Annotated in this window: 39 protein-coding genes and 1 pseudogene (1 of these 40 running past the window's edge); 34 read left to right on the forward strand and 6 right to left on the reverse strand. The window is 55.0% G+C overall.

Features of this window, described 5'->3' with window-relative positions; translation table 11 throughout:
• Positions 1-62: 62 nt before the first annotated feature.
• From H7B67_RS23550 to H7B67_RS23560, 3 genes and pseudogenes are all read right to left on the reverse strand, one after another.
• Positions 63-1,621 (reverse strand): annotated as a pseudogene (locus tag H7B67_RS23550) (IS1182 family transposase).
• Between the two features lie 322 nt (positions 1,622-1,943).
• Positions 1,944-3,527: a hypothetical protein gene (locus tag H7B67_RS23555; RefSeq protein ID WP_185122330.1), complete on the reverse strand. Its 1,584-nt coding sequence runs from the start codon at positions 3,525-3,527 to the stop codon at positions 1,944-1,946.
• Positions 3,528-3,648: 121 nt separating this feature from the next.
• Complete coding sequence (locus H7B67_RS23560; RefSeq protein ID WP_185122331.1) at positions 3,649-4,752, reverse strand: glycoside hydrolase family 88/105 protein; 1,104 nt, start codon at positions 4,750-4,752, stop codon at positions 3,649-3,651.
• 108 nt (positions 4,753-4,860) lie between these two features.
• On the opposite strand from H7B67_RS23560, the gene H7B67_RS23565 reads away from it, so the two are divergent.
• From H7B67_RS23565 to H7B67_RS23620, 12 genes are all read left to right on the forward strand, one after another.
• The gene (locus tag H7B67_RS23565; protein WP_185122332.1) at positions 4,861-5,700 is read left to right on the forward strand and encodes an AraC family transcriptional regulator; all 840 of its coding nucleotides are present in this window, start codon (positions 4,861-4,863) and stop codon (positions 5,698-5,700) included.
• A 576-nt stretch (positions 5,701-6,276) separates the two neighbouring features.
• Complete coding sequence (locus H7B67_RS23570; RefSeq protein ID WP_185122333.1) at positions 6,277-6,729, forward strand: GNAT family N-acetyltransferase; 453 nt, start codon at positions 6,277-6,279, stop codon at positions 6,727-6,729.
• Between the two features lie 26 nt (positions 6,730-6,755).
• Complete coding sequence (locus tag H7B67_RS23575; protein WP_185122334.1) at positions 6,756-8,570, forward strand: sensor histidine kinase; 1,815 nt, start codon at positions 6,756-6,758, stop codon at positions 8,568-8,570.
• Complete coding sequence (locus H7B67_RS23580) at positions 8,563-10,236, forward strand: response regulator (protein WP_185122335.1); 1,674 nt, start codon at positions 8,563-8,565, stop codon at positions 10,234-10,236. The genes H7B67_RS23575 and H7B67_RS23580 overlap by 8 nt, the downstream gene beginning before the upstream one ends.
• Before the next feature lie 154 nt (positions 10,237-10,390).
• A complete protein-coding gene (locus H7B67_RS23585) occupies positions 10,391-11,860 on the forward strand; it encodes a carbohydrate ABC transporter substrate-binding protein (RefSeq protein ID WP_221468890.1) in 1,470 nt (489 codons plus the stop codon).
• Between the two features lie 305 nt (positions 11,861-12,165).
• The gene (locus H7B67_RS23590) at positions 12,166-14,301 is read left to right on the forward strand and encodes a discoidin domain-containing protein (protein ID WP_185122336.1); all 2,136 of its coding nucleotides are present in this window, start codon (positions 12,166-12,168) and stop codon (positions 14,299-14,301) included.
• A gap of 246 nt (positions 14,302-14,547) precedes the next feature.
• Positions 14,548-15,426: a carbohydrate ABC transporter permease gene (locus tag H7B67_RS23595; RefSeq protein ID WP_185122337.1), complete on the forward strand. Its 879-nt coding sequence runs from the start codon at positions 14,548-14,550 to the stop codon at positions 15,424-15,426.
• A gap of 1 nt (position 15,427) precedes the next feature.
• The gene (locus H7B67_RS23600; protein WP_185122338.1) at positions 15,428-16,267 is read left to right on the forward strand and encodes a carbohydrate ABC transporter permease; all 840 of its coding nucleotides are present in this window, start codon (positions 15,428-15,430) and stop codon (positions 16,265-16,267) included.
• A gap of 46 nt (positions 16,268-16,313) precedes the next feature.
• Positions 16,314-18,098: a beta-galactosidase gene (locus H7B67_RS23605; protein WP_185122339.1), complete on the forward strand. Its 1,785-nt coding sequence runs from the start codon at positions 16,314-16,316 to the stop codon at positions 18,096-18,098.
• A gap of 30 nt (positions 18,099-18,128) precedes the next feature.
• Positions 18,129-19,586, forward strand: a complete 1,458-nt coding sequence (locus H7B67_RS23610; protein WP_185122340.1) for an alpha-L-fucosidase — start codon at positions 18,129-18,131, stop codon at positions 19,584-19,586.
• 7 nt (positions 19,587-19,593) lie between these two features.
• The gene (locus tag H7B67_RS23615) at positions 19,594-20,628 is read left to right on the forward strand and encodes a peptidylprolyl isomerase (RefSeq protein ID WP_185122341.1); all 1,035 of its coding nucleotides are present in this window, start codon (positions 19,594-19,596) and stop codon (positions 20,626-20,628) included.
• Positions 20,629-21,526: 898 nt separating this feature from the next.
• On the forward strand, positions 21,527-24,439 hold the full coding sequence (locus tag H7B67_RS23620) for an endo alpha-1,4 polygalactosaminidase (RefSeq protein ID WP_185122342.1): 2,913 nt from the start codon (positions 21,527-21,529) through the stop codon (positions 24,437-24,439).
• Positions 24,440-24,514: 75 nt separating this feature from the next.
• Here the strand turns inward: H7B67_RS23620 and H7B67_RS23625 are convergent, their stop codons facing one another.
• Positions 24,515-25,504 (reverse strand): glycoside hydrolase family 43 protein, encoded by a 990-nt coding sequence (locus H7B67_RS23625; protein WP_185122343.1) that lies wholly within the window; start codon positions 25,502-25,504, stop codon positions 24,515-24,517.
• Between the two features lie 220 nt (positions 25,505-25,724).
• On the opposite strand from H7B67_RS23625, the gene H7B67_RS23630 reads away from it, so the two are divergent.
• The 18 genes from H7B67_RS23630 (at position 25,725) to H7B67_RS23715 (ending at position 49,831) form a co-directional block, all read left to right on the forward strand.
• Positions 25,725-27,515: a cache domain-containing sensor histidine kinase gene (locus H7B67_RS23630; RefSeq protein ID WP_185122344.1), complete on the forward strand. Its 1,791-nt coding sequence runs from the start codon at positions 25,725-25,727 to the stop codon at positions 27,513-27,515.
• Complete coding sequence (locus tag H7B67_RS23635) at positions 27,512-28,300, forward strand: response regulator transcription factor (protein WP_185122345.1); 789 nt, start codon at positions 27,512-27,514, stop codon at positions 28,298-28,300. The genes H7B67_RS23630 and H7B67_RS23635 overlap by 4 nt, the downstream gene beginning before the upstream one ends.
• Positions 28,301-28,411: 111 nt before the next feature.
• A complete protein-coding gene (locus H7B67_RS23640; RefSeq protein ID WP_185122346.1) occupies positions 28,412-29,824 on the forward strand; it encodes an ABC transporter substrate-binding protein in 1,413 nt (470 codons plus the stop codon).
• A gap of 65 nt (positions 29,825-29,889) precedes the next feature.
• Entirely contained in the window at positions 29,890-30,864 is a 975-nt protein-coding gene (locus H7B67_RS23645) for a carbohydrate ABC transporter permease (RefSeq protein WP_185122347.1), read from the forward strand.
• Between the two features lie 3 nt (positions 30,865-30,867).
• Positions 30,868-31,722, forward strand: coding sequence for a carbohydrate ABC transporter permease (locus H7B67_RS23650; RefSeq protein WP_185122348.1), 855 nt, complete (start codon positions 30,868-30,870; stop codon positions 31,720-31,722).
• Positions 31,723-31,778: 56 nt separating this feature from the next.
• On the forward strand, positions 31,779-33,095 hold the full coding sequence (locus tag H7B67_RS23655; protein WP_342592629.1) for an extracellular solute-binding protein: 1,317 nt from the start codon (positions 31,779-31,781) through the stop codon (positions 33,093-33,095).
• Positions 33,096-33,325: 230 nt separating this feature from the next.
• Positions 33,326-34,900 carry a response regulator transcription factor gene (locus H7B67_RS23660; protein ID WP_185122349.1) on the forward strand — a complete coding sequence of 525 codons (1,575 nt, stop codon included), beginning with the start codon at positions 33,326-33,328 and terminating at the stop codon, positions 34,898-34,900.
• Between the two features lie 16 nt (positions 34,901-34,916).
• Positions 34,917-36,686 carry a sensor histidine kinase gene (locus tag H7B67_RS23665; RefSeq protein WP_185122350.1) on the forward strand — a complete coding sequence of 590 codons (1,770 nt, stop codon included), beginning with the start codon at positions 34,917-34,919 and terminating at the stop codon, positions 36,684-36,686.
• A 116-nt stretch (positions 36,687-36,802) separates the two neighbouring features.
• On the forward strand, positions 36,803-38,533 hold the full coding sequence (locus H7B67_RS23670; protein WP_425353920.1) for a type 2 periplasmic-binding domain-containing protein: 1,731 nt from the start codon (positions 36,803-36,805) through the stop codon (positions 38,531-38,533).
• A gap of 111 nt (positions 38,534-38,644) precedes the next feature.
• Positions 38,645-39,619: an ABC transporter permease gene (locus H7B67_RS23675; RefSeq protein ID WP_185122351.1), complete on the forward strand. Its 975-nt coding sequence runs from the start codon at positions 38,645-38,647 to the stop codon at positions 39,617-39,619.
• Between the two features lie 15 nt (positions 39,620-39,634).
• The gene (locus H7B67_RS23680; protein WP_185122352.1) at positions 39,635-40,570 is read left to right on the forward strand and encodes a carbohydrate ABC transporter permease; all 936 of its coding nucleotides are present in this window, start codon (positions 39,635-39,637) and stop codon (positions 40,568-40,570) included.
• Between the two features lie 22 nt (positions 40,571-40,592).
• Positions 40,593-41,597, forward strand: coding sequence for an endo-1,4-beta-xylanase (locus H7B67_RS23685; RefSeq protein ID WP_185122353.1), 1,005 nt, complete (start codon positions 40,593-40,595; stop codon positions 41,595-41,597).
• Positions 41,594-42,760: a family 8 glycosyl hydrolase gene (locus H7B67_RS23690; protein WP_185122354.1), complete on the forward strand. Its 1,167-nt coding sequence runs from the start codon at positions 41,594-41,596 to the stop codon at positions 42,758-42,760. The genes H7B67_RS23685 and H7B67_RS23690 overlap by 4 nt, the downstream gene beginning before the upstream one ends.
• A 216-nt stretch (positions 42,761-42,976) precedes the next feature.
• Positions 42,977-44,677 (forward strand): sensor histidine kinase, encoded by a 1,701-nt coding sequence (locus tag H7B67_RS23695; RefSeq protein WP_185122442.1) that lies wholly within the window; start codon positions 42,977-42,979, stop codon positions 44,675-44,677.
• Complete coding sequence (locus H7B67_RS31165; protein ID WP_185122355.1) at positions 44,674-46,092, forward strand: response regulator; 1,419 nt, start codon at positions 44,674-44,676, stop codon at positions 46,090-46,092. The genes H7B67_RS23695 and H7B67_RS31165 overlap by 4 nt, the downstream gene beginning before the upstream one ends.
• Positions 46,093-46,268: 176 nt before the next feature.
• Positions 46,269-47,969: an extracellular solute-binding protein gene (locus tag H7B67_RS23705; protein ID WP_185122356.1), complete on the forward strand. Its 1,701-nt coding sequence runs from the start codon at positions 46,269-46,271 to the stop codon at positions 47,967-47,969.
• 70 nt (positions 47,970-48,039) lie between these two features.
• Complete coding sequence (locus H7B67_RS23710; RefSeq protein WP_185122357.1) at positions 48,040-48,930, forward strand: ABC transporter permease; 891 nt, start codon at positions 48,040-48,042, stop codon at positions 48,928-48,930.
• Between the two features lie 16 nt (positions 48,931-48,946).
• Positions 48,947-49,831 (forward strand): carbohydrate ABC transporter permease, encoded by an 885-nt coding sequence (locus tag H7B67_RS23715; RefSeq protein WP_185122358.1) that lies wholly within the window; start codon positions 48,947-48,949, stop codon positions 49,829-49,831.
• 75 nt (positions 49,832-49,906) lie between these two features.
• Here the strand turns inward: H7B67_RS23715 and H7B67_RS23720 are convergent, their stop codons facing one another.
• Positions 49,907-50,446 carry a TetR/AcrR family transcriptional regulator gene (locus H7B67_RS23720; protein ID WP_185122359.1) on the reverse strand — a complete coding sequence of 180 codons (540 nt, stop codon included), beginning with the start codon at positions 50,444-50,446 and terminating at the stop codon, positions 49,907-49,909.
• Between the two features lie 90 nt (positions 50,447-50,536).
• On the reverse strand, positions 50,537-51,346 hold the full coding sequence (locus tag H7B67_RS23725) for an SDR family NAD(P)-dependent oxidoreductase (protein ID WP_185122360.1): 810 nt from the start codon (positions 51,344-51,346) through the stop codon (positions 50,537-50,539).
• A gap of 191 nt (positions 51,347-51,537) precedes the next feature.
• Here H7B67_RS23725 and H7B67_RS23730 point away from each other — a divergent pair, with 191 nt between their 5' ends.
• From H7B67_RS23730 to H7B67_RS23745, 4 genes are all read left to right on the forward strand, one after another.
• Positions 51,538-54,321, forward strand: a complete 2,784-nt coding sequence (locus H7B67_RS23730) for a glycoside hydrolase family 78 protein (RefSeq protein ID WP_185122361.1) — start codon at positions 51,538-51,540, stop codon at positions 54,319-54,321.
• A gap of 12 nt (positions 54,322-54,333) precedes the next feature.
• Entirely contained in the window at positions 54,334-55,911 is a 1,578-nt protein-coding gene (locus tag H7B67_RS23735; protein ID WP_185122362.1) for a glycoside hydrolase family 43 protein, read from the forward strand.
• Positions 55,912-56,047: 136 nt separating this feature from the next.
• Positions 56,048-57,601 (forward strand): ABC transporter substrate-binding protein, encoded by a 1,554-nt coding sequence (locus tag H7B67_RS23740; RefSeq protein WP_185122363.1) that lies wholly within the window; start codon positions 56,048-56,050, stop codon positions 57,599-57,601.
• A gap of 54 nt (positions 57,602-57,655) precedes the next feature.
• Positions 57,656-57,671 carry the beginning of a glycoside hydrolase family 1 protein gene (locus tag H7B67_RS23745; RefSeq protein WP_185122364.1) on the forward strand. Its footprint extends 1,259 nt past the window's final position, so 16 of the gene's 1,275 nt are visible here — the first part of the coding sequence; it begins with the start codon at positions 57,656-57,658; its stop codon lies off the right edge, out of view.

Raw genomic sequence — 57,671 nt, forward strand, 5'->3', positions numbered from 1 at the left:
CTTTGAGAACAGTTCGCTTAAGTTAAACGGGTTATATCTGAAAAATAGTGGCGTAAGGGAGGCTATCCCTGCGCCACTATTTTTCGTTTTCCGTCGATTGCCGCTTTCTTGAGCAGATTATGGGCAAGCGAAAGCCATCCGACCTCTAAGCTTACCTTCGGCAAGCCACGAAGCAGAAATCGCCGGAATCCCCGGTTGTTCTTCATTTGCCCAAACACACTCTCTGGTTCGATCATTCGCTTGACCGATAGCTTATAGCCTTCCTCGCTCCGGAGCTTCTCCCGAACCTGCTGCTTGTACGCTATATACTTCAGACTAACACTGATTTCCCGGTTTCCTTGGGCTTTCGTACATGCACTCTTAAGCGGACAGTCCTCACAGGTTGAACTACGGTAATGCCTCTTCCGTATCTCATATCCACTTTCGGTTGTTTCCTTGCCTTCATAACGGAAATAAAGCTTCCGTCCTGCTGCGCATGTCCACGTGTCCTCTTCATGGTTATATGTCCAGTTATCCAGCTTGCTGATATCGTTCTGCCACTTCTTCGATTTCTCTTTATGATAGGTACTGTACTTAACCAGTGCTTCGATTTTCTTCTCTTCTAAGTAAGCATAATTTTCTTCCCCGCCATAGCCAGCATCCGCGATGAGGGTTCCTGGCAGCTTACCAAGAGCTGTTTTGGCTTTCTCTAAATGAGGGATGAGGCAACGAGTGTCCGTCGGACGTTGATGCAAGCTGTAACCGATGATGAACTGCTCCTCCGTGCCGATTTGTACATTGTAACCGGGCTTTAATTGGCCGTTGCGCATATGGTCCTCCTTCATGCGCATGAAGGTCGCATCCGGATCGGTCTTGCTGAAGCTGTTTCGATCCCCGAGAATCTTCCGTTGCTTTTCGTATTTTTGTAGCCGAGGGAGAAGGTCTTGGCGAATCGCCCGAACCGCTTTCTTTAGCGGCTTGTCTTTCGGCTTCTCTGTTAGTTTCTTCTCCAGTTTCTCAACCGCTTCAACCAGCTGCTCGCTAGTGATCTGCGCAGCATTCCCCAGTTCCGGGAGATCTTCTCCGACGTGTTCCATTTCCTCTTGGCGCTCGCTCTCTGCGATAGCTTGGAACAACGTCTGCACCTTCTCTTGAAGCTTCGCCTGTTGCTTCACAACGGCCTTGCCCCAGACAAAGGTATAGCGGTTGGCGTTTGCCTCGATCTTGGTACGTCGACGAAATAATGGTCGAGCTTGACGTAGCCCGATTCCACGAGGAATTGGAGAACGGCAGTGAAGACGGTCTCGAGAACGGATTTCATGCGCTCGGAACGAAAGCGATTAATGGTGCGAAAATCCGGGCGTTGCCGGCCAGCAATCCACATGAACATGATGTTCTCTCGGACGGCTTTGGCAATTTGACGGGAGGAGTAAATACGCTGGGTGTAGGCGTAAATGATGACTTTCGTAAGCATTTTAGGGTGATAACTGTCTCGGCCGCCGCCAGGATAAGCGGAGGCGAAAATCTTGTCGTCCAGGCGATTGACGGCTTCGTTGACGACTCGGACGAGGTGGTGAGGAGGGATGTCATCCTCAAGATCCATTGGCAGGCAAAGTTGGTCCATGGTATAGTGAATGTACAAAGAAACCGTTCCTTTCTAATGGTTGGGTGGTACCTCCATTTTACCAAAGGACGGTTTCTTTGCGTTATAGGGAGAAAGAAAATGACAGTAAGCGATACCAAATAAGGGCATGTGTCTCCTGGAGGAGCGAAGCGTTTGCTTTTGCCGACGTGAAATCCCCTTGTTAAGGGGTTACCAAATCCCATTTCACGGCGGCACCAGCAACCGGAAGGAGACACATCCCTCCAAAATATAAATCGCTAACCTAAAAGACAGGGGCTGTCCATAAGTTTATGACTTATGGGACAGCCTCTTAATTTTCATATGACAGATCTTATTTTTTTTATTTTTTTCTTTTTCGAATGACAAACCCATTCTCATTAGTCGTGATAATACTTCCATCCATGAGGACTCCGGTTATTAATGCATCGCTTAATTTATTTGAAGGATTGTCCAATAAAAGCTCAATCTCTTTCGAATATTTTTGAATCGCTTCCTGATAGTCATCCAAATGAATCGTTTTGATGTCAATATTCAAAGAAGACAATTTTCGAGCATATCTGGCAAGTCGGTTTTCTTTAATGAAATAATGATATTTGATATTAGCCGTATTTTTGATCTTGCTGAGTTTTTCAATTGTTTTATCGTCCAATTCTTCAAGAAAAACGATGTTGCAGGAATACAAATGAAAGGTAAATTCTCCTGCTTCATTGAACTTAGTGTTCCTATGCTTTATATATTCAATCATTTTAGACATGCTTGTAGGATAAGGAGTTTTGCTATTAGAGAAGATCGTATTGGGAAAAATCAATTCAAACCCAATGGCCTGGGTATCTTCTTTCCTATAAAAAAACTCGAATGTTTCGTGATCATAACTTTGTTTTAGCGATATAATATGAGCGGCCAACCGAGTCCATAAATCTGATTGATCCTTATAAGCGACAATCGTATCGCGCATATCGAATTCAGATAGGACTCGATTATTTATTCCGTGTTCCATGTTTTGCAATAGGAATCGATTGATTTCATGGGCCTCTTGTTCTAAGCTCCAAATAATTTTCTGTAAGGATACTTGAAAAATGTATGATTTAAGATTGAATAAATATTCGTCGGAATAATGAAGATCCTGTTCGATTTGGTCGATATAAACCTTCTCCATAAAGATATATTGCCTGCACATATAAGCTAACGGATAATCGGCTTCTTCCAATTTATTAAGGACGGAATCGATTTGAGAGAACAAGAATTTGGCTTTTATCTCCGCCTGTTGAAACATTTCATGGAAGGATCGGATCTTCAATTGACCGAAATATTCTCGGATATCGTATGAATGATAAAACAACTCTTTAAATACTTCGATTCGCAGAGTTAAATAATTGGACATCTTTTCAACGATAAACGATACGTAATTGTTTTGCTTAGAGTCGCTTAAAACGGTGACTTTTCTGAAGATGTCTTCCAGCATTATTTTCTCGGTCAATTGAAAAATCTCATTATAGAGATTAAACTGTTTGAGTTCATCGATGATCCCGCTTTGATCGGCAAGAAGTATTTTTATTTGATATTTGGCTTCTCGTTCTTGCTTCCATTTTGTCCATTTTAAAGTTTCCTTAATGTCCAAATCCTTGGGCAACATTAAGGTCCAAGATTTCACTTTATAATTGGCATTGGCAATGGCCCTGTCGAAAGAATCGTTAATTTGTTGGTAACTGATATTATCGATAAAAAATTTACATTGGAACACATCGATCGGCTCTGAAAATTCCCCAACGTAGACATCTATTCCTTCATCGCCTGGATTTTCCCTTATTTTATGGACATTTTCATCGAATTTTCTTTTTAGCAATGCATAACAAGCATTTTGAAATTGGTGCCTGGCACCTGGTAAGCCATAGAGATCAATGAAACGCTTGAAATCGATTTGCAATTGTCTCCCTCCAGCAATATCCGTCATTCGACAAACCAATAATTGGATAATATCAAACGAATGACATTTCATCAAATAAAAAAAGTTGAAGCCGTATTGCATGCTTCAACTTTAAGAAAATTTATTTTGCTTGCTTAGCCAAGCTCATCTCCGCGCACATGAGGATAAAAGCGCCCGCCCCATGAAGGTCGTTCTCGCTCGTCGGCCGAGCGATATAATGGGCATAGTCGCCGATTCCGGTGCCGATGCAGATGTTGCCGATGACGACTCGGCCGTTCTCGTCGAAGGTCAGCGTATCGACGACGCCTTGGTATCCCTTCCAAGCGTACTCCATGTACTTGGGATCCAGGTAGCCGAAGCGTACGGCTTTGGCGATGGCATGAACGTATAACGCGGTGCACGAGTTCTCGAGCCAATTGTCCGGCCGGTCCCCCTTGTCGACGACCTGATACCAGAGTCCCGTCGCTTCATCCTGGAACTTCGGAAGGGCGATTAAAAGGTCTTGAAGAATCTCGACCAGCTTAGCCTTGTCCTTATGATTCTCCGGCATGTATTCGAACATCTCCAGCAGGGCAACCGGGTACCAGCCGATCGCGCGGCCCCAGAATTCCGGCGCGAGCCCGGTTGCCGGATCGGCCCAGGCGGCTTCCTTGGTCTCGTCCCACCCGTGATACAAGAGGCCTGTCTTCGGATCCTTCGTATGCTTCTCCATTAGAATGGCTTGATAAGCCATCAAGTCGAAATACTTGCTCTCCCCGAACTCCTTGCCGTACATGACGGCAATCGGCCCCGCCATGTAGAGCCCGTCGAGCCACATCTGATTCGGGTAATGCTCCTTGTGCCAGAAGCCTCCCGAAGGGTTGGTTTTCCACGACTTCAACAGCGGGACAAGCGTATGCAGAGCTTTCTTATACCGTTCGTCTCCCGTCTGCTCATACAGGTTAAACAGAAGAACGCCGGGCTGAATGTCGTCCAGCTCGTCGGGATTGAACTTCTTGATGCTTCCGTCCGGCTGTACCTGGCTATCCACCCAACCTTTGATGTAGTCGAGGTATTTCTTTTTCCCCGTCTCGCGCCAGGTCTTCTCCATCCCCGACAGGAAGACGCCCTGATGATAGTGGAACCGGTCCGGCGGAAGCCGCTCCGGCTCGAACTTGGCCATGAGCGCCTCGCAGGCTTTCTCCGCCCATTCGATCGGTGTATGCTTAACGGCCTGTGAATTCATCTTGTCATCTCCTCCTACTTGTTTTAAGCTCATCATAGCATCGAAAAATGTACATTATTTGCGAAAATGACGGAAAACTTCTTATATCTTGCGGAGGAGGGACGGCGGATGGAGGAGCTGTTTTACGAGAACGAGGAAGGCACCTTCACGGCATCTTACCGGAAGGCGCGCAGCCACCATATGCCGGCCAATCATTTTCACGGGACGTACGAAATCTTCTATCTCATGTCCGGCAAGCGGGAATTCTTCATCCAGGATCGTACGCTTGCGGCAAGCGAGGGGGATGTCATCATCATCGCTCCGAACATCCTTCATCGCACGACGAACACGGAGAAGCCGGCGTACGAGCGTCTCGTCGTTAATATTCATGAAAGCCTGATGACAGCTGCCCATGGGGCGAACCGGGACGTCCTCCTGCCGCTGCTCGGGAAGGAATATGCGATCGTGAGGGGCTCGCTGCAGGAACGGCTGGCGATCGACGCTCTCGCGCAAGGAATGCTTCAGGAGCTTCGGGAGAAGAAGCCCGGCTTCGAGATGTACGCGCTGACGCTCGTGCAGCAGCTTCTTCTGTTGTGCTGCAGGCAAGCCGCCGGTCAGAGCCGACAGGAGACGCCGGAATCTCCGAGTCCCATGCACGAGAGGATCTCGGAGGTGGTTCGCTACATCAACGACCATTACATGCATGAGCTGTCGCTCCAGCTGCTGTCCGAGAAATTTTACATCAGCCCGTATTATTTAAGCCGTTTCTTCAAGGAAGCGACCGGTTTTACGTTCGTGGAGTATCTGAACAGCGTCCGGGTGAAGGAAGCGAAGAAGCTTCTGGAGGAGTCCGCCATGAAGGCGAACCTCATCGCGAAGAAGGTGGGCTTCGGCAGCGTGGCGCATTTCGGCCGGGTGTTCAAGCAGGTGACGGGGCATGCTCCGCTGCATTTTCGCAAGGAGAAGTAGAGGGGCGCTGAAAATGTTATGGAAAATAGGAGGTGAACAACGATAAAATATTTCCATGTACAACATCCGATCTTATAGAGGAGACCGTCATTCAAATTGTCGAAAACCAGACTGCTGACCCTTTCAACATGGGCTTTAACCGTTATCTTTTTGTTTAGCCATTGGTTGCTCTTTTATATCATTGCCAACCAGATTCTTATCCACAACTTTATAGGCAATTCGCTAGATAATCTTTTTTATTCCGGTCCGCGATCCGTGTTAATCGGGCTGGCGGCAGCTTTATGTCTAACGGGGATATCCTTATTCTCCAGCCTTAAGTCAAGAGTGCTTAGGTATGTGTTCCTGGCTCTGAATAGCATCCTGTTTCTTCTTGTCATCTATATTCTCTATGAGGTCCTTTCGTCCAATGGCTGCTCTGATGTTTACATTCCCCTCATCTATGAAAACACGAAAATCGGGTGCGGCAGCGGAGGCCATAATAATTGGAGCGAGTGGCAGAGTAAAATAAGGATCGTTCAGTAGGAATCGCTGCGGCGAAACGTTAGATAGAAGATAGATAGAACGAGGTGAGTAAAATTGCAAATCCGAAAGTTGAACTCTAATGAAAAACCGCCGCTTGATCTGCTCTTGCTGGCGGATCCATCGCGGAAGCTTGTTGAAGAGTATCTCCGAAGAGGATATTGCTTCATCGGCTCCCTGAATGATCAAATCATAGGCGTCTATGTCTTGTTGCCGACTAGACCCGATACCGTTGAGTTAGTCAATGTAGCCGTCGATGAACGGCATCAAGGCAAAGGAAACGGCAAACGGTTAGTGAAGCATGCCATCCAGATTGCCGCAGAGATGGGGTTTAAGACGATCGAAGTCGGTACGGGGAATTCCGGCGTGGGGCAGCTGGCCCTTTATCAGAAGTGCGGCTTTCGCATAACCGGAGTAGACCGAGACTTTTTCGTTAGGCATTACGACGAAGAGATATTCGAAAATGGCATTCAAGTGTTGGATATGATTCGGCTTTCTCAAGATTTATAGCCACTAGACGTGGGGAGGGATCGAAGATGCTCGCCGGCCTGTCGCCCAAGCTCAAACCCCATTCGCCTCTCCTACGCAGGCTCTCCATCAAGAACAGGCTCCTGATCGCTTTTCTCATCACTTCGCTCTTGCCCGTACTCCTCGTAGCCGTCTACTCGAACCTCCGCTACGAGGCTTCCATCTCGAATAAATTAAGCGCTTCCTTTCTTCAGATTTTGTCGGAATCGGCCGTCAACGCTTCCCGGGAGCTCGCGCAATACGAGACGCTCAGCGAGTCGATCATTATCCATCCGCTCATTCAGAGCGGGCTTCGCCGTTACGACGAAATGACGGATTACGAGAGCAACGAGCTTCAGACGGAGATCAAGGACGACCTTGGCGAACAGGTTTTCCGCTTAAGCAACCTATCCAACGTCGTCATCCTCACGAACGAGGGAGAGACGTTCTTCGACCTCGGCTTCGAGTGGTACCCGAACAATCAACTGGCCGATTCGCTGTCGGGAGTAGAGGCATCCAGCGGCAACGCGAAGTGGACCTACCTGCGCTCCAACCGAGATTCCGACAAAATCGCGCTCGGCCGGATCATTTACTCGGAGGATAACCTGAATCGGCAGCTTGGTTACTTGATCATCGTCATCGACGAGAAGGTGTTCTCCCGCAACACCTACGAGCACGTCAGCTTGGGATCGGGCAGCCGGCTGTACATTGCCGACAAGAACGGAACCGTCGTCTCTTCGGGCACTTCGTCGATCTCGCGCGGCAGTACGTACATGCAGCAGGAGGTGTTCGACGTCATCGGCCAGCATCCTCCGAACACTTCCTTCTATACCCGAATCGACGGCCGCAAAACGCTCGTGACGAGCTTCTACATGCGGTCGGCGGACTGGTACATGATCGGACTGGTCCCGCATGCCTCCATCATCTCGGAGCTGTCGGAGATGAGGGGCAATCTCCTGTACATAAGCTTCTTGATCCTGCTCTTGTCCGCATTCGTCGCCCTATGGATCTATCGAAGCATCAGCCACCCGATGAGGGACCTTCTGCAGTATGCCGCCCAGATCAAGATCGGCCAGCTGGATGCCAGGCTCGGGAGCACGAATCCGGACGAGATGGGCAAGCTGGCCGAGACGATCGATCAGATGGTCGAGAGACTGAAGCAGCTGATCTATCAAGTCGAAGTCGAACAGAAGGAGAAGAGGGACGCGGAGCTGAACATGCTTCAAGCCCAGATCAATCCGCACTTCCTGTTCAATACGTTGAATTCCTTGAAGTGGAGCGCCATGATGAGCGGCAATCAAGCGGTAGAGCAAGGGATCGCTTCCCTGTCGGAGCTGCTGCGCAACACGATTCTCGATCAGGAGGAGATAATTCCGCTTCGGAAGGAGATCGAGAACGTCCTGCACTATTCCGTCATCCAACGCATTCGCTACGGGGATTCTTTCCATCTCTACTGCCGGCTAGGCGACGAGAGATTAAACGACTGCCTGGTGCCCCGTTTTATCCTTCAGCCGATCGTCGAGAATTCGATTCTTCACGCGGGAGGCGAGGAAGGGCGAGTCGTCAACATCCGCATCGAAGCGACTCGGGAAGAGGGGGAAACTCTTCGCCTCGCGATCATCGACGACGGCAAGGGCTTCGACATGAACGAACGTCCCCGCCGCTACTCGCATGACAAGCTGTCCGGCATCGGAATGGCGAACGTCGAAGAGAGAATTCGCCTGCACGTCGGGCCTGGATACGGGATGGAGACCCGCAGCCGGCTCTCCGTAGGAACGGAGACGGTAATCCGGCTGCCGATTCGGATAAAGGAAGATGAGGGAGGAGGATCGGAGCATGTATAAAGTCGTTATCGTGGATGACGAGATGATCGTCCGGCACGCGGTGCGGTCGTTGATCCGGTGGGAAGGCAGCCGGTTCGAGTATGCGGGATCGGCCGCGAACGGAGTCGCCGCCCTGGAGCTCGTGAACCGGCTTGGCGCCGATATCGTCATCACGGATATGAAGATGAACGAGATGGACGGCTTGGAGCTGATCAAGCAGCTGCAGTCGGGCGGCTTCGCGGGGGAAGTGCTTGTTCTGAGCAATTACAACGATTTCGATCTGGTGCGCGAGGCGCTCAAGCGCGGAGCCCACGACTATATGCTCAAGCTGACGCTGAAGTCGGAGCAGTTCATGCAGGTACTCGAGGAGATGGCGAGCAAGCTCGACGAAAAGCGGGCCTACGCGCCGAATGGCCGAGCCCGGACACAGGCTGAAGCGCCGGATGGCTCGGGAGGAAGGAGGGAAGCGCGCGAAGCGGCGGGAACTCGGGATTTAATGGCCGATCCCGATTGGACGGCCCGCATGAATCGGATACTGCAGCAGATGGAGTCGAGCGGTGAGCATCCGGATCCGAGCGAGGAGGAGGAGCTTGCGGCTTATTTCGCGGCGCGCGCGGGAGCGTGCTGCTATCCGTTCTATTATTATTTGCAAGAGAACGATAAGGCCGAGTGCTCAGCGGTCAATCATCGCGAGACATTGCTTAAGCTGGCGGACGGCTTGTTCCCGGGTCATCGCGACTTGTTCGTCGTAACCGCTTCCCCGCGCCGCTTCTTGCTGGTGGTTGCCTGCCCGAGCCGATCGATCGAGCCGGAGGAAGCCGCCCGGCGAATGATTCGGCTCTCGAAGATGTACTACAACCTGGATGCCAACGTTATCTACGGGGAGCCCGCAACCGGCGGCGAGAAGCTGCTGGAACAGCTGCGGCTCTGCAGGCAAGCGGATCAGCTGCGCTTCTATTCGTCCCGTCAGGAAGGCTTCTGTTCCAATGAGGTGACGGTCGCTGACGGGCACGAAGGCTTCCGGGAAGCCGAGACGAAGCTGCGAGATACTCTGCGCAGAACGAGCGGGTTCGCGATCGAGCTGTGGATGGAGAGCGCCCTCCTCCTCGTGGAAGCGGCGGCTAAGTTCTCGATTCGTCCTTACGTTCTCAAACGGGCCATCGCCGGCGGCATCTGGGGAGTGGCCAACGCTCCGATCCTCGGCGAGGGGCTGACGTGGAACGAGAAGCCTTGGATCGAGAGGGCGGAGGCGGCGGAATCCGACTCGCAACTGATGCTTCTGATCCGGGAGCTGTCCGAAGAGGTCATGGGTCTGCTGGAGAAGACGGCCGCTCTGCCGGCGACCCGGGAGGAGGTTCGCCAGGCTATCTCGTACCTGGAGAAGCACTTCGCGGAACGGATCTTCATCTCGGAGGTGGCCAGCCATGTCGGCTTGTCGGAGCCGTACCTGTGCCAAGTGTTCAAAGCCGAGACGGGCACCAGCATCCTGACCCGGCTGAACGAGATCCGAATGGCCCGGGCGTACGAGCTGCTCGCCTCCGGCAAATACCTTATCAAACAAGCGGCGATCGAGGTGGGCATTCCGGACCCGTTCTATTTCAACCGCCTGTTCAAGAAGCGCTTCGGCATCGCTCCCAAGAACGTGAAGAAGAGACAGGAGAAGATGGACGATTTTAAGATGCCGTAGATAAAAGAGATAGGTTCGCCGGAGGAAAAGGAAAGGCGGCGTTTTCCCGCGAACGCGAGCGTAAAATCGTCCATGAACATCCTTTTAATTGTTCATTTGGCCCGCGCCCCTTGGGTCCTATAATGAAATCAATCAACCGAAAGGGGTCATCCGATTGATCAAACCAAAGAAATGGTCCGCCGTCGCTTCCGTCTTGACCGTATCGGCACTGTTCATGGCCGGGTGCGGCAACGGCAACGACAACAACGCTTCTGGCCCAACTCCTTCCGCTTCCGAATCCGCTTCGACCTCTCCCTCTCCTTCGGAGGCATCGCCATCGGCCGCTTCTCCTTCGCCGAGCGAATCGGAGCCAGCGAAGACGTTCGACAACCCGGAGCTGAACATCGCGGTGTTCCAGGGCGGCTACGGCCGGGAATACTGGGATAGCGTCGCCGAGGAGTTCATGAAGGATTACCCCGGCACCAAGATCAACATCACGGCAAGCCCCAAGATCGCCGAGCTCGTTCGGCCGAAGATCGTCGCCGGCAACCCGCCGGACTTCATGTACATCGCGGGCAGCGACAATACGCCGATCCTGGACGGCCTTATCAAGGATAAAGCGCTTCTCGATTTGACGGACGTATTCGAAGGGGCGGGAGCGGACGGAACGCCGCTCAAGAACAAGATTCTGCCCGGCGTCCTGGAAGCCCGATCGAACTCTCCTTACGGAGACGGGAAAATCTATCTTGCTCCTTACAACTTCGGAGTGATGGGGCTGTGGTACAACAAGGCGCTGTTCGACGGCAAGGGAATCGCGACGCCGAAGACGTGGGAGGAGCTGTTCGCGAGCGCGGCGGTCGCCAAGGAGAACGGCCGGGCGCTGTTCACTTACCAAGGGCTGTATCCCGGCTACCTGGAGGAGATGATCGTTCCCGCCATCTACGGTGCGGGCGGCCAAGCCGCACTGGATCAATTCTTCAATTACGATCCGGAATTCTGGAAGAGCGACGTCTACAAGAAGGTATGGGGCTTGCTGGAGAGAATCGCGACGGACGACAACGCTCTGATGAAGGGGACCGTCGCCCTTAACCATACGCAATCGCAAACCGCCTTCCTGCAAGGCAAGGCGATGTTCATCCCGAACGGCACCTGGTTCGAGGACGAGATGAAGGACGCGCCTCGCGAAGAAGGGTTCCAGTTCGGCTTCTTGGGCGTGCCGGCTCTCGATGCGGGCGGCCAAGTGATGGCGCTCACGAGCGTGGAGCAGATGGTCATTCCGGCCAAGGCGAAGAACCCGGAGCTGGCCAAGGCGTTCCTGCAATACCTGTATAGCGAGAAGAGCATCAAGCTGAACGCCGAGAAAGCCAAGGGCGTCCTCGCGGTCACCGGAGCTCCGGACCTGGCCAAGGAGTTCCTCTCGGAGACGACCTACAATATCTACAAAGCAGTGGACAGCGGCATGATGGCCGTGAGCGGTTCGTTTAAGCCGGTGGCGAAGGGAAGCAAGTACAACCCGAGCGACGAGGTTTACAAGCCGATCTCCTCGATCATGAGCAAGCAACTGACGCTGGATGCGTACAGCGAGAAGCTGTACAAAGTGTATAGCGAGATCAAGCAAGAGCTGGAAGCCAGCGGGGCGCAGTAAGCCCGTAAACGAAAATTTACAAACCGTGGAAACCTGCCGCAGGAGTGGACATCGGCAGGTTTTCCTTTATTCGAGGGATGTGTAAACGCTACCATAATAAGAGGGCGGAGCAGTCGACTCGGTTGCTCCCATTCCAGAGGAGGTGGAGTCGAGAGCAGGAGGTCAACTTCCAGCAAGTAAAGCGAGGTGATAAGACAGCGGCTTCCTAACGGGTGAAGTCACAATCCCAACTTACCAAGTTTAACCAGGACAATTTCGTATCTCATCCGATCTCTTCCTTCATGATGAATATGGGAGGTTTAATGATGACAAGAAGAATAAGCGGACTATTATCGATGGCGCTGCTGTTCGGCTTGCTGATCGGAATCGGAACGGCGCCGACGGCGGATGCCGCCGGAACGACCTATTACGTCGACTCTGCGGCGGGATCGGACACGAATAACGGCACGTCGGAGAGCGCGCCTTGGAAGTCGCTCGCCAAGGTAAACGCGACGACGTTCCAGCCCGGCGACCAGATCCTGTTCAAGTCGGGAGGATCGTGGAACGGCCAGCTATGGCCCAAGGGGTCCGGCGCGGCTGGCTCGCCGATCAAGATCGATAAGTACGGCGGCACGGCGCTCCCGATCATCAACGGCGGCGGCGCGGCCCGGGATTATCAAGCGACAGGGGCCGTCATGCTGCGGAACCAGGAGTATTGGGAGATCAGCAACCTCGAGGTGACCAACGACGATAACTTCAACGTCGACCTGACGACGGTTACTTACTCGAACGGCAAGCCGTCCAACATTCGCGACGGCATCCTGGTCGTGCTCGACACGAACCAGGTTCCGGCCGGCGGCGATACGGTCATGGACCACATCTACATCCACGACAATTACATCCACGATGTCGACAGCCCGAACCAATGGCCGAACCAATACGGGAACGCTTCGTTTAACGGCGGCATCATGTTCTACGTCATCGGGGCGCTTAAGGCCAACATGACCTTCAACGACGTCCGGATCGAGAACAACACGATCGAGAAGGTCGACCTGCTCGCCATCGCCAACTTCAACTACACGACGACGACGGCGTTCCAGGACGAGATCGGCCCGTACAACCTGTGGCAGACCAACATCTATATCGGCCATAACTACATGCGCAACATCGGCCAAGGCGCGATCGACATCTGCGACGCGATGAACGCCGTCGTCGAATACAACGTCGTGGACGGCTGGTCGAAGCGCTACAACGCCGAGAGCGCCGGCATCTATCCGTGGAAGTCGACCAACGTCACCTTTCAGAACAACGAGGTATACGGCGGTCCGACGACGACGGGAGCCAACAACGGGGACGGAACGGCTTTCGACTTCGACTCCCCCAACACGAACATCGTCTATCAATTCAACTATACGCACAACAATCCGATGGGCTGGATGTCGTACCTCGGCCGCAGCAGCAACAACATCGCCCGGTACAACATCAGCGACGACAATGCCGCCTACCTGATCAAGTTCGGTTGGTTCGACGTCGATACGTCGGCCGCGTACTTCCTCAACAACGTGTTCATCTACAACGGGTCCGTCACGAAGTTCACCAATTCCAACGCGAATCTGGCCTCTACCTACTTCAAGAGCGTGCCCTATTACTTCTACAACAACGTGTTCTATGACAAAGGCACGCCGTCGTCGTCCTTCTGGGCGAGCGGCCCGACGGCTTACGGAACGGCGGTGTTCCGCAACAACGCGTTCTACGTGACGGCCGGCAGCCATGCCGCGGGCGAGCCGAGCGATCCGGCCAAAGTCATCTCGCCGCCGCAGATGGTCAACCCCGGGCAGGCCCCGACGGCGGGAGCGAACGGCTTCACGAGCGGCGCGACCGTGTGGGACGGCTACAAGCTGCAGTCGACATCGCCGCTGATCAACGCGGGACTCAACGTTCCGCAGCTGGGCACGAAGGATTTCTACGGCAACGCGTTGTTCAACGGCAGCGCGCCGGACATCGGGGCGTTCGAGTCTACGGTAACCGGAGGCCCGACGGGGCCGGTATCGGTTGCCGTCGGAGGCACCGTCACCGCCAGCTCGACGAGCAGCCCGTCCGGCGAAGAGAAGGAGAAGGCGTTCGACGGCAACACGTCGACCAAGTGGCTCATCACGACGAGCACGGGCTGGATTCAGTACAAGTTCGCGACCGGCGTCTCCCATGCCGTCACCTCCTACAAGGTGACCTCGGCGAACGACGTTCCGACGCGCGACCCGAAGAATTGGACGCTGCAAGGCTCGAACAACGGCACGACGTGGACGACGCTCGACACCCGGACGAACGAGACGTTCGCCAGCCGGTTCCTGACGAAGACGTACACCTTCGCCAACACGACCGCTTACTCCTACTATCGGTTCAACGTGACGGCGAACGGCGGCGCCGCGCAGCTTCAGCTAGCCGAGATCGGCCTCTATACGTAATGGCGCCAGCCGCCGCCGGACGAATTTCGTTAGGCGGCGGTCTCATCCCGCTCTCCCGGCACCGCGTCGACCTGTACGATTTTAAGATGCCGATGGCTTGGCGCCGATTGGCTTTAGGACCGACCGCTCCGCCGCTTAAAATCCTCCATGAACATCCGGTTTTTTGTTTATTTGGCCGGCAGCCCTTCGAACCTATAATGAGATCATCTTACCGAGAGGGGCATAGGCACCGCCATGAGGATGAAGATGAACACGAGACGCAAGCTTTTTATCGCAGCCTGCCTGCTGCCGGGGCTTCTCTTATTTTCTCTGTTCAAGGTGTATCCGACGATCCAGATTTTCCACAAATCGCTTTACCTATGGACCGGACTCGGCGACAAGCCCAAATTCGTCGGTCTGGGCAACTTCAAGGACATGTTCCGGGACGACACGTTCCTGCTCGCCCTCCGCAATACGGGATTCCTGATGCTGATCATCCCCGTTCTAACGCTGCTGATCGCGCTGATCAACGCCTCGATCCTGACCAAATCCAAGCTGAAGGAACGCTCCTTCTACCGGACCGTTTTCTTCTTCCCGAGCATTCTGTCGTTCGTCGTCATCGCGATCCTCTGGTCGTTCATTTACCATCCGACGATGGGCTTCCTCAATTCGGGTCTCGAAGCGGTCGGATTGGGCGATTGGGCGCTGCCTTGGCTCGGGGATCAACGGACGGTGCTGTGGGCGCTTGCGGTCACGCTGATCTGGCAGGCGGCCGGCTATTACATGGTCATGTACATGGCCGGGATCGACGCCATCTCTCCCGAGCTGTACGAAGCGGCGGAGCTCGACGGGGCGACCAAGCTTCAGCAATTCCGGCGAATCACGGTCCCGATGCTCTGGGAGATCATCCGGGTGACGATCATCTTCAGCATCAACGGCGTACTCAGCATCAGCTTCATTATCGTGTCGATCATGACCGCGGGAGGTCCCGACCGGCATTCGGAGGTCGTCATGACTTACTTGTACGGCCAAGCGTTCACGAACTCCAACTTCGGCTACGCGATGGCGATCGGCGTGTTTATCTTTATCGTGTCCATGCTGCTTGCCTTGCTGAGCAACAAGCTGACGGAGAGGGGGACGGAATAGCATGACGGCTATCAAAACGGGGATCGGACGGACGCTGCTGCGTCTCTTCCTTCTCGCTCAAGCTGCCGCGGTCGTGTACCCTCTGCTCTGGAACATTCTGGCTTCGATCAAAACGAATACCGAAATCATGGACAATCCCTGGAGGCTGCCAAGCGGCTTCGAATGGAGCAATTACGTTCATGCGTTCGCCACGGCCCGTATCGGCGATTACATGCTCAACTCGGTGGCGGTCGTTCTGCTGTCGATGGCGCTTCTGCTGGCGGCCGCCGTTCCATCCGCGTATGTGCTTGGACGCATGAGGTTCCGGGGACGCTCGTTTTTTACGAACTTTTACATGGCGGGGCTTTTTATCGGGGGCGTCTACATTATCGTTCCGCTTTTTATCCTGATGAACGACCTGCGCATGCTCGACAATCGGTTCTGGCTCAGCGCGGTTTACGCGACCGGCAGCCTTCCGTTCTCGATTTTCCTGTTGACGGGCTTCATGAAGTCGATTCCGCACGATTACGAGGAGGCGGCGATGATCGACGGCTGCGGCTACTTCGGCACGCTTGTACGGGTTATCATTCCGATGGCGAGACCGGGAATTATCACCTTGATCGTGTTCGGTTTCTTCGATTTCTGGAACGAGTACGTGCTGGCGATGACGTTCCTGACGAGCGACGCCAAGAAAACGATTCCCGTAGGCCTCTCGAACCTGATGCAGATCCAGCAGTACGCGACCGATTGGGGTTCGCTGTTCGCCGGGCTCGTTATCGTCCTTGCGCCGACTATCGCCGTGTACGCGCTGCTGCAGCGCAAGCTGACCGACGGAATGATGCTGGGAGGAGTTAAGGGGTAAGGAGTCGAAGGATTAGAATAGACGACGGGGGAAAAGGGGAGACATCGTGGCAACGTTCGACATTAGCGGAGATCAGTTTCGGTATGAGGGGAAGCCCCTGCGTATTCTGTCCGGCGCGATTCATTACTTCCGGGTCGTGCCGGATTATTGGAAGGATAGGCTGCTTAAGCTGAAGGCTTGCGGCTTCAATACGGTGGAGACTTACGTGCCTTGGAATGTCCATGAACCGCGCAAAGGCGAGTTTCGGTTCGAGGGAATGGCCGACCTGGAGAGCTTCGCGAGGCTGGCGGGAGAGCTGGGGTTGCACGTCATCGTGCGGCCTAGCCCTTATATCTGCGCGGAGTGGGAATTCGGAGGGCTGCCGGCCTGGCTGCTAGAAGACGCGAATGTCCGGCTGCGAAGCTGCGACCCGGCTTATCTGCGTCATGTCGACGATTATTACGACGAGCTGCTTCCGAGGCTGAAGCCGCTGCTCTGCACAAGCGGCGGCCCGATCGTCGCGATGCAGGTCGAGAACGAATACGGGAGCTACGGCAGCGACAAGGCCTACTTGGAATACTTGCGGGAGGCGATGGTTCGCCGAGGGATGGACGTCCTGCTGTTCACGTCGGACGGACCCGAGGATCACATGCTGCAAGGGGGGACGATCGACGGCGTGCTGGCCACCGTCAACTTCGGCTCGGACCCGGCGGGAGCGTTCCGCAAGCTGCGCGAATACCGGCCGGAAGGACCGCTCATGTGCATGGAGTTCTGGAACGGCTGGTTCGACCATTGGATGGAGGAGCATCAGACGCGCCCCGCCGGGGAAGTCGCGGACGCGCTCGACGAGCTGCTGAAGGAAGGCGCTTCGGTCAACTTCTATATGTTCCACGGAGGGACGAACTTCGGCTTCCTGAACGGGGCCAATCATATCAAGCGCTACGAGCCCACGGTGAACAGCTACGATTACGATACCTTGCTCGGCGAGTCCGGCGAGCCGACGGCCAAGTTCTTCGCGGTGCGCGAGGTGCTGGAGCGGCACTTCGAGCTTCCTCCGCTGGTGCTGCCGGAGCCGATCGCCCGGCGTTCCTACGGCCCGGTCAAGCTGAAGCGAAGAGCGCTGCTGCTGGAGCAGCTTGAAGCGCTGTCCGCGCCGATAAGCCGGGCGAACCCGGAGCCGATGGAGAGGCTGGGGCAAGCGTACGGCTACATTCTCTATTCCGCTCGGGTGACCGGTCCCACAAGCGGCATGAGCCTGACGATTCAAGAAGTAAGAGACCGGGCGCTCGTGTTCGCGGACGGCCGGTACGTCGGAGTCGTCGAGCGCTGGAACCCGGCTGCGCTGCCGCTTGAGGTTCCGGCGGAGGGCGTTCGTCTGGATATCCTCGTGGAGAACATGGGCCGGGTCAACTACGGTCCGCTCCTAAGGGATCCTAAGGGGATTACGGAGGGAGTTCGCCTGGATAACCAGTTCATTCATGGCTGGACGATCTATCCGCTTCCGATGGAGTCTTTGGAAGGGCTGGAATTTACGTCTGCGGCCGAAGGGGAAACGGGGGCGGATAGTGCAGGTCATTCGGAAATCTCGGCGGCTTCCGGACCCGCCTTTTATCAAGGAGTATTCGAGGCGGAGGAGGCCGCCGATACGTTCCTGAGGTTGGACGGATGGACGAAAGGCAACGTCTTCTTGAACGGCTTCCATCTCGGCCGTTACTGGAACGCGGGACCGACGCGGACCTTGTACGTTCCCGCCCCTTTGCTCAAGAAGGGCATCAACGAGCTGATCGTTTTCGAGCTTCATGGCACGCAAGATCCGGTCGTATTGTCGACGGATACGCCCGATCTCGGGTGATCGGCGCGGCGAATGCAGAGGAGGATTAGAATGGGCGTAACGATTGGGGAAGCGGCGCGGGTCGCTCCTTCGGATAGACAGCTGGCATGGCAGGAGCTCGAGTTCTACGCCTTTATTCATTTTACCGTCAATACGTTTACGGATCGGGAGTGGGGGACGGGGGAAGAGAAGCCGGAAGTGTTCAACCCCGCCGAGCTGGATGCGTCTCAATGGATCGAAGTATGCAAGTCGGGCGGCATGAAGGCGGTCATTCTGACCTGCAAGCACCATGACGGCTTCTGCTTGTGGCCGAGCCGGCAGACCCCGCACACCGTGCGGAACAGTCCGTGGAGGGACGGCCAAGGGGACTTGGTTCGCGAAGTCGCGGACGCGTGCCGCGCTGCGGGTCTTAAGTTCGGCATTTACTTGTCGCCGTGGGATCGCCATGAACCGTCGTACGGAGATTCGGACCGCTATAACTCCTTCTTCGTCGAGCAATTGAAGGAGCTGCTGACCGGGTACGGAGAGCTGTTCTGCGTCTGGTTCGACGGCGCTTGCGGAGAAGGGCCGAACGGCAAGCGGCAGGCGTACGACTGGGACGCTTATTATCTCGTCATTCGCGAGCTTCAGCCGAACGCGGTCATCTCGGTCTGCGGCCCGGACGTTCGCTGGTGCGGCAACGAAGCGGGACATACCAGGCGCAACGAATGGAGCGTCGTTCCCGCGAGCATGCGAGACAACGAGAAAATTCAGTCCGAGTCGCAGCAGGAGGACGATCCCGAATTCGCGCGCAGGGCCGGTTCGGGAGACGAAGACCTGGGAAGCCGGGCGGTGCTCGATCGGACGGACGAGGTTATCTGGTATCCGGCCGAAGTGAACACGTCGATCCGGCCGGGCTGGTTCTATCACGCAAGCGAGGATTCCCGCGTGAAGTCGACGGAGGAGCTGATCGATCTGTACGAGCGCACGGTAGGCGGCAACTCGACGTTCCTCCTGAACCTGCCGCCGGACCTTCGAGGCTTGATCCACGAGACGGACGCGGAACGGCTGAAGGAGCTTGGAAATCGGTTAAGGGCAAGGTATCGATATAATCTGGCGGCTGAAGCTCAAGTCAGCGCCGATGAATCCTTGGATGCGGACCATTCCCCCGACAAGCTCGTCGACGGCCGGAGCGACACGTATTGGAGCGCTCCTCATGGAAGCGAGCAAGCGGCGATCGAGCTGGATCTGGGAAGCGAGAAGCTTTTCGACCGGATCGTTCTGGGCGAGTATATCCGGGAAGGCCAGCGGATCGAGCGGTTCCGGTTGGAACGGGAAGCGGGGGGCGAGTGGCTGCCTTTCTACGAAGGCGAAGTCGTCGGATACAAAAAGATTTGCCGTTTCGATCCGATTCGCGCCAGGCGGATCCGAATTCGGATCCTGGAGTCGCGCTGGTGCCCGACGTTGAAGGAAGTAGGCGTATTCCGAACGGAGGTCGCTTATGAGGAGACGAGGGAGCAATCTGGGTAAGCGCTCGATGGCAATTATCGGCGCCGCGATTATCGCATTGGCGGGAGCTGCCGTCCTCGTGACGGCGGCTATTTCGCCTTCCGGCAGCAAGGCGGAGCCGGTCATAGTCCAGGTGAACGGGGAGCCTGTCGCCGAGCCGGAATTCCGCTTGTACATGGATAAGGAAAAGGGAGCGGTGACGAACTACTTCAGCGTCGCCTATCAAGCGGAGGATTCGGAGAAGTATTGGACGACCGAGTATGGAGGCGAGACCCCGCTGAACCGGCTGAAGAAGCAAGCGTTGGAAGAGGCCGTGCGAGGCAAGGTTCTGCTGTTATTTGCGCAGGAGAAAGGGCTGGCCGAGTCGGCTTCTTTCGAAGATATCGAAAAGGAATGGGAGGAGAATAACGCAAGCAGGGAGCAAAGCATCAAGAGGAACAAGGCGGTATTCGGCTTGGGGCGTTACGAGCTTAGCCAATACTACTTCTATTATCTGAGCAACTTAAAGCTGAAGCTGGAGGAGCTCTTGGGCAAAGAGGAGCTGACCGTCTCCGATGAGGAGCTGAGGCAGGTTTATTTCGGCCATGCCGCCGAATACGCGAACCGGACGCGGGTGATCTTCGAGGAGCTGTCCATTCCGTACCCCGACGGAGAGAAGGAGAAGGCGAAGGAGAAGAGCGCAACGATCCTTGGCTTGCTGGAGGCCGGAATGTCGTTCCCGGAAGCCGCGGCAAGGCATGCGGACGGGGAACCGAGGGAGCATTCGTTTATCGAAGGCGAGCCGGAGTCGCCGCTTCAAGCGGAAGCGCTATTGAAGCAAGCGGCGACGCGGCTGAAGGAAGGCGAGTATTCCCCGGCCCTGGACACGGGCAGCGGCTTCTCGATCATTCGGCTCTTGAAGAGAGAGGCCGGGTATTCGGTTCCGCTCGAGAGCGTCGAAGCGCAGCTCCGCGCGGAGGCGCTTCACCTGAAGTTCGAGCAATACCTGGAGAAGCTTGCTCAGGAGGCTCAGGCGGACATCGTGACAAAGAATTACGTTTCCCTTAGCGAAACGGCGCCCTAATGTTGAACCCCCGCGGCTTGGCTGCGGGGGTTTCGTGCGTTTGTCGGTGCTCGTACGGTTCTGTTCGGACGCAAGCCATGATTAGGAGACGCAGGCATAGGCGGTCTGGCAGCGAGGCTGCATCCCAACAAGGCGAGAATGTCGCGTATCGGAAGCCCTAACACCGAATAAACTCGTGCCGCGCTGTTTGCAGAATCCCAGAGGCTGGTTGGATTTACCGCGGTCGCAACCATACGAAGAAGACCGGCGGCATGCAGCTGTGTCTTCTTTTTTTTGCTTAATATACGTTGGATTGAAAGAACAAATGAAATTTGGCGCAATAAATAGAGAGAATATTATGAAATTATATTGCCATAAATGCAAATAGGCAGTAATATTTGGATAAAGATTGGCGCAAAAATGTGAGGTTAGTTGACATTTATCATTCAGGAAAATGACAATCCGTATCCCAAGTACAAATGAATCGACGGATTCGTATGCAGGTTTCCTAACGATCGTTTCTCAACTGCCGTTCACTGCATTTTTAGATGACAGGAGAAAGATTTGGTTTGATTTGCCGCAAACCATGTGTTTTTAGAAGACTGACAAACGCTCTTCTCGCTGCTCGGAGCCGGTTCCTTTATCGCTCTCGGCCAAATAGGGAGCCGAATCTGCTTCTTGGTTAAACGATATTTCGCCGAGGGGAGGTGGTTAAGACCGGTATCAAGTGACTGCAGCACGGGAACCGGGATTGCTCAATAACGTTTTGACTGACGGTCGTGCAACGAACCAGAACGGGTACCAAGGAATGGAGAAACCATTCCCAATTATCAAGGAAGGCCAATTCGAGACGGCACGCGGGTATACGGATCGATGGGAGCTCTCGGTTCGCCTTTCCTATTATCAGGGGGGAATATTAATGAAATCAATTCGATTGATGCTATTGATTGCGGTCCTCTTCATAAGCATTGCCCCGTTCGGCGCCAGCGCTTCAACCGTTTCGGTCGACGGAGACGCGGTGGATTGGAACGGGATTCCGGAGCTGTACGAAGCGACTTCCGCTCTGCCCAACTCGGTCTACCAACTGAAGGTGACGAACGACACGTCGAACCTTTACGCGCTCGTAACGGGCACGGGTTTAAACGTCAAATCCCAGTTCTTTATCGACGCCGACGACCATTACGAGACGGGCTACCACGCTTCCGGCTTCCTTAACGTCTCCACCGAATCGACGGGGGCGGAATACATGGTCGAGAACGACATTCTTTACGAATATACGGGTCCTTCGACGGGGACGGGCCGCAACGCATGGTCATGGTCCTCTCTGGGCGGCATCGACATCGTAAAGACCGATTCCGCGATCGAGATCGGCGTTCCGCTCGTTTCGCTGGGCATAACCGAAGGCCAGGACGTCGGAGTGGCGTTCATCCGCAACGACAGCGCGTATGACCGGCTGCCGAGCGCCGACGACTACTTCGCGGTCGAATACGTCGATCTGGATCCGCCGAGCGCTCCGACGGGGCTGACGGTCGGCACCGTTACGCCAGGCTCCGTTCCGCTCTCCTGGAACGCTTCCTTCGACGAGAGCGGAGTCGTCGGCTACGACGTTTATCGCGACGGAGCGATGATCGGAAGCTCCTCGGCGACCGCTTATACGGACACGGCCGTCCAGCAAGGCTCGACCTATTCTTATGCCGTTCAAGCCTTCGACGCAGCGGGGAACCGTTCGGCTTCCAGCGCGCCGGCAACGGCCGAGCTTCCGAGCGGCCCCAGCGTTCCGGAGTCGCAAGGGGATTGGAACGACATCCGCGATTATCTGGTGAACTATACCGAAGAAGCGAACATCGATATCCAGCAGTTCGCGGCCTACGATGCCGTCATTCTGGAACCGCAGCGCGTCTCCTCGCAGCTGCTGGCCGAACTGAAGACGGCGAACCCGGACCTGTTCGCCATCGGATACCTGTCGATCGGGGAGACTCTTCCTCTGCTCACGGATGAGAACGGGAATCGTCTCGATATTTACTTCCTGGACGCATCGGGCAACCCGATTCAGAATCCGGATTGGCACGGCTATTACGTTGACGCTCGCAAGCCGGTCTTTCAGAATCTGGTGCTGAGCGAGTGGCTGCCCGCTCTGTATGCCGAAGGCTTCGACGGCGTCTTCCTCGATACGGTCGATACGTCGGCCTATGTGAACGCGGCGCTTAATATCGACTTCCGACCGTCCGCTTCGGGGATGGCGTCTCTGATTGGCCAGATTAAATCAAGCTATCCCGATAAGAAGGTCATCATGAACCGGGGATACCATCTTCTCGGCGGAAGCAACGACGTCAGCGGTTCCATCGACGGCGTCATGCTTGAGAGTTATACAAGTACATGGGCAAGCTCGACGCTGAAGAATCCGGACGGCAGCAGCGTCGAGGATTACCACGCCTACCCTGCGGACAGCTCCGAGAGAATCTGGTCGAACGGCATTACGTCGAAGATCAACAAGCTCCGCTTCCAGTACAACGCGGATGGAACCGTGCAGCGGGATTCCGCCGGGAAGCCGGTACCAACGGCGAACTACTTCCATGCGATGGCTCTCGATTACGCCAAAGACACGACGGCGGCCCAGAAGGCGATCATGCAATCGGCCGTCGATCACGCCTGGGAGAATGCGTTCATTCCCTCCATCGGCGTCAAGAATTTGGATTTGGCTCCAGCCTACGATTGGCTCGATGAAGTGGCGATTCCGCCGGAGAGCGCCTTCGGCAGCGGTCTGGATATCCAGTCGATGCCGACGCCAAGCCCTTATGTCATCGACGATTTCGCGACGGCGGACAACTGGCAGACCATTCGCGGACAGACGGAAGCTCTGCCGTTGCCGGGAGCGGACTCCGCGGCGTTCGGCATCGATAGCGGCGCCGGCAAAATAGACTTGACGGTCCAAGGCACGAAGGCATGGGTGAACGGGGTGACGCTGCAGTCGCGGGAGTGGCTGCAGCCGGTCGACCTGACCCAAGGCTACGTCACCTTCCAAGCGAAAATCTCGAGCGGCTTGGCCGGCACGGATAAAGCCTTCGAGGTTCTCTTTACCGATTACAACAACGATGCGCTAGCCTTCAGCCTGACCTCCGGCTTGACGACTAGCTGGTCGACCTTCTCGCTGGATTTGGCGAACGGGGGCGTATACTACCCGGGGTGGGACGGAGCGCAAGACGGCTTCCAGCCGAATCAAGTGAAGTCCGTGCAGATTCGCATCATGAACACGACGGATAATAGTCCGAGCTATATGGGAACGCTGTGGCTCGACGATTTGCTTGCAAATCAGTCGCTGCCGGCTCCGGCTCCCCTGATTGACGATTTCTCCTCCGGAACGAGCCTATGGTTCTGTCAGGCGGGAGTGACGGGCGACAGCTGCTCCGTCGGTCCGGATACGGGGACGCTGCGCTTGGACATGAATCTGCTCGGAACGACGGCATGGGGGAACAGCGTAACGCTTCAATCCCGCGACTGGTTCGTGCCGATCAGTCTAACCGACCGGACGATCGGGTTCAATGCCCGAGTGTCTTCCTCGCCGGCCAACGCAAGCAAGTCTTTCCAATTCATCCTGGTCGACCGCAACGGCAGCACGAGGGGCTGGGATATCACCGGTTCGCTCGGAACGACGGCGGCGGCGGTCTCGATAGATCCGACCTCCGGCGGTTTCGACAATCTGGCGGCAGGGCAGACGGCCTTCGATCTGGGGCATGTCCGTTCGATCCGGTATCTGGCGATCAATACGGCATCCTCTAGCGCCGCTTATGCCGGCTCGCTATGGCTTGATAACGTGACGGCGCCTCTTAAATAGGAACTAACGCATGGCGAAAAGACCGTATATTCCTGCAAAGAGGAATATACGGTCTTTTGCCTGATCCGTGTATGATTACGAGCGTTCCGGATACGGATCGATCGTCCGGATCGATCCGTCTTCCTCGTAGAACAGCTCCGTGAACTTGACGCTCCGCTTGTTGTCGGCGCCGCCGGACAGGGAGCTGTCGTGATAGAACAGGTACCACTTGTCCTTGTATTGCACGATCGAATGGTGCGTCGTCCATCCGATAACCGGGGTGAGGATCGTGCCTTTGTATTCGTAAGGGCCATAAGGATCGCGGCTCGTGGCATAGACGATGCGGTGGGTCGAGCCCGTCGAGTAGGACAAATAATACAGGCCGTTATACTTGTGAACCCAAGGGCCTTCGAAGTATCTTCTGTCCTCGTCGCCTGCCGTGAGAGGCTTGCCGTTCTCGTCCACGATGGAGATCTCGCGAGGCGATTCCTTGAAGCCGAGCATGTCGTCCGCGAGCTCCGCGACGCGAGGTCCGAGAGCGGGCGCGGCCGCGTCGGGCCCTTCGGCGTCGGCGACGAATTCGCCGGTCTGCCACTTCTCGAGCTGTCCGCCCCACAGGCCGCCGAAGAATACGTAGCTCTTGCCGTCGTCGTCGGTCAGAACGGCGGGATCGATGCTGAAGCTGCCCGGAATGTAGTTCGGCTCCGCCTTGAACGGTCCGGCAGGGGAATCCGAGGTGGCGACTCCCAAGCGGAAGATGCCGTCGTGGTCGCGCGCGGGGAAGAACAAATAATACTTTCCGTTCCGGTACGCCGCGTCCGGCGCCCACATTTGCTTGGAGGCCCACGGCACGTCGCGTACGTGAAGAACCTCCCCGTGATCCTCGCATTCCGTCAGATCTTCGTTCAACGAGAGGATATGATAATCTTCCATGTCGTATTGGTCGCCGTTATCGTTAGAAACCATCTCGTGATCGAGATCGTGGGAAGGGTAAACGTAAAGTTTGCCTTCAAACACGTGGGCGGAAGGATCCGCGGTGTACAGGTGGGTGACGAGCGGCTCGTTTGGCTTTAATGGGTTCGACAAGCAGTAAACCTCCCCTATTGTGTAAGCGCTAACTTTGAATCATTCTTTAATCTTATCAAGGATAGCGAGGGAAGCAACCCTACAATGTAGTGTTTTTATACCCACAAATTTTAGTTTTTTGCCGCTCTTGGCTTGGAAGTTTCCGCTGTCTGTCGGTTTGTAAAGTTTTGTGATAAAGTAGACGAATCGGACTATAAAGGCGAACGGTGGAGAGAAGAAAATGTCCAGATGGGGCGGAATGAATACGCTGAGGAACCAGATCTTCGCCGGATTCACGGTCACGATGATCGCGGTTCTTGCTTTTGCAGGCGTTTACATTTACGGGCAAGTATCGGATCTCCTGAAGAGCAGCGCGGGGAAGCATATCCAGCAGACGGCGGTGCAGATGAACGGCCGGCTCGACGCCCTACTGGAGCAGATCGATTCGCTCTCGACGCAGATCGCGACGAACTCCTACGTTCAGAAGCTGTTGCAAAGCGAAGCGAACGGAGTTCCGGCTAACTTCAACGAGAGGCAATCCTTGCTGCAAATTGCGAACGGTTACATGGCCTACTCTTCGGGAATCCAATCGCTTGAACTGTACACGAACGATTACCGCCGTCTTTTCCCGCTCGACGATATCGACTTGCCCAGCCGGGTGGCGAAGGAATGGATCGAAGTCGCGGACCGGAAGAAGGGAAGGCTCGTCTGGGTCGGCATCGATCCGAGGCAGCCGGACACCGTGCTCGCGATCCGAAGGGTAAGCCTGATCGACCAAGGATATTCGGCGGGAGGCTACGTGGCCGTACATATCCACCGCGGCTACTTCGAGATGAACGAGACGGCGGAGGACGACGGTTCCGCGAACGGCGAATTCATGCTTCTCGCGGATAGCAACGGCCAGACGATAACGTCGGATCTGCCTATTGAAGATGCCAGCGCGGTGCTTAGGCAGAGCGGCGGTACCGTCAATATCAACGGGGATCCGTATCTGGCCGTCCGGCAGAGTTCGGCATCGACCGGCTGGTCGCTTGTGCTGCTGACCCGGATCCAAGCGACGACGGAAGGAATCTCGGTCCTTCGAACGGCGATTCTCGTTTCGATCGGAATAGGAGCCGTCGCTTTTCTCGTGCTTAGTTTGTTCTTGTCCACCGTCGTGACCCGGCCGATCCTGAAGCTGATGCGAACGATGCGGGGGGCAAGGCTCGGCGGGCTTAAGCCGAATCCGTCTCCGTCGCCGCTGATCGCTTCGCTGGAGATCCGCGAGCTCAACAACACGTACAATCAGATGGTTACGCATATGAACGAGCTGATCCAGGTCGTCTACGAGAAGGAGATCACGCAGAGCCGCACGGAATTGAAGGCGCTTCAAGCCCAGATCAACCCGCATTTCCTGTTCAACACGTTGGAAGCGATCTATTGGTCGCTTGAAGACAAGGGAGAGGAGGAGCTGGCGAACATCGTCGTGGCGATGTCCGGCTTGTTCCGGTACGTCATCGGCAGGAACGGCAACGACGACGAGTGGGTCACGGTGAAGGACGAGCTCGAGCATGCCGAGCGCTACCTGCAGATCATGACGATGCGCTTAGGCGATCGGCTGAGCTGGAGTATCGAAGCCGAACCCGGACTGGAGAATGCGCCGATTCCGAAGCTGCTCATCCAGCCTCTCGTCGAGAATGCGATCCTGCACGGGGTAGAGAGCAAGCTGGGTCCCGGCTCGGTCGTCGTCGAAGTGTTCGCCTCCGCCGAGCGCCCCGGCTACGCCGTCGTGAAGGTCAAGGATGACGGGCCGGGCATGGACGAGGAGACGGTGGCGAAACTGCTTCGATCCGCCGAGAATCGTTCCCCCGACCCGGCCTCCAGAGGAACGGGAGTCGCCATCGCGAACGTGCAGCGAAGGCTGAAGCTGTACTTCCCGGAGACATCCGAAGCGGCTTCGGCCAGTCGATTAAAGATAGACAGCATACCCGGCGAGGGAACGTCGGTCAGCTTCGAGATCACGATACCATGGGGAGAGGACAGAACGAGATGAAGACGCTATTGATCGTGGACGATGAACCGCGCACGCGGCAAGGAATCAAGAAGACGCTGGAAGCCTGGTCGGCCGGCCGCATGCGGATCGAGACCGCTGCCAGCGGAGTCGAGGCTCTCGAATGGATGAAGGAGAATCCGGCGCATCTCATCATTACCGACGTGCGCATGCCGGAGCTCGGAGGCCTGCAGATGCTCGAAAGAATGGCTCAAGCGGCTCCGAAGCCGACCGTGATCGTGATCTCCGGACATGCGGAGTTCGAATATGCCCATAAGGCGCTTCAGCTTGGCGTCGTCGAATATCTGCTGAAGCCTCTGGACAAGATGAAGTTGATTCAAGCCGTGGAGAAAGCGCTGGAGCTCGAAGAGAACCGCCTTCGCATCGGGCGTATGGAGAAGCTCCTGGACCCGAAGCTGATGGAAGCGGGGCAGGAGGAGGCCAAGTACGGCCAGCATGTTCGCGACGCGATCTCTTATATCGACGGGCATCTTGGGGATCCGATCGGCATGAAGCAGGTCGCGGAGCATTTGCACATGAATTCAAGCTACTTCAGCGTCCTGTTCAAGGAACAGACGGGAATTACCTTCAGCGATTACCTGACGAGAAGGCGTCTTCAGCGCGCCAAGGAGCTCCTTGCCCAAACCAGGCTGCCGATCTGGGAGATTGCGGAGAAGGTGGGCTACCAGACGGCCAAATACTTCATCAAAGTGTTCAAGGACAGCGAGTCCGTCAGTCCTTCCCAATACCGCCAGCAGGTGATGGACCCGGAAGAAACGATCAAATAAAAGTGGAATTTCTCCCAATCAGCGATTCCTTATGCGGCGGGTCGCGCGGTGCTAGAATGTTGACAGCGGTTACAAAGTAACTGTTCTAGCACATAAGGGGAGGAAAAAGAAATGAAACGTATTCTAGCCGTTACCACTACCGCGCTCGTTATGGCTTCCGCTCTCAGCGCCTGCGGCGGCAATTCGAACTCGTCCAACGATGCAAGTTCGAGCCCGTCTGAAAGCGCTAGCGCGAGCGCATCCGCAAGCACCTCCGAAGTATCGTCCAATGGCTCCGGAGAGAAAGTCACGATCAATCTCTGGGCCTTCACGGACGAAATTCCTAACATGGAAGCCAAGTTCATTCAAACCCACCCCGATTTGAACGTCGAATTCAAAAACACGGTAATCGCGACCACGGACGGAGCTTATCAGCCGGCTCTGGACCAAGCGCTTGCTGCCGGCGGCAAGGACGCGCCGGACATTTACGCGGCCGAATCGGCGTTCGTCCTCAAGTATACGCAAGGCGACGCCTCCGGCTACGCGGCGAACTACGCCGATCTGGGACTTACCGACGACATGGTGAAGGAAGCGGGCATCGCCCAATATTCGGTCGACATCGGCACTTTGGACGGCAACCTGAAAGGCCTCGGCTACCAAGCGACCGGCGGCTCGTTCATCTATCGCCGCTCGATCGCCAAGGAAGTATTCGGAACGGACGATCCCGCTACGATCAAGGACGCGGTCGGTCCGGGCTGGGATAAGTTCTTCGATGCGGCCGCGAAGCTGAAGGACAAGGGATACGCGATCGTTTCCGGCGACGGGGACATCTGGCACCCGATCGAGAACAGCTCCGACAAGGGCTGGATCGTGGACGGCAAGCTTCACATCGATCCGAAGCGCGAGCAGTTCCTCGACTATTCCAAGAAGCTGACGGACGAAGGGTATTCCAACGGCACGCAAGACTGGCAGGAAGCTTGGTACGCGGACATGTCCGGCTCCGGCGCGAAACCGGTCTTCGGATTCTTCGGTCCTGCTTGGTTGATCAACTACGTCATGAACGGTCAGGTCAAAGACACGAACGGCGACTGGGCCGTGACCGAGCCGACGACCGGATTCTTCTGGGGCGGCACGTGGGTTCTCGCCAACAAGGACGTTACCAAGGACGATGCCAAAGCGAAAGTCGTGGCCGAATTCATCAAGTGGATTACGCTCGATACCTCCGACACGGGCCTCCAGAATTATTGGGCTAACGGCACGCTTAAGGACGGAGAACAAGGCACGAAGGACAGCGTAGCTTCCTCCGTCGTCATGGCGAAGTCTAACGGCACGGTCGAACTGCTCGGCGGACAGAACATGTTCGAAGTGTTCGTACCGGCGAACGCCAACGCGACCGGCAAGAACCTGACCCAATACGACGAATCGATCAACCAAATCTGGCGCGATCAAGTGCGGTCGTATGCCGCGGGCAAAAAGAGCCGCGAAGACGCGCTCAAGGACTTCAAGCAGAACGTCAAGGACCAGCTCGGAATCGAAAGCGAGTAATGAGGCGCCGAAGGGGCGGGGCGAGTTTTCCCGCCTCTTTATCTAATTGAACGGGGTGAGAGAACATGCGCCGCAAGGGAGTAAGCTACGCGAAGTACGGTTATATTTTCAGTCTTCCTTTTATTTTAGTATTCTTGGTTTTCTCGCTCTATCCGATCTTGTATACCGCGGTCATCGGGTTTACCGACATGAAGGGATTAATTCCGAAGCCGATCCATATCATGGACAATCCGTTCCAGAACTTCAAGGATCTTCTGTTCGACAACGCTTCCTTCCAACAGTCCCTCCTCAACACCGGGCTGCTCTGGATCATCAACTTTATTCCTCAGATCATTCTCGCGCTTTTGCTCACCGCTTGGTTCACCAACAAGAGACTTAACCTCAAGGGAACGGGCGCGTTTAAAGTTCTTCTCTATATGCCGAATATCATTACGGCGAGCACGATTGCCGTTCTGTTCAGCACGTTGTTCGCCTATCCGATGGGGCCCGTGAACAGCTTGTTTCATGCGCTGGGCTGGTCCGACTCGCCGATCAATTTCCTGCAGGACAAAATGACGGCTAGAGGCATCGTGGGCTTCATCCAATTCTGGATGTGGTACGGCAATACGATGATCGTTCTTGTCGCGGGCGTTCTGGGCATTAACCCCGCCCTATTCGAAGCGGCTTCCATCGACGGCGCGAACGGCATCCAAACGTTCTTCCGCGTCACGCTGCCAAGCCTTCGGACGATCATGCTTTACACCCTGATTACGTCCATGATCGGCGGTTTGCAGATGTTCGATATTCCGCAGCTGTTCATCACCCCGGCGGGAGGACCGGATAATGCGACGCTCACCACGTCCGTGTTCATCTACGGGCAAGCGTTCAAGGGCAGCTACATGTATAACAAGGCAGCAGCGGCCAGCATGATCATGTTCGTCATCGCGGCGGTGCTGTCCGCCCTGCTCTTCTATCTGATGCGCGATCGCGACGCGTCGAAGTTGAAGAAGCAGATGAAGAAGCAGAAGAAAGCCGCTAAAGCGGCGGCAAGGGGGGCGTAAGACATGGCCAAGCTTCAGAGTAACGCATCCGTCTCCCACGGAATCAATAAGACGATTATTTATATCGTATGTATCTTTCTGGCGCTGCTAAGCATCCTTCCGTTCTGGATCATGTTCGTCAACGCGACTCGCTCTACGCCCGAAATTCAGAGCGGCCTGTCGCTGCTCCCGTCGACGCACCTCAAGACGAACTGGGACGTGCTGACGAGCAAAAGCTTCGATCCGCTTAAAGGGTTCTTCAACTCGCTGATCATCTCCGGCTTCTCGACGGCGTGCGCGGTCTACTTCTCGTCCTTGACCGCTTACGGGCTGGTCGTGTACAACTGGAAATGGCGCCAGCCATTCTTCACGTTCATCATGTGCGTCATGATGGTTCCGGCTCAGGCAAGCGCGATCGGCTTCTACCAGTTCATGTATCAGTTGCACTGGACGAACAGCTTCCTGCCGCTTATCCTGCCCGCGATCGCATCGCCGGCGATGGTGTTCTTCATGCGTCAATACCTGCTGGGGGCGCTGTCGCTGGAGATCGTGGAGGCGGCGCGGATCGACGGCTCCGGAGAATTCTCTACCTTCAATCGAATCATCATGCCGATCATGGTGCCGGCCATCGCGACGCAAGCCATCTTCGCCTTCGTCGCGAGCTGGAACAACCTGTTCATGCCTCTGATTCTGCTGACGCAGAAGGAGAAGTATACGCTGCCGATTATGGTCAGCTTGCTTCGCGGAGATATTTACAAGACGGAATTCGGCTCGATCTATTTGGGACTGGCGCTGACTGCGCTTCCGCTGTTTGTGATATACTTCTTGCTGTCTAGATACATTATCGCCGGCGTGGCGCTGGGCGGCGTGAAAGAGTAGTTCCGTCTTTCTTCCCGGACGCGCCCTAAGCATAGGTTGGGATGGGAGATGCGGACGTGTACAAAAAAATGCGGGTATCGCTGGCGCTTGCAGCCAGCCTTGCCCTTGCTGCGACCGGTTGCGGAAACCCTTCGGATAACGACAATCCCGATCTGGGCGAGGCTTCGGACGGGACGATAACGATCAACATGATGCACCTGTACCCGCAGGCGGGGGCGGCAGGCCAATATCGGATCGTCAATAAAATCATCGACGAGTACCAAACGGAGAATCCGAACGTGGTCATTAAGCAAGAAGTGCTCGACAACGAACAATACAAAGCCAAGATCAAAGTGCTGTCCGCTATCAACGAGCTCCCGGACGTGGGCATGACTTGGGCGGCCGGCTACTTGCAGCCCTTCGTCGGAGGCGAGCTGTTCGCGCCGCTCGACGATTTGCTGCAAGGCGAGCTTAAGGACTCGTTCGTTGCCGGCACGACGGAAGCCTATTCCATCCAGGGGAAGACGTACGCGCTGCCGCTCGAGTTTAATCTCGCTCCGATCTACTATAATAAGAAGATCTTCGAGCAATACGGCTTGCGGGTTCCGACGACCTACGGCGAGTTCCTGAACGTCGTCAAGACGCTTGAGGACAATGGCGTCGTTCCGGTCGCGCTCGGCAACAAAGACCGATGGACGGGTTCTTTATGGTACATGTACATGGCCGACCGCATCGCCGGCGCGGAGAAACTCGCGAACGCGCTCAAGGGCGAAGCCAGCTTCGCGGATCCGGGTCTTACCGAGTCGGCGAAGCTCATCCAAGACCTGGTCGGGATGAACGCCTTTAACGAAGGGTTTAACGGGCTCTCCAACGATGAAGTGAAGGAGCAATTCATTCAGGGCAAGGCCGCCATGTATTTGATGGGTACCTGGGAGCTTCCGAACTACACGACCAACCAGAAGGTGGAGCAGCAGCTCCGCGACAGCATCGGCTTCTTCAAATTCCCGACCGTTGCCGGCGGCAAAGGGAATATCGACAGCTGGGTAGGCGGACCCGGCGTCGGCCTATTCGTCGCCGAGAATTCGCCGGTCAAAGAGGAGGCGAAGAAATTCGTCGAGTTCTTCGTGAAGCGCTGGGGGGAAGTGTCCGTAACGGGCGCAGGCGTTATCCCGGCTACGAAGGTGGACACGACGAAGGTTCAGCTTCCGCAGCTGTACACCGATCTGCTCAACGAAGTGAACAAGGCCACGAGCATTACCTTGTTTGCGGACGTCCAGATGGCCTCGGGCGCTGCCGAGGTTCACTTGAATCAAATCCAAGCGCTGTTCGGCGGGGCCGTCACGCCGAACCAGTTCGCAGCGGAGCATGATAAAGCGGTCAAGGCCGGACAATAAACGCAACGGGCTAGAGGCCGTTCCGCCGACGCGGACGGTCTCTCCGTTTATTCGGTCCTATAGATCTCAAAGGAAGTGCCTTAATTTCCAAAGTGCAAAAGGGGGAGAGATAGACTAGAATATGGCTAAATGAACGAAATGCCAGCGACCTATTCTTTGCTCTATAAATGTAAGCGATTACATTAAACTTCCGACGGTCATGCACCAATCGGAATACGGGAGGCGCCGCCATGAGAAAAGTCATTCTGGTCGACGACGAGATGTTCGCCCGAAGGGGACTGATGGGCTTGATTCCATGGGAGAAATACGGTTTCGAGGTAGCGGGGGAAGCGGAGGACGGGGAAGAGGCCCTGGAGCTGATCGAGCGGGTGCAGCCGGACGTCGTCATTACCGACATTCGAATGCCCGTCCTGGACGGCCTCGAGTTGATTCAAGCCGTTCAGTCGCGCGGCGGCAAGGCGATCCGGTTCATCATCATCAGCGGCTACGGCGATTTCAAATATGCCCAGCAAGCCGTCCGATTCGGCGTTCAGGATTATTTGCTCAAGCCGATCGACGAGAACGAGCTGACGGGCGCCCTAAGGCTGATCCGCGACCAGCTTGAGAAAGACCAGCCTCGTTCGGAAGCGGGGGACGCGTTGCTGCAAGCCTCTTTGTTCGAGAAGCTGCTCTCCGGAAGAGCGGAGGCGGAGTCCTTGCGGGCGGCGATGGATACGTTCCGGTTGAGGGAGGGTTCCCCGTTCCGTTATTTCGCCGTGGAGTTGAACGATTTGCCGGCCGGAATGGGCGATGCGGAACGAATCGAGCGGGCGGAGCAGGCGAAGAAAGCGATCGCGCGGACGCTGGCAAGGACGACATCCTCATGCGTGCCTTACGTTCATCTTCGCGGAGAGTTCGAATTGGGATTCGTATGGCAGATTGACGGCAATGCCCGGGAACAGGCACGAATCGGGGAAGAGCTGGCGCGCGTCTGCGGAGCCGACGCCCGCACCGTTCCTAAGATCTATATCGGGGACGCCGTCATGGAGGTCGGACAAATACGCAAATCTTACCTAACCGCGTCGGAAGCCATGAAGCACAAATATGCTCAGGACGAGAGAAACGTCATCGTATCCGAAGAGGTCCGGGATAACGTCCTTGTCTATAAAGAGATCGACGGCGCTTTGTACGCCGAATTGATGGAGCGCCTTGAAGAGAACGATCTGGACGGGGTGAAGGCCGTTGCGGACAAGGCGTTCAGGGAGTTTCGCGAGCAGGGAATGGCGCCCGAGTCTATCCGGGACGCGATGTCCCGAATCGCGCACGGAGCGAGCCGGATCGTTCAGACGATGAACGGCGATCCGAAGAAGCTGGCGACGCTCCCTTCCATGCTGGATTGGACGGAACAGCCGCGTACGCTTAAGGGCTTGCGGGAATTGCTGCGCGATTTCCTGAGCGAATGCGCGGGCTGCATCTCCGAGCTGCGAAGCACGGTCTGCAAAGGCGACATCGGCAAGATCAAAGCCTACATCGAGAACCATTATAACGAGAATATCAGCCTTAAAAGCATCGCCAAGCGTTTCTATATGAATCCGGTCTACTTAGGTCAGCTATTCAAGAAGTCGTACGGCACGTACTTCAACGATTATCTGCTGCAGCTTCGAATCCGCGAAGCGAAGCGCCAACTGCGGCAAACGGACAAGAAGGTTTACGAGATCGCGGCCAGCGTGGGCTTCAGCAATGCCGACTACTTCGTGACCCAATTCGAGAAGGTCGAACGGAAGACGCCTACTGAATACAAGAATGCCCTGCTAGAGAAGATCTAAGCGTCGGAGGATCGCAATGCGCGCGAATTGGAGAGCAGCCTTCAGCTTAAACAACGTCAGAATGCGGAACAAGATGCTGATCGTTTACTTTTTGTCCGTCTTTATTCCGGTCGTTCTGACCAACGTCATTTTCTACAACATCACGAGCAATAACGTCAAGAAGCAGAAAATGAGGGACATCTCCCTCGCCATCGAGCAGATCCGCAACGACTTTATGGCTCAGGTCAACGCGGCCGTGGGGATTTCCGCGGTTATTTATAACGATACGATTCTCAACCAGTACCTGGAGGAAAGCTACGAGGTTCCTTCCGATTACGTGAACAATTATCAGTCCTACATTATCGGCATGCTGAGCAAGTACAGTCCCGTCTATGAAGCGATTCAGCGCATTACGCTGTATTCGAACAACAGCACGATCATTTACGGAGGGCAGGTCGAACCGATCACGAAGCAGACCAGGGAGCAGATTTGGTACCGACGAATCAGCGCTTCGGAGCTTTCGACTCCGATTCTGCTGAAGACGTCGACCGACTACCCCGGCGCTTCGGGCGAAGCTCTTAGCATCGTTCGCAAGATCAGCAATTCCGGGGGTTCGGAGCAATGGGAGAAAATCCTCAAGATCGATCTTCACCCGGAAGCGATCAAGGAACTGTTCCATAACGTTACCCTGGAAGGGAATTTATACCTCCTTCGGGGGAATGAAGTGCAATATACGACGAACCCCGCCATCTCCCCGGCCCGCTTGGCCGATTTTTCTTCGTTTCCGGCATCCAAAGGCACGCTCGTTTTCGATGAAGATTTTCCGGACGTCTCTTATTTGAGCAAGTGGCGGATCGTCGGGGAGTTTCGCGAATCGGCGGTGCTGGAGGAAGTGCACAAATCCAGAATATCCGTCCTGTATTTGGCCGTTCCCAATCTGCTCCTCTCGACGCTGGTCATCATCTGGTTTACCCGATCTCTAAACGCGAGGCTCGTCCGGATCCTGAAGCATATGAAACGAGTCAAAAACCATTCGTTCGATACGATATCGTATCAGGATAACAAAGACGAGATCGGACAGCTGACCGCCGAATTCAACCGGATGACGCTGCAAATCAAAAGCCTGATCCACGACGTCTACATCGCGGACATCCAGAAGAAGGAGCTTCAGCTCAAACGAAATCAATCTCAGCTCCACGCGCTGCAGAGCCAGATCAATCCGCATTTCCTGTTCAACTCGCTCGAAACGATCCGGATGCGCAGCTTGATGAAGAAGGAAGAGGAGACGGCCAAGATCATTCATAATATGGCGAAGATATTCCGCAAGTCCCTCGCCTGGGGCAAGGACTGGGTCACGATCCGGGACGAGCTGGACCTTGTCGCCTGCTTCCTCGAAATCCAGAAATACCGATTCGGGGACAAGCTCGATTTCCGCATCGAAGCGGACGACTCGGTGATGGATATGATGATTCCGAAAATGACGCTGCAGCCGCTCGTCGAGAACGCCAGCATCCACGGCATCGAGAAGTCCAAGGAAGGAGGCTTGATCCGGGTTGCGGTCGGCACAACGGAAGAGGGGCTTGTCTGCACCGTGAAGGACAACGGAGCTGGGATTCCGGCCGCTAAGCTGGAGGCGATCTTAAGCGAGTTGGAGCTCAGCGAGGATATCGGGGAGAGCGTCGGCATCAAGAATGTCTATTACCGGTTAAAGATGTATTACCAAGAGCGGGTCCGGTTCGAGGCGACGAGCGAAGAGGGCAAGGGGACCGAGTTCCGAATCGTTGTCAAGGACGAGCCGAACGGATAGCAGCTAAAATATCCAAAGCACAATGTTTAGTTTATTCGGTAAACAAACCCTGGAAATGCTCTTATACTGAAAGTGCTTACAAAAAACACAATCGCATCGAAAGGGGTTCGAACTTAGTGGCAAAGAAGTTACTGGTTGCCGGCATGGCCGCCGTCATGGCGATGTCCGCGGTCGCGTGCTCGAACGGCAACAACAACGGCAGCAATGCGTCGCCTAGCGATGCCGGAGCAAGCCCTTCGGCATCGGAAAGCGCTCCCGCTTCTGAAAGCGCTCCCGCCTCCGAGGCACCGAAAGACAAGGTCACGTTTACGTTCTTCAACGGGGTAGCCGGCGAGAAGGACCTCAACACCAACGAGACGACGATCGGCAAGCTCCTCGAGGACCAGACCGGCGTCAACTTCAAGATCGAACACCTGGTCGGCGACCTCAATACGAAGGTCGGAACGATGATCGCCTCCAACACTTACCCCGACGTCATGATTCCGGACGCCGCGATCGAAGAGGTTCTCAAGGCGGGCGCCTTCATTCCTCTCGACGACCTGATCGAGCAATACGGACCGAATATCAAACGCGTGTACGGACCGTATTTCGAACGGATGAGAGCGGATTACGGCGGCAAGATTTACTTTCTCCCCTTCGGCCCTCAAGTCGGCGACTATATGCCGGATCCGAACATCAACCAAGGCGCTTTCTGGGTTCAACGCCGAGTGCTGAAGGAAGCGGGTTATCCGCAGATCAAGACGCTGGACGAATACGTCAAGCTGGTCGAGGATTTCGTCGCCAAGCACCCGGACGAAGACCTGACGGGCATGGTCTCGCTGACGCACGACTGGAGATTCTTCGCGACCTCCAACCCGCCGATGCACCTGGCCGGATTCCCGAACGACGGCAACGTCATGGTCGACGTGAATACGCTTGACGCCAAGACTTATGCCGGCTCCGACGAAACGAAGCGCTGGCTGAAGACGCTGAACGATCTGAACGCCAAGGGCCTGTTCGACAAGTCTTCCTTCGTCGACAACTACGACCAATATATCGCGAAGCTCACCTCGCACAAGGTCGTAGGATTCTTCGACTACGGCTGGCAGATCGGCAACGCGCAGAACGTTCTGAAGGACGCGGCGCGCAAGGATCAGACGCAGGACGATTTCGTTTACTTCCCACTGCCGGTTACGTTCGACGGAACCAAGGACCAATACCTGGATCCGCCGGGCTGGACGAGCAACCGCGGCGCCGGCATCACGAAGAGCGCGAAGGATCCGGCTCGAATCATTCAGTATTGGGATAACCTGCTCAAGGAAGAGAATCAGGTTCTCAAGAGCTGGGGCATCAAGGGCGAGACGTACGAGGTCGACGACAAGGGCCGCTTCTACCGTACGGCCGAGCAGATCGCGAAGCTCGACGACGCGTTCAACGAGAAATTCGGCTTCAAGACCTATGACTGGGATTGGCCGCAATACGGTACTTCTTCCACCTTGTCGGACGGGAACGCGTTGGCTCCGGGCTACCAGCCGGAGGTGTTCCAAATGAGCTTGACGGAAGGCGACAAAACGATTCTGGAGAAGTACGGCGTCAAGACGTACGCGGAAATGTTCGACACTCCGGAAGACCGTCCATGGTTCCCTGCATGGAGCATTCCGAAGGAGCAAGGCTCGCCGCAGCAGATCTGGGAGACGAAGAAGGACGATCTCACGAAGAAGTACTTCCCTAAGCTAGTGCTCGCGAAGCCGGCCGAATTCGAAGGCATCTGGGCGGAGTACCAGAAAGAATTCGGCAAGCTGGATACGGCCGGCTACGAGACGTGGTATAAGGAGCAAATCCAGAAAGTCGTGGAAGTCGCGAAGTAATCCGGGATAACGCATAGGCACAAAGGCGAAAGGCCGGCTTAACGTGCGGTACCGCGCTTAAGACCGGCCTTTCCATATGCGGCGCTTAGCCCTACGGAAGGAGAGAGAACCATGGAGAAGAACACCGCGCTGGCAGCGTCGACCATGACGCCGAAGCCGCAACCGACGGGGCTGAGACTGTTTTTGAAGAGACTCGTTCAACAACGGATGCTGGTCCTCATGTCCGTTCCTTTTGTCGTCTGGTTGTTTATTTTCAAGTACGTTCCGGTTTGGGGCTGGACGATCGCTTTCCAGGATTATCAACCGGCGCTCCCCTTCAAGGACCAGAAGTGGGTCGGATTTCACCATTTCGACGCCTTGTTCTCGGAAGACCGGTTCCTGATCGCCCTCCGCAATACGCTCGCGATGAGCGGAATCAATCTGGTGCTAGGCTTCGTTACCGCCATTACGTTGGCGCTGCTTCTGAATGAAGTACGCAAGGTCGCGTTCAAGCGAGTCGTGCAAACCGTCAGTTACTTGCCTCACTTCATCTCGTGGGTAGTCGCCGCGGGCATCATTCAAACGACTCTCGCTCCGGACGGCATCATCAATGAATTGCTTAAATGGTTCGGAGCCATCGATAAAGGACAGGAATACTTGTTCCTCGGGAAAGCCGAGTGGTTCTGGGGAATCTTCGGCGCAAGCTCGGTATGGAAAGACGTGGGATGGAATACGATCGTTTATCTGGCCGCCATCACCTCCATCGATCCGGCCCAGTACGAAGCGGCGGAGATGGACGGAGCGGGCCGGCTCAGGCGGATGTGGTACATCACGCTGCCGGGCATCCGGCCGGTCATTATCGTGTTGTTAATCATGAATATCGGATATTTGCTGGAATCGGGATTCGAGCCTCAGTACCTGCTCGGCAACGGCATGAACGTCGATTATTCCGAGAACATTGACATATTCGTTCTGAAATACGGCCTTCAACAGTTCAACTTCCCGCTTGCCACCGCGGCAGGCATGTTTAAGACGGTCGTCAGCTTCGTCCTTCTGTTCTCGGCGAATCATCTCGCCAAGCGGATGGGCCAAGACAGATTGTTCTAGAAGGAGGAGTTCCTCATGGCGAATTCGGCTTCCGCGCCCAAACCAAGAAGGCTCTCGCGTCGAGACTCTTCCCTTGGCGATAAAATATTCGATATCTGCAACTACGTTCTGCTTACCTGTCTCATGATCGTTACGCTGTACCCTTTTCTCAACACCTTAGCGGTCTCCTTGAATGCGGCCAGCGATTCGATCAAAGGCGGGATTCATCTGTTGCCGCGGGACTTCTCCCTGGAGAATTACAAATACGTATTTAGGGAAAACACGATCTTCACCGCGACGACGATCTCCGTGCTTCGCACCGTCATCGGCACGATCGTGACGGTATTCGCTTCGGCCATGGTCGCCTACACGATCAGCCGGCCGGAGTACGTGCTGCGGAAGTTCATCACGATCGCGTTCATTATCACGATGTACATTAACGGCGGGCTGATTCCGAACTACCTGCTCATTCGGGATCTGGGACTGATCAATAACTTCTGGGTTTATATTTTGCCCGGCATTATCGGCGTCTTTAACTTGATCATCATCCGTTCCTTCATCGAGCAGCTGCCGGAGAGCGTGATCGAGTCGGCCCGCATCGACGGGGCCGGGGACTTCCGGACCTTCTTCAACATCGTGTTCCCGCTATGCCTTCCGGTGCTTGCGACCGTGGCGCTGTTCACGGCCGTCTACCAATGGAACTCCTGGTTCGACGTGTTCTTGTACAACTCGTCCAACGTGGAGCTCAGCACGCTGCAGTACGAGCTGCAGAAGATTCTGCAGAACTCGAACACGACGAGCAGCGCGGAGTCGGCGTTCGCGAATTCGGCGAACGGGTCCGCGATCAAGGTGTCGCCGCTCTCCATCCGCGCGACGATGACGATCGTTGCGGCCGTCCCGATGATTATCATTTATCCGTTCCTTCAGAAGTATTTCGTTAAAGGCATGACCGTCGGAGGCGTCAAAGGATAACGAAAGTTAGGGGGAAAAGCGAATGGAACCATCTCGCGGCATTCCGAAATTGCACGAAGTTCTCCAAGGTTGTTTCGACATCGGGGCCGCGGTCAACCCGCGCACGATCGCCAGGTCCGGCGAGCTGATCGCCTATCACTACAACAGCCTTACCGCCGAGAACGAAATGAAGTTCGCGAGCCTTCATCCATCGGAGGAGGAGTATACGTTCGAGGAGGCCGATCGGATCGCCGACTTCGCCCGGAGCAAGGGAATGAGGATGAGAGGGCATACGCTCGTCTGGCATAATCAGACGCCCGATTGGCTGTTCCAGGATCGGAATGGCGGACTGGTCGGACGCGGAGAGCTGTTCGCCCGCATGAAATCCCATATCGACACGGTCGTGAAGCGGTACAAGAACAGCGTCTATTGCTGGGATGTTGTGAACGAAGTCATCGCCGACGAGGGCGACGAGCTGCTTCGCCAGTCGAAATGGACGGCGATCGCGGGAGAAGACTTTATCTCGAAGGCGTTCGAATATGCCCATGAAGCGGACCCGAACGCTCTGCTTTTCTACAATGATTATAATGAGAGCCACCCTATCAAACGGGAGAAGATCTACGCACTGGTCAAGTCGCTGAGGGAGAGGGACGTGCCGATCCACGGCGTCGGCTTGCAGGCGCATTGGAACCTGTACGACCCCGGGCTCGACGACATCCGAAGCGCGATCGAGCGCTATGCTTCGTTGGGGCTGAAGCTTCACGTCACGGAGCTGGACGTCTCGATGTTCGAATTCGGCGACCGCCGGACGGATTTGACCGAGCCGACGGAACGAATGATCGAGCTTCAGATCGAAAGGTATGCGCAGATATTTAAGCTTTTCCGGGAATACAAGGATGTCATCGATGCCGTAACGTTCTGGGGAGCGGCGGACGATTATACGTGGCTGGACGATTTCCCGGTACGAGGGAGAAAAAACTGGCCGCTCCTGTTCGATGAGAAGCACCGGCCGAAACCATCCTTCTGGAAGGTGGTGGAGGGCGCATGACGGAGGCGAGAACGAGGGGAACCGGAGAAGGAGCGTTCGCGACCGGAAGGTACCGGAACCTGTTGCAGCAGTACGGCTATTCCGCAAGCGACATCCAGTCCAGGCTGGCGGATACGTGGAATCAATTGTTCGACGGAGACGAAGAGACGAGAATCTACTATCCGGTCGGCGAAGACAAGGGCTACATGCTGGACACCGGCAATCTCGACGTCCGTACCGAAGGCATGTCCTACGGCATGATGATGGCCGTCCAGATGGGGGACAAGGACTTGTTCGACCGGCTCTGGAGATGGACGTACGAATACATGTACATGACGACCGGCGTTCATGCGGGCTACTTCGCCTGGTCCTGCAACCCGGACGGCACGAAGCGCTCTCACGGGCCGGCGCCGGACGGCGAAGAGTACTTCGCGCTGGCTCTGTTCTTCGCTTCGCATCGCTGGGGGGACGGGCGCCATCCGCTGGATTACGGAGTCATGGCCCGGGACATCCTGCGGGCTTGCCTTCACAATGGCGAGGACGGCAGGGGGCATCCGATGTGGAACCGGGACAACCGGCTGATCAAGTTCATTCCGGAATGCGAGTATTCCGATCCTTCCTATCATTTGCCCCACTTCTACGAGCTGTTCGCGCTCTGGGCGGACGAGGAGGATCGGCCGTTCTGGAAGGAAGCGGCCGCGGCCAGCCGGGAGTATCTGAAGCTGGCCTGCCATCCGGTGACGGGTCTAGCTCCGGAATATGCTTATTACGATGGGACTCCTAACGACGAGAAAGGCTACGGTCACTTCTTCAGCGATTCCTATCGGGTCGCGGCGAACATCGGGCTCGACGCGGAATGGTTCGGCGCGACGGACTGGATGAGACAGCAGACGAACCGGCTTCAGCGCTTCTTCGCGGACAAGGATCCCGAGGACCTCAGGCGGTACCGGATCGACGGCGAGCCCTTCGAGGAGAAGGCGCTTCATCCCGTGGGGCTGCTCGCGACGAACGCGTGCGCGGCGCTTGCTTCCCCGGACGGACCTCACGCTCGGGAAGCCGTAGCCGCGTTCTGGAATACTCCCGTTCGCAAGGGAGTTCGACGCTATTACGACAATTGCTTGTACCTGTTCGCCATGATGGCGCTAAGCGGACGGTATCGGATTTGGATGCCGGAGATGAAATAACGAAAAACGATACGAGGAATTACCTTTAGCGCAAAAGGCCGCCGAGCATGCTCGGCGGCCTTTTCTTGTGCGTTAATTAGGGCAAGAGAAGAGGAGCAGGTTCAGCGCTTGTTTGTGTCATTTTGTATAAGAAAAGGTTCAATCCGTTTCTATTTTATCGGGCAGAGAAAGAATATACTCGTACGTGCGACAAAAGGAGGGAGAGAGTTGGAACGAATGACATTAAAGAATCGAATCCTTTGGTTATTTGCTGCTGCCACATTACTACCTTTCCTTTTTACTTGTTTCCTATCTTATAACACAATCACTTCGATTCTGGACAAGAAGCTGACGTCCGGAATTCAGAACAACTTAAAGCAGGTCGCCTTGTCGCTCGAGAATACGTTAAGCAACCTGAACCATGTCTCCCAGCAGCTTGCATTCGAAGGGAATGTCGGCAGGCAGCTTGAAGAGTTCATGACGGCGAACGAGCCCTACGACCGCAGCTATTTGACCGACCAGATCAAGTATCAGCTTAATCTCATAACGTTCACCAACCCGAATATCGGACTGACGATGTACTATTTTCAGGAGGACGGTTCCTTCCTCTTCGAGAATACCGGAGTGAAGGACTCCTTCGCTGTGGGCAAGCTTCCCGTGCTCTCCTCTTATTACGGGATCACATACTTCGGGCCGCATATCAGCAACGACCGTTTTAACGATCAGTACGTGCTTTCCGCCCTGCGCAAGGTCGAACTGCCCGAGAGAGAGGATGCCTACATTTATATCGAATCCGGCTTCAAGTTTACTCAGAGCATCCTCGATTTGGATGGCATAAGCAAACATACCTATCATCTCATTCTAGACAATAGTGGACGTATCGCTTACAGCGAATTGGGACACGTATTTCCGGAAAATTCGCTATTCCCACAATTGAGAGCGCCTTCATCGACTTCCGGATCGACTTCGGGCTTCTATTGGTACCGCCAAGTCAGCAATCAGGGATGGAGCGTCGTCTCGCTCCTGTCCAAGGCCGACTACAACCGCGAGAAAAACGAATGGTTGATGCAGATGCTCTTCTTATCCTTGGCGGTTGTCGCGGTAAGCTTGTCGATCGGTTGGCTTCTGTGGAGAATGGTGTATCGGCCGCTCTCCAGGTTCAGCAAAGAAATAAGGTGGATGGCAAACAACAACTTCAACTCGGTGGCCATGCGGACAAGCATTCCGGAGTTCGGGGTTCTTCTCAACCAGTTCCAATCGATGAAGACTCAGATCGCGGACTTGTTCGCGGAAGTGGAACTCAAAGAGAAGCGAAGGGCGGATTTAGAGATCGAGAAGCTCCTCTACCAGATCAATCCTCACTTCCTGATGAACACGTTAGACACCGCTCACTGGCTTGCGGTCATGAACGGACAGCAAGAGATCGATCGTCTCGTCACCTCCCTGAACAAGCTGTTATATTATAACCTTCGCAAAGGAGACAGCCTTTCTACCATACGAGAGGAGATCGATTCTCTTAAACAGTATCTGATTCTACAACAGATTCGCTATAACTTTAAATTCGACGTTCGCCTTAACGTAAAGGACGAGCTGCTCGACATTGCGGTGCCTAGATTCATCTTGCAGCCGTTAGTGGAGAACGCTCTCTACCATGGACTCGACGACGAAGGCAGAATCGAAGTGGAGGTCGGCATGAGCGAAGGACTGGAGATAACGATTACCGATAACGGAGGCGGCATCCCCGAAGAGACGATCGCGGCGCTGCTGGCGAACGAACAAACGCAGCGGCACCGAGTCGGCATGGGAATCGGAATGAACTATGTCAAGCGAATGCTGGATTCCCACTACGAAGGAGCAGCTAGCTTAACGGTTACGAGCGAAATCGGAATAGGCACTCGAATCGTCATCCGTTTGCCCTTTAAGGAGGCTGACAAATGATACCCGTATTGATCGTGGACGACGACAACCTGGTTCGCAGAGGACTGATCTCCTCGATGCCGTGGGATTCCTTCGGAATGAAGGTCGTCGGGGAAGCGGCGAACGGAGAGAAGGCTTTGGAATTCATGGCTTCCCATCGGGTCGATCTTCTCCTGACCGATCTGGCTATGCCGGTCATGTCGGGTATCGAGCTGATCCGGATCGTGCGCGAACGTTATCCAGACGTCGCCGTGGCCGTGCTAACCTTGCATCAGGATTTCGAATATATTCAGGAAGCGCTGCGGTTAGGAGCGATCGATTATATCGCTAAGGTTCAACTGGAGCAGGAGCGCTTCGGGGAGGTTCTTGAACGTATCCGCTCCCGCATTATGACCGAGAAGAGCAAACGCTCGGAGAAGACGATTTCCGCGACGCGTTACCTATATTCCGGCAACTACGCCTATGCGTTGGTCGCGCTTCACGAGCAGCCGGAGCCCGTCGATTTTCAACCGGAATCCGGGCTTGGAGGCTGCTGGGTGATGGAGAACGATCCCTGCGTTCGGGTATGGATGCCAGGGAGGAATGAGGATCATCCGGACTCGGGGGAATTGCCGCCTTACCCGGTCGGTATTCAAGTCTCCCATTGGCGAATGGTAAGAGTTTGCCTTGCGGCTGGCGAGTTGTTGGCTGAGCTGCAACAGCTGTTGGGCCAATACCGGCAACGAGCCTTCTTCTACGTCTGCGACGGTCGGGAGCCGCATCCGATCGACATCTCCCTTGAGGAGCTGCGTTCGGAGCCTTCTCGCTCCGGGCAGCGGGAAATCGAGGACGCGAAGGAGCTTCTTCATTCATTCCGCTGGCTTCACGATAAGGAAAGCTTTGAAGAATTGAAAGACTGTCTGTTTGCTCTCAGGCTTCCGATCGCGAAGCTCATGCAGATTCTCTACGGATGCACCGTAGAATGGAATCGGATTTTTCGCTCCGTCACGCAATTTCGGGCGACGCTTCCGGATAAGTTCGTTTGTTGGCGGGAAGCTGCCGAATGGATGAATGCCTTCCAGGAGACCGCTCAGTCGGTGTCCGGACGTTTGCAGCTCAGCAGGGAAGTGAGCGGAAGCATCATGGCAGCGATCAAAATCGTCCATGACGAACTGGAACAGCCGTTGTTTGCCATCGACGTCGCCAAGCGAGTCCATTTAAGCCGTAGTTATTTTAATCAAGTCTTTAAGGAGATCGTCGGGCACTCCTTCAACGAGTATCTTCGCCAAACGCGGATCGATAAGGCGCGGGAATACCTCGTGCAGACGATTAAGCCGATTCAGTGGGTGGCCGAGCAATCGGGCTACTCGGATGAGAAATATTTCAGCAGGACGTTCCGGGAGCAGACGGGTATGCTTCCTAGCGAATACAGACAGCGTCATCGGCAAGGGGAGTGAAGGCGGCAGGGTAGAGAAATGACCGCCGAGAAGGCGGAGAGATGACCGGGAGGCACGAAGGTCGATCATTTCTCCCCCTTGCGGTCGTTGTCCGGCCCATCCTTAAAGCGCTTTCAATGATGCTATATTGATTGTGCTGGAACAAAGACTATCTTACCGAAGGGGGAAGCAAAGCCATGATCAAGAAATCCGTTTCGCTCTCCATGGCTCTAATGCTTGTCGTGCTAAGCGCATGCAGCCAGTCTAAAGGGGATACTAACGCCTCCGCTTCACAATCTACCGAATCCGGCTCGCAGACTGGAGTAAAAGAGGCCAAGGATCCATTCGGCAAATATCCGGAAACGATCACCTTGACGTACGGCAAATCGGTAGATCCTACGGATAACAGTTTGCCAGGGGGAGACACGCCGGAGCACAACCAGTATTCGCGTTACATCTTAGACAATTTGAACATCGACACGAAGGTCACCTGGCAAGCGGCATCCGGGACGAATTACGACCAGAAGGTCAATCTCGCGATCTCCAGCAGCGACTTGCCCGATGCGCTGGTCGTTAAGGATACGCAACTGCGGGAGATGGTGAAGGCCGGGCAGCTAGCGGATTTGACGGAGGTATTCGAGCAATACGCGTCTCCGGCGATGAAGAACTTCATGGAGAAGACCGGCGGCAAGTCGGCCGAATCGGTGACGTTCGACGGCAAGATGTACGCCATTCCGAGCATACAGGTTCAGTCCGACGGCGTTCACGAGATGTGGATTCGCAAAGATTGGCTCGACAAGCTCGGCTTGGAGCCGCCGAAGACGATGGAAGACCTCGAGAAAGTCGCCAAAGCATTCGTCGAGCAGGATCCGGATGGCAACGGCAAGAACGATACGATCGGCATCTCCGGTCAGCAGAACGGCAGCAAGCTATACGCCAACTTCCTGGAATCGACCAATAACACGTTCGGGTTGGATCCGATCTTCGGTGCTTACAAGTCCTATCCGGGGTACTGGCTGAAGGACGAATCCGGCAATCCGGTGTACGGATCGATTCTGCCGGAGACGAAGGAAGCGCTCGGCAAGCTTCGCGATTTCTATGCGCAGGGCTTGATCGACAAGGAAATCGGCATCCGGAAGAGCGCCTACGAACCGGTCGTCAGCGGTAAGGCGGGAATTTTCTTTGCCCCCTGGTGGATGGGCTACGGCCCATTGCCGGATGCCATCAAGAATGACCCTAAAGCGAATTGGCAAGCATACCTGCTTCCGTTAGATGCGAATGGACAATTCAATGCCCACATGGGAGCGCCTTCCACGTTGTTCGTCGTGGTCCGCAAAGGCTACGAGCACCCGGAGGCGGTTGTCAAGATGCTGAACCTTCTCGTTCGCGACGAATCCAAGTTCGATATCAGCGTTCCGGTTGGATACTATCCGCTGCGCGTCCCCATGTCTTATACCGATGAGAGCGAATATTCTTCTAAAGCGATCAAGGATGTGCTTTCGGGCGCGAAGAAGCCGGAGGACTTCACGGATCCGGGCTACAAGCTGCTCGCCGCGGATATTCAGAATGTCACGAAAGTAAAGAAAGAGCCTTACGACAACATGGACATTTCGAACTGGGATCCGCAGGCGGACATGGGAACCTGGAGCCGGATTTATTCTCTTCTCGTTGGCTCCTCTCCTCTGGAGCAGGACTATAACAAGGTATATAGCTTGCTCTACTCGCAGACGAAGACCATGGAGAGCCGTTGGTCGAACCTTAAGAAGCTTGAGGACGAGACTTTCTTGAAAATTATCATGGGAGCGGCCCCGCTGGACGATTTCGATAAGTTCGTCAGCGATTGGAAGAAGCAGGGCGGGGACAAGATTACCGAGGAAGTGAAGGAAGCGATCCAATAAAGCAGCCCTGGGGCGTCGGAGTTGCCGGCGCCTTAGTCATGCAAAACGGATAGAGGGAGGAGAAAGAGGGATGAGAAACCGTAGTTTTACCAAGCATTATTACTTCATGCTCCTGCCCGGTTTCGTATGGCTGGTGTTAATCAGTATAGTACCCATGTTCGGAATCGTGATTGCCTTCGAGGATTATAATCCCGGTCAAGGCTTCTTCCGGTCCGAATGGATCGGCCTGGAGAATTTCGAGTACATGTTCGATTTGAACGATACGGTTCAAATTTTTCGGAATACCGTATTCATTGCCGTCATGAAAATCGTGGCCAATCTCATTGTCCCATTGGCATTCGCCATTATGCTGAACGAGCTTCGCTTCACATCGATGAAGCGATGGATACAGACGCTCGTCTATTTGCCTCATTTTCTATCCTGGGTAATTCTGTCCGGCATTCTGCTCGATATCTTTTCCTATACCGGTCCCGTGAATAATCTGTTATCGGTTTTCGGAGTCGATCCGATTCTCTTTTTTGCCCGGGCGGATCTATTCCCGTACATCGTCGTAGGAAGCGATGTATGGAAGGAGTTCGGGTTCAATACGATTATTTATTTGGCTGCTCTTACCGGAATCAATCCTTCGCTCTACGAAGCGGCTTCGATCGACGGCGCCTCGCGACTGCGCCGAATCTGGCATGTGACCCTCCCGGGACTTCGCACGACCATCGTTCTTCTCGCTGTGTTAAGCCTTGGCAATGTTCTTAACGCTGGATTCGATCAGATCTTTAACCTCTATAACCCGATGCTCTATTCGACTGGCGATATTATCGACACATGGGTTTACAGGGAAGGTTTGCTGAATATGCAATATGGCCTTGCGACGGCCGTCGGCTTGTTGAAATCGGTCGTCAGCTTCATTTTGATCGTCGTTTCTTACGTTTTAGCTTCCAAGTTCGCGAACTATCGCATTTTCTGAGGAAAGGAGATTTGCCATGATAAGAGATGCGAGTCTGCGCACTCGGCTATTCGACTGGACCCTCGTCATTGTGCTGCTCCTCATTGCTTTCCTCTGCTTGCTGCCGATCTGGTATACGCTGGCCGTGTCCTTGAGCGAGAAATCGGCGGCATCGGCGGGACAAGTTTGGCTGTGGCCGGTCGGCTTTAATTTCAATTCCTATGAGCAGATCATGAATGACGGTCGCTTTTTCCACTCGTTCTGGATATCGATTCAACGGGTTGCGATCGGCGCTGCCATCACGATCCTGGTTACGACCTTGATGGCCTATCCGCTCTCGCGCAACGCCAGGGACTTCCGTCTTCGGAATGTGTTCATGTGGATTCTCGTGTTTACTCTCCTATTCAACGGGGGCTTGATTCCTTGGTATATGACGGTGAAAGCACTTGGCTTATACAACACCATCTGGGGTCTCGTGCTCGGTGGCGGCGTTCCCGTATTCAATGTCATCCTCATCGTTAACTACTTTCGAAATCTCCCAAAGGAACTGGATGAAGCGGCTCTCGTGGATGGGGCGGGACCATGGAAAATGCTGTTCTCGATCTATGTCCCGCTTGCCGTCCCGGTGCTAGCCACGGTCACCTTGTTCACCATCGTGTATCACTGGAATGAATTCTTTCATGGTCTTGTACTGACCTCCGGACAGGATAACTATCCGCTGCAGACCTTTATTCAGCAATTGGTTGTCGTTGTCGATGCATCGAACATGACGGAGGATCAATACAAGCGCTTAAATGAATTGTCTAATCAGACGCTGAACGCGGCCAAGATTTTTATCGCGATGATTCCGGTGCTGCTCGTTTATCCCTTTTTACAAAGGTTCTTTATTCATGGGATTACGTTAGGGTCTGTAAAGGAGTAGGGGCAAGAGAAGCTGAAGTCAATAAAGCGGTCGCGCTGAACTCGCGATCGCTTATTTTGCGCTTGGCAGCGCACCTCATCGATAAGTAACCTCGAATATCGATTCGATCTTCTTCACGATATCGAAGCTCCCCTTCTCGAACTTCCATAACACGATGGCGCCGATGACGGCGGACGAGAACGTATCGAGCAGCTCCTTCGCGGGTTTCCCGGAATGAATTTCCCGGCGGTCCAACGCCCGGTCGATCAACTCGATGGACTGGCCTTCTCCGTCCAAGTACGTATGAAAGTGCTTGCCCTCCAGCTCGAATTCCGCCATGAGAATGTGGTACATAAAGTCATGGCCGACGTTGCGGATGATGTTCGCGTAATCGACGGCATGTTTCTTGAGAATCTGCTTAGGAGAAGGCAAACTCAAATCCAAGGCGATATTCCGTCTTACTTGGGAGGCGAACCAATACAACAATAAATCGTTCTTGCTATTGAAATGATGGTAGAAGGAACCGCGGGTAACGTTCAGCCGACTGCATATCGTATTGATGCTGACGTTCTCGTAACCATGTTCTTGAAACAATCGAATGGCGAATTCGCACATGTTGTCTTTAGAAGTAATCATATCGCTCAGCTCCTCACACGGATTATAGCATAGGAAGAAAAATAACTTCCCGTCGTTTAGAGGGAAGTTATTTTCTATGGCCATATAGAGCTACTCGAGAATTTCCGGATGCGCCCACTGGACGGGGGTCACCTTGCCCGCGTGGGAGCCGGCGTCGATCACAATGGCGGAGCCGCTTATGTAACGCGCCAGATCGGAAGCCAGGAACAAGGCCAGGTGGCCGATTTCCTTAGGATCGCCGAGCCTTCCGTTCGGGGACAATAGCTTCGCGTATTGAGAAACGACTTCCTCGGGAGCCTGTCCCCAGATGGAGGTTCGGAACGTTCCCGGACAAATCGCGTTGATGGAGATGTTATAGGGCGCATAATCGAGGGCGGCGCTCTTCGTGAGACCGACGACGCCGTGCTTGGCGGAAGCGTAGGTAGCCATCGAGCTGTTGCCCAATATTCCCGCTTGGGAAGCGACATTGATAATAAAACCGCCGGTCGACTTGGTCTTCAGGATAGCCTCGACGGCGAACTTCATCCCCAGAAAGACGCCTCGAAGGTCGATCGCCATCAAACGATCGAATTCGGCTACCGAGAATTCATGCGTGGGCCTGCTCTCGGCCGCAATTCCGGCATTGTTCACGAGGCCGTCTAACCGGCCGTACGCGGCGACGGCGAAATCGACGAGCGCTTGGACCTCCTCTTCTTTGCTGACATCCGTTTGATAGAAGGATGCTTCCCCGCCTCGGGACTTTATCTCTTCCACGACTTGCTTACCTTTATCCGCATTGATATCGGATACGACGACCTTCATGCCGTTCTCTGCGTAACATGCGGCGATCGCTTTGCCGAGGCCGTCGGCAGCGCCCGTCACGATGGCTACCTTGCCTTTAACGCTGGAAAAATCCGTCATGGTATAATATCCTCCTCATAAAACATACATGTGTATGTTTTTAATTCTAGATTCGATAGGCTATAGGTGTCAAGCGCTATGGACTCATTAGTCGTAAAAGTTCCATCGAGAAAGTCGTCAAAACGTTAGTGGAGCGATAGACGCTGCTTTAGGATAAAGAATGTCTAGATTAGTCCTGGGAGGGTCAGCGCATGTTAGAAGCCTATTGTTTGCGTACGGAATATCGGGAGAATCCCCTGGGATTGGATACGAAGAAGCCGCGGCTGGGCTGGAAGCTCCGAAGCGATAAAGCGAACGTCATGCAAATCGCCTATCGACTGCAATTTTCTTCGAATCCCCATTTTACTGACGTGGCCTGGGACAGCGGCCGAACCGAAACGAGCCAGTCGCAGCACGTTCGGCATGACGGTCTCGAATTGAAATCGGCGGAGCGCGTTTATTGGCGCGTCAAGGTATGGTGCAGCCATGGAGAGGAATCGTCCTACAGTTCGCCGAGTTATTTCGAAACCGGCTTGCTGGAGGCATCCGATTGGAAGGCCAGATGGATCGAACCGGAGAAGGAAGTCGATCCCGACGCTTATAAACCAGCCCCCTATATCCGTAAAGAGTTTAGCGTTAAGAAGGGTCTCGTCTCGGCAAGAGCCTATTTGACGGCGAAGGGCTTGTATAGCTTTTACCTAAACGGGGTCGAAGGGACGGATGATCTGTTCACGCCAGGGTTCACCTCCTATCTTCACAGGCTGCAGTACCAAGCGTACGACGTAACATCTCTCCTGAAGGAAGGCGCCAACGCTCTGGGGATCGTTCTTGGAGACGGCTGGTGGAGAGGGGCGACCGGGGGAGCCAACCTCAAGAACAATTTCGGCTATAAAGTAGCGTTTCTGGGCCAGCTCTTGCTGGAGTACGAAGATGGCAGCCGCGAAATCATTGGCAGCGACGAGACGTTTAAAGCTTCCCGGGGACCCTTGCTCAAAAGCGACATGAAAGCCGGAGAGATCTATGATGCCAGAATTGGCATGGAAGGCTGGAACGAGCCAGGCTACGACGACTCCGCTTGGGAACCCGTTCATGTAACGGAGGACGGATTGGACAGCTTGATCGCTACCCGCAGCGTGCCGGTCCGGGAGAAAGAAAGATTTACGCCAAGCGTTCTTCGAACGCCAAACGGGGAAACGGTTCTGGATTTCGGGCAGAATATCGCGGGCTATGTCGACATGAAGGTTCGAGGGGAAGCGGGGACCGAGATCGTATTGATTCACGGAGAGGCTCTGGATAAGCATGGGAACTTTACTTTGAGCAATCTCTCGGAACACGGTACGCTGGAGGATTTCCAAGAGGTTCATTACATTTTGGCGGGCAAAGGCGAGGAGCGCTATCGGCCGAGGTTCTCCATCTTCGGATTCCGTTATGTGCTGGTCAAGAACTATCCGGGCGACGTGACACCCGAGAACTTTACGGCCGTAGCCGTCTATTCCGATTTGGAAGAGACGGGCGACTTTACTTGCTCGAATCCTCTCCTGAATAAGCTGGTATCCAACTCGAGATGGAGCCAGAAGAGCAACTTCATGGAGGTTCCTACCGACTGCCCCACCCGGGAGAGAGCCGGTTGGACCGGGGACGCGCAGGTGTTCAGCCGGACGGCGGCCGATTTCATGAACGTGTACCCCTTCTTCGAGAAGTGGATGTCCGACCTGGCCGTCGAGCAATTTCAAGACGGGTCCGTCGGAAGCACGGTGCCTACCGTACTGGGATACCATAACCTCGAGGAATGGGAACGGCTCTCCAAGACGAGCGCGAACCCGATGATGGCGTTTCGCAAGCCGGGAACGGCCAGCATGCTGGACGGTTCTTCGGGCTGGGGCGACGCGGCCGTGATCGTCCCGTGGACGATGTACTTGTGCTACGGCGATAAGACGATTATCGAGAATCAGTTCGATTCCGCGAAGGCGTGGGTCGATTACATGGCCGATAACGCGAGAAACCCGAATCCGCGATTCCAGGATACTCCGGCTTATCGGAATCGCGCCGATGGGGAACGGGATGCCGATTACATCTGGGATACGAGGTTCCATTTCGGAGAATGGCTGGAGACCGACACGGAGATGAAGGATCTGGCCGCGCTCTTGACCAAGACAGGCGGATGCTTCCCGGACGTCTCGACGGCGTATTTTGCTTATTCCGCAAGGCTGCTGTCGGAAATGGCCCGAGTCATCGGGAAGGCCGAAGAGGCGGAGAAGTATCAAACCCTCCACAAGAAAATCAAACGGGTTTATAATACCTATTTCATTCAAGAAGACGGCACTATTCTGGACGGAAGGCAAGCGCCGAACGTCCGGACGCTAGCCTTCGATTTGGCGGAAGAAGAGAAGAAACAAGCCGTTGCCGATAGGCTTGCGCAGATGGTCATCGAGCAAGAGTATCGCTTGAATACGGGCTTTCTGTCGACGCCGTTCATTCTTCATGCGTTGGCGGATTCCGGTTATGAGGAGATCGCCTATCGGCTGCTGGAGCAAGAGAGCTGCCCCTCCTGGCTGTATGCCGTCCGAATGGGAGCGACGACGATCTGGGAGAGCTGGAGAGGGATCAAGCCCGACGGAGAACTGGCGGGATCGCTTAATCATTACTCGTACGGGGCGGCATGCGATTTTCTGTTCGCCGGAGCGGCCGGCATTCGTCCGGAATGGGATCGCCCGGGCTTCAAGCACTTCGTCTTAAAGCCAATAGTCGGAGGGACGTTAACGCACGCATCCGCAACCTATGAATCCCTCTATGGAACCATTAAATCGAGTTGGGAGAAGACGGGACAGGGTGTCGCCTATCGTTTCGAAGTGCCGGCGAATACGACGGCGACGATCATGCTCCCTGGCGAACCAGAGGATCTGAAGAAGGGTCTCGAGGAGTTCCCGGATGTCCGTTATGAGGATGGTCGAATCGCGTTTACGGCGGGAAGCGGAAGCTATCAATTTACTATTTAAGGAGAAATAGCCATGCCAACCTACAAGAATCCGGTGATCCCGGGCTTCCATCCCGATCCGAGCGTGTGCAGGGTCGGCGAAGACTTTTACCTGGTCGCGAGCTCCTTCGATTACTTTCCGGGCATTCCGATCTTCCATAGCAAGGACTTGGTCCATTGGCGGCAGTTGGGTCACGTGTTGACGCGGGAGAGCCAGCTTCCTCTTGAGGGGAAAATGCCGATAGGATACTCGCAAGGGATTTACGCGCCGACGATACGCTATCATGATGGGCGCTTTTACGTCGCGACGACGAATATCTCCATCCAGAAGAGCTTCTATGTCTGGGCGGAATGTCCGGAAGGTCCATGGTCGGAGCCGATCTATCTGGAAGGATGGGGCGGAGTCGATCCTTCCCTATTCTTCGACGAGGATGGCAGAACTTACTTGACGGGAACGTCGAACTTCCATGGGGAACGCGTCGGAATCTACCAGGCCGAGCTGGATATCGGGACAGGCAAGCTGTTGAGCGATAGGAGGTTGATTTGGGAAGGAACCGGTGGAAGCCATCCGGAAGGTCCGCATCTGTACCGAATTGGCGATTGGTATTATCTAATGGCGGCGGAAGGCGGAACCGAGTACGGGCATATGGAGACGATCGCCCGAAGCCGAAGCCCTTACGGACCGTTCGAGAGCAACCCGGCCAATCCGATCCTCTCCAATCGAAGCACGCCGAAGCCGATTCAAGCGACAGGCCATGCGGATCTCGTACAAGCCGCGGACGGCAGCTGGTGGTGCGTGTTCTTAGGGATCCGTCCGATCGCGAACGCGAAGCGCCATCTATTGGGACGCGAGACGAATCTGGCGCCCGTCCGGTGGAACGAAGAAGGCTGGCCGGTCGTCGGCAACGATGGAACCGCCGAGTTAGAGCACGATTCCGGAAGCCTGCCGCTCGGTCTCCCTGTCGATTGGGAACGGCGTGACGACTTCGACTCCGCTCAGCTGCGACCGGTATGGAATTTTTATCGCAATCCCGTTCCCGAAAGCTGGTCCTTGGAAGAAAGGCCGGGCTGGTTGACGCTAAGAGGACAAGCCTGCTCCTTGAACGATAAAGGGTCCCCGGCCTTCGTCGGGAGAAGACAGCAGCATATGAACTGCGAATTCGAGACCTTGTTGGAATTTCAACCCGCCGAAGAAGGGGAAGAAGCGGGACTTGCCGTCTTCATGAACGAGAAATTCCATTACGAAATCGCGAGAGCGACGAAGGATGGCGTGTCTAAGCTTATTCTAAGGCGCCGGGTAGGGAGCATGATTCTTATCGCTGCGGAAGTAGAGTACCAGGAGCCGACGGTCATTCTTGGTGTACAAGCGAATGAACTTCTGTATACTTTTACGTACGCGGCTCCCGGCAACCCTCCTCAAGTTCTGGGCCAAGGAGAAACGGCGTTCCTAACCAAGGAAGTCGCGGGAGGGTTTACCGGCGTCTTCTTCGCGCTCTACGCGACCGGGAACGGGAGAAAGGCGAGCACGCCGGCTTATTACGATTATGCGGATTATCGGATTCTGGAAGACAAACGCATGGATTTCATGACGATCCTATCTTTGTCCCAATAATGGGCTCTAATGCGAAGAGGCGCGCCAGGAAAGTCGTGAAAGCGTTATCCAACAAGTCTTCAAAGTGTTAGTTGGCGTTTATCCTAATCGTTATACTGAGTCCAGCAAGTCATTCAAACCTACAGGGGGATAAACGATGAAAGGGAAAATGAAGCCGATCATTGCGGTGCTGATTGCCATTCTGACTTTGAGCATGCTGGCCGCATGTTCCTCGAACAACGAGAACAACTCCGGCAGCAGCCCGAGCGGCAGCCCGTCTTCGGGAGGGGCTTCCGAACAGCCGTCCGGCAATGCCAACGATGCGATCAAAGACCCGTACGAATTGACGATGGCGCTTCCGGTCTTCGGGGCCGTTCCGCCGGATCTCGCCGAAGTTCAAGCCGAGATCAACAAGATCACGCAAGCTCAAATCAACACGACCGTAACCATCCTGCCGATCAGCATCGGGACTTGGACCCAGCAGATGAATCTGATGATGTCCAGCGGCGAGAAGCTGGATTTGGCCTATACGTTCGGACAGATGTACGACAGCACGGTGGCCAGCGGACAAATCCTTCCGCTCGACGACTTGTTGGATAAATACGGCCAAGGAGCGGTCGAGGCCGTCGGCGCCGATTATTTGAAGGCCGCGTCGTTGAAGGGCAACGTCTATGGCGTTCCTATCACCGGAGCGTATGCGAATAAATCGGGCGTGTACATGCGCAAAGATCTGGTCGAGAAGTATAACATCGACTTGGCCTCGATCCATACGATGGCCGATTTGGAGCCTGTTTTCCAGACGATCAAGGATAACGAGCCGGGAATGGTGCCGATCGGAAGCGGGTTGGTGTCGCCTCTGGAATACGATCGGTTCTACGACCGCATGGGAGACCGCTACGGGGTTCTGCCCGGCTATGACAACGGCCTGAAGCTGGTCAATCTGTACGAAACTCCTGAATATGCCAATCAAGTCAACCTGATGCATAAGTGGTTTAAGGCCGGCTTCATCAATAAAGACGCCGCGACGACCAAAACGACTTCGGAGGACATGGTCAAGTCCGGCAAGGCGTTCGCTTACTTCATGGCTAGCAAGCCGAGCATGTTGGCCGAAGAAACCAAGCTGGTCGGCCGCGAGCTGGTCGAGGTGGATCTTCAGCAGGACGCTTACTCGACGACTTCCGATATTCTCATCGGATTATGGACGATCGCCCAGCAATCCGAGAATCCGGAACGAGCGATGATGCTGCTCAATCTTCTTTATACGAACAGCGATCTCGCGAACCTGTTCGCGTGGGGCATCGAAGGCAAGCACTACGTGAAGAATTCGGACGGCCAAATCGAATATCCTTCGGGCGTCGACAGCCAGAGCGTCGGATACAACATCACGAGCCTGACCGTCGCCAATAAGTTGATCACGCATATTTTCAAAGGAAACGAGTCGGATTTGTGGGATCAAATCAAAGCCTTTAACGCATCCGCTTCCAAGTCCAAGGCGCTCGGATTCGCCTTCGATTCTTCTTCCGTCAAGAACGAAATCACGGCGCTTAACAACGTCATCGAGCAATATCAGAAGATTATCGAGACGGGAACGGTCGATCCCGCCGACAAGCTGGAAGAGTTCCAGAAGAAGCTGAAAACGGCCGGTATCGACAAAGTCATCGCGGAGAAGCAAAAACAACTGGACGCTTGGGCAGCTCAAAAATCGCAATAACAGACCGATATCCCGCTCTTCGGAGCGGGATTATTTAAAGGAGGATATTTCATCATGACGCTTCGTTTTC

It is taken from the genome of Cohnella thailandensis, assembly GCF_014212135.1.
Classification (GTDB): Bacteria; Bacillota; Bacilli; order Paenibacillales; family Paenibacillaceae; genus Cohnella; species Cohnella thailandensis.

Excerpts from the sequence above, each read along its gene's own strand:
- H7B67_RS23600 (WP_185122338.1), top strand. The coding sequence starts at position 15,428 with ATGACGGCTATCAAAACGGGGATCGGACGGACGCTGCTGCGTCTCTTC.
- H7B67_RS23645 (WP_185122347.1), top strand. The coding sequence starts at position 29,890 with ATGCGCCGCAAGGGAGTAAGCTACGCGAAGTACGGTTATATTTTCAGT.
- H7B67_RS23680 (WP_185122352.1), top strand. The coding sequence starts at position 39,635 with ATGGCGAATTCGGCTTCCGCGCCCAAACCAAGAAGGCTCTCGCGTCGA.
- H7B67_RS23580 (WP_185122335.1), top strand. The coding sequence starts at position 8,563 with ATGTATAAAGTCGTTATCGTGGATGACGAGATGATCGTCCGGCACGCG.
- H7B67_RS23610 (WP_185122340.1), top strand. The coding sequence starts at position 18,129 with ATGGGCGTAACGATTGGGGAAGCGGCGCGGGTCGCTCCTTCGGATAGA.
- H7B67_RS23740 (WP_185122363.1), top strand. The coding sequence starts at position 56,048 with ATGAAAGGGAAAATGAAGCCGATCATTGCGGTGCTGATTGCCATTCTG.
- H7B67_RS23615 (WP_185122341.1), top strand. The coding sequence starts at position 19,594 with ATGGCAATTATCGGCGCCGCGATTATCGCATTGGCGGGAGCTGCCGTC.
- H7B67_RS23630 (WP_185122344.1), top strand. The coding sequence starts at position 25,725 with ATGTCCAGATGGGGCGGAATGAATACGCTGAGGAACCAGATCTTCGCC.
- H7B67_RS23710 (WP_185122357.1), top strand. The coding sequence starts at position 48,040 with ATGAGAAACCGTAGTTTTACCAAGCATTATTACTTCATGCTCCTGCCC.
- H7B67_RS23735 (WP_185122362.1), top strand. The coding sequence starts at position 54,334 with ATGCCAACCTACAAGAATCCGGTGATCCCGGGCTTCCATCCCGATCCG.
- H7B67_RS31165 (WP_185122355.1), top strand. The coding sequence starts at position 44,674 with ATGATACCCGTATTGATCGTGGACGACGACAACCTGGTTCGCAGAGGA.
- H7B67_RS23650 (WP_185122348.1), top strand. The coding sequence starts at position 30,868 with ATGGCCAAGCTTCAGAGTAACGCATCCGTCTCCCACGGAATCAATAAG.
- H7B67_RS23715 (WP_185122358.1), top strand. The coding sequence starts at position 48,947 with ATGATAAGAGATGCGAGTCTGCGCACTCGGCTATTCGACTGGACCCTC.
- H7B67_RS23675 (WP_185122351.1), top strand. The coding sequence starts at position 38,645 with ATGGAGAAGAACACCGCGCTGGCAGCGTCGACCATGACGCCGAAGCCG.
- H7B67_RS23690 (WP_185122354.1), top strand. The coding sequence starts at position 41,594 with ATGACGGAGGCGAGAACGAGGGGAACCGGAGAAGGAGCGTTCGCGACC.
- H7B67_RS23665 (WP_185122350.1), top strand. The coding sequence starts at position 34,917 with ATGCGCGCGAATTGGAGAGCAGCCTTCAGCTTAAACAACGTCAGAATG.
- H7B67_RS23620 (WP_185122342.1), top strand. The coding sequence starts at position 21,527 with ATGAAATCAATTCGATTGATGCTATTGATTGCGGTCCTCTTCATAAGC.
- H7B67_RS23720 (WP_185122359.1), bottom strand. The coding sequence starts at position 50,446 with ATGATTACTTCTAAAGACAACATGTGCGAATTCGCCATTCGATTGTTT.
- H7B67_RS23565 (WP_185122332.1), top strand. The coding sequence starts at position 4,861 with ATGGAGGAGCTGTTTTACGAGAACGAGGAAGGCACCTTCACGGCATCT.
- H7B67_RS23575 (WP_185122334.1), top strand. The coding sequence starts at position 6,756 with ATGCTCGCCGGCCTGTCGCCCAAGCTCAAACCCCATTCGCCTCTCCTA.
- H7B67_RS23685 (WP_185122353.1), top strand. The coding sequence starts at position 40,593 with ATGGAACCATCTCGCGGCATTCCGAAATTGCACGAAGTTCTCCAAGGT.
- H7B67_RS23595 (WP_185122337.1), top strand. The coding sequence starts at position 14,548 with ATGAACACGAGACGCAAGCTTTTTATCGCAGCCTGCCTGCTGCCGGGG.
- H7B67_RS23705 (WP_185122356.1), top strand. The coding sequence starts at position 46,269 with ATGATCAAGAAATCCGTTTCGCTCTCCATGGCTCTAATGCTTGTCGTG.
- H7B67_RS23730 (WP_185122361.1), top strand. The coding sequence starts at position 51,538 with ATGTTAGAAGCCTATTGTTTGCGTACGGAATATCGGGAGAATCCCCTG.
- H7B67_RS23635 (WP_185122345.1), top strand. The coding sequence starts at position 27,512 with ATGAAGACGCTATTGATCGTGGACGATGAACCGCGCACGCGGCAAGGA.
- H7B67_RS23725 (WP_185122360.1), bottom strand. The coding sequence starts at position 51,346 with ATGACGGATTTTTCCAGCGTTAAAGGCAAGGTAGCCATCGTGACGGGC.
- H7B67_RS23660 (WP_185122349.1), top strand. The coding sequence starts at position 33,326 with ATGAGAAAAGTCATTCTGGTCGACGACGAGATGTTCGCCCGAAGGGGA.
- H7B67_RS23695 (WP_185122442.1), top strand. The coding sequence starts at position 42,977 with ATGACATTAAAGAATCGAATCCTTTGGTTATTTGCTGCTGCCACATTA.
- H7B67_RS23590 (WP_185122336.1), top strand. The coding sequence starts at position 12,166 with ATGACAAGAAGAATAAGCGGACTATTATCGATGGCGCTGCTGTTCGGC.
- H7B67_RS23560 (WP_185122331.1), bottom strand. The coding sequence starts at position 4,752 with ATGAATTCACAGGCCGTTAAGCATACACCGATCGAATGGGCGGAGAAA.
- H7B67_RS23640 (WP_185122346.1), top strand. The coding sequence starts at position 28,412 with ATGAAACGTATTCTAGCCGTTACCACTACCGCGCTCGTTATGGCTTCC.